We start from the raw sequence: 55,644 nt of genomic DNA, 5'->3' as shown, positions 1-55,644 counted from the left end.
TTCAGCGTGCGACCCTGCGGCGAGCCGGGGTCGCCGCGATGATGCAGCCAGTTGTCGGCGCGCACCGCGTTCAGCACTTCCGGCACCGTGTAGGTGCCGTATTCCAGCGCCACCGGCGTCACCTCGGCATCGGGCAGCTCCTGCGGGAAGGCATCGGTCATGACGCCCACAACCACTGCCGAGGTCGAGGTGCCGCCTTCCGGCGAGGTCATCTCGTCGCCATACCAGGCCTTGGCGCGGGCGAACGACTTGGCCGCAGGCGACACCGCGCAGATCAGCTCGCCATGGCCGAACGGGCCGAGGCCGGTATGGAAATCGATGATGCCGACGCGCTTCGCCTGCGACAGCTCCTCGCGGGCGATGGCGCGGATCGTCCGGTTGCTCCAGGTGGGTGTGGTGCCGCCGAAGAAGATCCCGTCGGGGTGCGTGTACTGGCCGCCGCTGATCGCGCTCTGCAGGCCGAAGGCGCCGTGCTTCTGCGCAAAGGCTCCAAACGTGCGTTCGGTCTCGGCGGCGCTCGCCTCGTTCCACGCAACCGGCAGCACAGCGTCGGCGATCTCGAGATAGCCGTCGTTCCTCGGATAGCCCTTGTCGTGATCGACGAAGTTGCGGTTGAGATCGACATTGTCCTCGGTGACGCGGCGCGTCCACGCGAAGCCATAGGGGTTGAGCGCATGGATCAGCAGCGCGCCGGTATTTGGCGGCAGCTTCGCCGGCCCGCCCGAGCGCATCCACGCGATTTCGGCACCCGATCCGCAATGCCCCTCGACGCCGTGCGTGCCGGCGATCAGCACCAGCATGTTCTCGGCATCGGTCGCCCCGAAGCGCGCCGTGTCTAGGAACAGCCTCTCGCCGTTGGGGCCCCGCGCCTTCGGATTGAGCCAGGATCGCAGCGCGCCGCCGGCATCGGCCGCGGCGCCGCAGAACTTCGCGCGCGCCTCGGCATAGGTTTCAGAGAAGCACCCGGACACTGAGAACATGCATTTCCTCCGGCGGGCATCGTAGCCGGTTTGGCGACGAGGCGGAAAGCGTGGCCTTCCTCCCAATTCAAAGGGGGAGGTGCCCCGGAGGGGCGGAGGGGGCATGACCCCATCGCCCTCGTAAGACGAGGGCACTTCCCCTTTGCGGAATCCGCAAAGGGGAAGAGTTCGAAACTCTAACTGTCGTACTGCAGTAGCGTTTCGACCCGCGGCGTGAGCTTCTTGCGGCCTTCGAGGAAGGTGAGTTCGATGATGACCGCGGTTGCGGGCACCACGGCGCCGACGGATTCCAGAAGATGGACGGCGGCGCCCATGGTCCCGCCGGTGGCCAGCAGATCGTCGACGAGCACGACCCTTGCGCCCTTGTGTACCGCATCCTGCTGGATCTCGATCGTGTCTGTGCCGTATTCCAGCGAATAGGTGTGGCGCACCGTCGTGCCGGGCAGCTTGCCCTGCTTGCGCATCATCACGAAGCCGGTGCCCAGCGCGAGCGCGAGCGGGGCGGCCAGCAGGAAGCCGCGCGATTCGATTCCCGCCAGAACGTCGGGCTTGTGCGGCCGGATCAGGTCGGCCAGCCGCTCGATCGCGGTGTGCCAGGCCTTGGGATGCGCCAGCAGGGTCGAGATGTCGTAGAAGAGGATGCCCGGCTTGGGAAAGTCGGGAATCGAGCGGATGTGCTTCTTGAGGTCGATATCCTTGGACATTCTGTCTCCTGCGATCAGCTATAGGCCGGCGGCGGCACGAAGCCGCGATATTCCTTCTCCAGCAGCTTGGCGAACTGGATGCATTCGTAGTCGCCATACTGCCGGCCGATGATCTGCACGCCGATCGGCAGGCCGTCCTTGCTCTGGCCGATCGGAGCGGCCGTCGACGGCAGCCAGGTGACGCCCGAGTAGCCCGCCCAGAAGATCTGGTCGACCACCGGCACCTGCTTGTTGTTCACGACGATCGTGCGCTTGTGGCGCAGGCCCGCCTGGTCGTGCGGGAAGGCCGCCGTCACGGCGACCGGGCAGAGCATCAGGTCGTAGTCCTGGAAGAAAGCGTCCCAGGCCCAGCGCATCTTGTGCCGCTTCTCGTTCAACTGCAGCCAGGTGCGGTGCGGCAGCGAATTGCCGCGCTGCATCTGCGCGAAGTAGCTCATGTCGTCGGCCGGCAGGCTGGCCGCATCCTTCACGGCCTGCTCGTAGACCGCGTCGCTCATGCGCGCCGACGTCGCCGCCCGCAGCAGGCGGACATAGACATCGCTCAGTTCGACCGTGTCGATTTCCGGCCGCGCCTTGTCGCTCACCTTGACCTTGTTCTTGGCGAGGAACGCGGCGAGCTTCGAGATCTGCTCCTGCACCGAATCGTCGACCTCGGCGTTGGGATCGGTCAACAGCACCGCCACCTTGAAGTCGCGCAGCTTCGTCTTCTTCGAGCGCGGCAAAGTAAGCGTCCAGCCGCGGCCGTCGATCGAATCGGGCCCGGCCATCGCCGTCAGCGCGATCTCGAGATCCTCGGCGCCGCGCGCCAGCGGACCCACCACGCCGATATCGCCGTAGGCCACGGCGCCACCCAGGGCATGGCCCTTCGGCGAGACCACGCCCCAACTGGGCTTGTGGCCCCACACGCCGCAATAATGGGCGGGATTGCGGATCGAAGCGCCGATGTCGCTGCCGGCTTCGATGCCGGTGAGGCCGGCGGCCAGCGCCGCCCCCGAGCCGCCCGAGGAGCCGCCCGGCGTGCGCCCGAGATCCCACGGATTGTTGGTCGAACCATAGACCTCGTTGTAGCTCTGCCAGTCGGCGAGGTTCAGCGGCACGTTGGTCTTGCCGAACAGGGTGACGCCGGCATCCAGCATGCGCTGCGTGACCAGCGAATTCTGCGTCGCGACCGTGTCCTTGAAGGCGGGATCGCCCCAGGTGGTGGGGAGGCCCGCAACGTCGAAGGATTCCTTGATCGTCATCGGCACGCCGTGCAGCGGCCCCAGCTTCTTGCCGGCCCTGACCGCGCGGTCCGCCGCCTTGGCGCGCTTGCGGGCGCCGTCGATGTCGGTGGCGATGATGGCGTTGAGTTCGGGGTTATACGCCTCGACCCGCTTCAGGTAGAGGTCGAGCAGTTCGAGGCAGCCGATCTTCTTCTTCCGGACCGCAGCGGCGAGCTGCTTGGCGGTCTGGAACGGGAGCGCGAGGGACATGGGGTGAGGGTTCCGCAACGGGGATGGACGAGGTCCAAGCCCGTACCATATTGTCCGGCCCGCCGTGAAGAAACTCCCCGCCCGAACGATGCACATCGCCATGCCGTTGGCGCTGACCTTCGTCATGACCTTCATCGTCTCCGGCATCGCCACGATCCGGGCGATGGGATTCGAAACGGGCATGACCGCCCGCTGGATGGAATCGTGGATGGCGTCCTGGATGGTCGCCTTCCCGACGATGCTGTTCCTGATGCCGCTGATGCGCCGCCTGCTGTCGGTCCTGATCGAGACCCGGTAGCGGCTCCGCCTCTGCTAACGCGGGCGGGGACGCGCGCGCGCCGTGGGTTCGGCGACCAACGGATCGTCCGGCCAGTAGTGGCGCGGATAGCGGCCCTTCAGTTCCGATTTGACGGCCTTGTAACCATTGGCCCAGAAGCTCGCGAGGTCGCGCGTCACCTGCACCGGTCGCCGCGCCGGCGAGAGCAGGTGGATGGTGAGCGGCACCTTGCCGCCGGCGATGCGCGGCGTCTCGGTGAGGCCGAACATCTCCTGCAGGCGGACGGAAAGCGTCGGCTCGTCGGGATTGGCATAGTCGATGGCCACCCGCGATCCGCTCGGCACCTCGACGTGCGTCGGCACCAGCCGCTCGACCTCGCGCTGCTTCTCCCATGGCACCAGCGCTTTCAGTGCCGAACCAAGATCGATGCGCGTAAGATGATCCTTGCGCGACACGCCGTCGAGATGGGGGCCGAGCCACTCCGCCAGCGACGTGATCAGGGCGGCGTCCGACAGATCGGGCCAGTCCTCGCCAGCATGGCGGCGCAGGAAGCCGATGCGCTCGCGCCAGCGCACGAGGTCGTCGCTCCAGGGCAGAGCGCCGAGTCCGAGCTGGCGCACGCCGTCGAGCATGGCCGCCCGCACCTTCTCGGGATCGGGCTGGCCGAGCGGCTTGTCCTCCAGCGCGAGCGCGCCCAGCCGGCGGCGGCGGCGCGCCAGCACCGCGCCGTCGCGCGCGCTCCACTGCACGAGCTGCTCGTCGACGATGCGATCGGCGTAGAGTTCCTCGATCTCCGCGGCCGTGATCGGCGCGGCGAGGAAGATGCGCGATTCCTGCGCCGAGCCATCGAGATCGGCCACGACCAGGAACTCCTCGTTCGCCATCGGATCGCCTTCGGGCAGCGCGGCACCCCGGCCACCCGACAGGAGATAGCGGCCGGCTGTGCCGGGCCGGCGACGGCCGATGCGGTCGGGATAGGCCAGCGCCAGCAGCGGCCCCGTCATGGCGATGTCGGCGCGTTCGTCGCCGGCGCCGCGCGGCATCAGGCGTCGGGCCGCCTCCTGGATCAGCCGCAAGGTGCCGTCGCGTCGCCCGCTCAGCGCGATGTCGACCCGGTGCCGGAGATCGGCGTCGCGCTGGCCCGGCGGCAGGCGCAGGAAATCGCGTTCGCCCAGGATCGCGGCCAGCAGCGCGGCGACCTTGCCTTGTCCGAGCTCGCGGCCCTTGAGCACGAGATGGGCGATGCGCGGATGCTGGCCGAGCCGCACCATCGCGCGGCCATGGGCCGTGATCGCGCCAGTGCCGTCGATCGCGCCGAGATCGGCCAGAAGCGCGCGCGCCGTCGCGAGCGAGGCGGCGGGCGGTGGCGTGAGCCAAGGCAGCGTTGCGGCATCGCTGGTGCCCCAGGCCGCCAGTTCCAGTGCGAGCGGCGCCAGGTCGGCATCGAGGATCTCGGGCGGCGTGAAAGGCAGCAGCCCGCGCTGCGCCTGTTCCGGCCACAGGCGATAGCAGATGCCCGGTTCGAGACGGCCGGCGCGGCCGCGCCGCTGGTCGGCCGAGGCCTGGCTGACGCGCACGGTTTCGAGCCGCGTCATGCCCGAGCGCGGCGAGAATTTCGGCACGCGCATCTGGCCGCTGTCGATCACGATGCGCACGCCCTCGATGGTGAGGCTGGTCTCGGCGATCGAGGTCGCCAGCACGACCTTGCGCCGGCCGGGGGCGGAGGGCGCGATGGCGCGGTCCTGGTCGGCGGGCGACAGATCGCCATAGAGCGGCGCCACGTCGACTTCGGCGCCGATGCCCTGCAGCCGCTCCTCGACCCGGCGGATCTCGCCGATACCCGGCAGGAAGACGAGCGCGCTGCCGGTTTCCTCGGCGAGCGCGCGACGCACGGCAGCGGCAACATTGTCTTCAAGACGGCCCGCCGGCTCGCGGTCGAGATAGCGCGTCTCGACGGGGAACATGCGGCCGGCGCTTTCGATCACGCTCGCACCACCCAGTCGGGCAGATACGGGGCCGGGATCGAGCGTCGCCGACATGGCCACGATCCTCAGATCCTCGCGCAACGCGGCCTGCGCCTCGCACACCAGGGCGAAGGACAGGTCGGTTTCCAGCCCGCGCTCATGAAGCTCGTCGAAGATCACGCAGCCCACGGAATCGAGCGACGGGTCGTCCTGCAACAGGCGCAGGAACAATCCGTCGGTCACGACCTCGATGCGGGTGCGCGGCCCGACCTTGGTATCGAAGCGGACGCGATAGCCCACGGTCTCGCCGACCGCCTCGCCCAGGCTCGCGGCCATGCGGCGCGCGGCGGCGCGTGCGGCCAGCCGTCGCGGTTCCTGCATCACGATCCTGCGGCCGCCGAGCCACGGCGCGTCGAGCAGCGCCAGCGGCACGCGCGTCGTCTTGCCGGCGCCTGGCGGCGCGACCAGCACGGCGGCGGTGCCGGCCACCAGCGCGGCCTCGAGACGCGGCAGTGCCTCGTCGACGGGAAGCGGCTCCATCGAACCCTGTGTCACGGCGCGAGCGGATGGACGGGAAGAAGGGGCGGGTTCACTGTGGGGTTCTTACGCTTGAGGTCGTGCAATGGCTATTGTCGTCGAGGCCCTGGATCATATCGTCATCAACGTGCGCGACGTCGAGGTCGCCGCCGCCTGGTACGAGAGGATGCTGGGCATGGTGCGCAAGGTCACCGAGCCACGACCCGGCCATCGCGTCACGTCGATGCATTTCGGCCGCCAGAAGATCAACCTGCGGCCCGAGACCGCCACACAGAAGCAATGGTTCACGGGCAGGACGGTGGCGCCGGGCAGCGACGATCTCTGCTTTCTCACGCAGTCGACGCCGCAGGCGGTGGCCGATCATTTCCGGAGCTGTGGCGTGGCGATCGAAGAGGGACCGGGCGAGAAGATGGGCGCGATGGGAACGATCGTCTCGGTCTATTGCCGCGATCCCGACGGCAACCTGATCGAGGTGTCTTCGTACAAGTAGGCCGAAGATGACGGCGCCCTTCGAAACCTTCGCCCATTCGCTGCGGCTGCAGCCGCCGTTGCGGGCGGCGATCACCGCGGCTTGTCGCCGGCCCGAGCCCGACTGCGTGCCGCCGCTGCTCGATCTCGCGACCCTGAGTCCGGCCGCGACCGTGAAGGCTCGCGCGCTGGCGCTGCGGTTGGTTGAAGCCCTGCGGGCCAAGGTGCCGTCGGGCGGTGTCGAGGGGCTGATCCACGAATATGCGTTGTCGAGCCAGGAAGGCGTGGCGCTGATGTGCCTGGCCGAGGCGCTGCTGCGCATTCCCGACGACGAGACGCGCGACGCGCTGATCCGCGACAAGATCGGCGGCGGCGACTGGCGCGCGCATCTCGGACAAAGCCCGTCGCTGTTCGTGAATGCCGCCACCTGGGGCCTGATGCTGACCGGCCGGCTGACCGCGACCAGCAGCGAGAAGTCCCTGTCGGCGGCGCTGACGCGACTGGTCGCGCGGGGCGGCGAGCCCTTGATCCGCGGCGGCGTGAACATCGCCATGCGCCTGATGGGCGAGCAGTTCGTTGCGGGCCAGACGATCGAGGAGGCACTGGTCAACGGCCGCCGCTTCGAGGCCGGGGGCTTCCGCTATTCCTACGACATGCTGGGCGAGGCCGCGATCACGGCGCAGCAGGCCGAGCACTACCGCCTGGCCTATGAGCGCGCGATCCACGCCATCGGCCGCGCATCGGCGGGACGCGGCATCTACGAGGGGGCGGGCATCTCGCTGAAACTCTCGGCGCTGCGTCCGCGCTACGGCCGCGCCCAGGCCGAACGTGTCCATGACGAACTCTATCCTCGCCTGCGCGACCTCGCGGTGCTGGCGCGCCACTACGATATCGGCCTCAACATCGATGCGGAGGAGGCGGACCGGCTCGAACTCTCGCTCGATCTGCTGGAGCGGCTCTGCTTCGATCCCGCGCTCGAAGGCTGGAACGGGGTCGGCTTCGTGGTCCAGGCCTATCAGAAGCGCGCCGCCTTCGTGATCGACTATCTGATCGACCTCGGCCGCCGCAGCCGCCACCGGCTCATGATCCGGCTGGTCAAGGGCGCCTACTGGGACAGCGAGATCAAGCGGGCGCAGGTCGATGGGCTGGAGGATTTCCCGGTCTTCACGCGCAAGATCCACACCGACGTCTCCTACCTCGCCTGCGCACGCAAGCTGCTGGCCGCGCCCGACGCGGCGTTCCCGCAATTCGCCACGCACAACGCGCTGACCCTGGCGTCGATCCACGCGATGGCCGGCGAAAACTTCTACGCCGGCCAGTATGAGTTTCAGTGCCTGCACGGCATGGGCGAGCCGCTCTACGAGGAAGTCGTCGGCCGCGACAAGCTCAACCGGCCGTGCCGCATCTATGCGCCGGTGGGCACGCACGAGACCCTGCTCGCCTATCTGGTGCGTCGTCTGCTGGAGAATGGCGCCAACACCTCGTTCGTGAACCAGGTCGCCGATCCCGACGTGGCGCTGGACAGTCTCCTTGCCGATCCGGTCGAACGAGCGCGAGCCCTCTCGCCGGTTGGCGCGCCGCACCCGCTCATCCTATTGCCGCGCGACCTGTTCGGGCCGCAGCGCGCCAATTCGACGGGCCTCGACCTGGTCAGCGAAGGCGTGCTCGCCGCGTTGGCGCGCGAGCTGACGGAAGGGGCTTCGGTATCTTTACGCGCGACGCCCGTGCTGGCCGACGGGCCGCGCGATGGCACCGAGCGAGAGGTACGCAATCCTGCGGATAAAGGCGATCTCGTCGGCACTGTCGTCGAATCGACTCCCGAACTGGTCGACGAAGCCTGCGCCAAGGCCGAGCCCTGGTCCGCGGCGCCGGCCGAGCGCGCCGCGATCCTGCGCCGGTCGGCCGACTTGATGGAAGCCCGCCTGGAAAAGCTGTTGGGGCCGATCGTGCGCGAGGCCGGCAAGACGCTGGGCAACGCCGTCGGCGAGGTGCGCGAGGCGGTCGATTTCCTGCGCTATTACGCGGGGTGCGTCGAGAGGTTCGACAATGCGACCCACCGGCCGCTCGGCGTCGTCGCCTGCATCAGCCCGTGGAATTTCCCGCTCTCGATCTTCACGGGGCAGGTCGCTGGTGCACTGGCGGCGGGCAATGCCGTGGTCGCCAAGCCGGCCGAGGAGACGCCGCTGATCGCGGCCCTTGCCGTGTCGATCCTGCACGAAGCGGGCGTGCCGACTACGGCGCTGCAGCTGACGCCGGGCGACGGCGAGGTCGGCAAGCGGCTGGTCGCGAACGCGACGGTCGCCGGCGTCGTCTTCACCGGCTCGACCGAGGCCGCGCAATCGATCAATCGCACCCTGGCGCGCCGCCTCGGCGTCGACGGGAAGCCGGTGCCGTTGATCGCCGAGACCGGCGGACAGAACGCGATGGTGGCGGATTCGTCGGCGCTGCCCGAACAGCTGGTGATCGACGTGCTGTCCTCGGCCTTCGATTCGGCCGGCCAGCGCTGCTCGGCGCTCCGGGTGCTCTGCCTGCAGGACGACATCGCCGACAAGGTCGTGCCCATGCTGCAGGGCGCGATGGCGGAGCTCGGCATCGGCGTTCCCGATCGTCTTGCCGTCGATGTCGGGCCCGTCATCTCGACGGAGGCGCAGAAGCGCCTGCTCGATCACGTCGACCGCATGCGCGCGGCCGGCCATCGCGTCCATCAGGTGCCACTTCCGGTCGAAGCGGCGCGGGGGACTTTCGTGCCGCCGACCTTGATCGAGATCGGCGCCCTCGCCGATCTGCCGGGCGAGGTGTTCGGCCCGGTGCTGCATGTCCTGCGCTACGCCCGCGAAGACATGGAGAAGGTCATCCGCGCCGTGAACGCCACCGGCTTCGGCCTGACCTTCGGCGTGCATAGCCGCATCGACGAGACGATCGACCGGGCGACGGCGGCGAGTGCGGCCGGCAACCAGTACGTCAACCGCAACATGATCGGCGCCGTGGTCGGCGTGCAGCCGTTCGGCGGTCATGGCCTGTCGGGTACGGGACCGAAGGCGGGCGGACCGCTCTACGTCCATCGCCTGCTGGCGGGCGGACCGGCCGTCGAGGTGACATCGGGCGAATTGGCCGGTCCGGTTGGCGAGCGCAACGGTTATGCGCTTCGGCCCAAAGGCGCGATCCTGTGTGTCGCGGCGGATGCGCCGGAGCTCAAGGCACAGCAGGAGCTTGTGCGGTCGACGGGTAATCGCGTCGCTGAAAGCGAAGCCGAAGACATCGCTGCCGCGCTTTTCGCCGGCAGCGCCGAGGAATTGTTGGCGCTCACCCGCCGCATGGCCGAACGGCCGGGCCGTATCGTCCCGGTCCACGCCGCGCCTTATCCGCGCGAGCTCCTGTTCGATGAGGTGTCGCTCAGCGTCAACACTGCTGCGGCGGGCGGCAACGCCAGCCTGATGGCGATCGGCTAGAGGTCGAGGCTAGTAACCGCCGTATTGCTTCGGCTTGCCGGGATGGTTCACGCAGAGCATTTCCGGCGACGTGATCGGCCCCATCTTGATGCGTTCCTCCTCGCACTTCTCGTAGGTGAAGGGGCCGCCAAAGACCTTGGGACCGCCGCCGACGATGATGTAGGACTTTTCGAGGTACCAGCCGGGACCGGTCCAGGCCTGGGTGGCGCCCGGACCGTTGCAGGCCCCCAAGGTCGTGGCCAGGGCAGCGGCCAGCAGGGGAGCCACGAGCAGGGTCGTCCTGCGACCGATCGAACGTTCCGGCATCAGCTCAGTCTCTCCCCCGGGGCAATGAACGCCGCCCCTGTCCGGCCGGCAAGTTAGGCCATGGGCGCGATGTCTTCAATGCAAGGAGAGCGACGGCTAGGATGCGGCACATGCGCCACTTCCCGTCCTTGCCGATCTTGATGGCCATCGTTTCGTGGCCGGGAAGCCTGGTCGCCCTCGATTGCGCGGCCCTCACCAACACCGAAATTCCCTTCGCCCTTGCCTCCGAAGTCACCACCCGGCGGACGGGTGAGGCGCCCACGACGCGACTCCAGCAGATGCAGGTGTTTCGGAAAGGCGGGGAGGTCACGACCTACACCGTCGATTCGCCGGCGATCTATCTCAGGACCCGCGGCGCCAGTTCCCTGTTTCCGGTGGACGCGTACTATTCGACCGAGCCCGACGACCCGCGCAGATGGACCTATTCGATCGGTCCCACGGTTCAGTTCGCGCGCGGCCAGCCCGTCCGCTACAGCGCCGACATGAAGCACGCCGACGGAAAGCTCCAGCTGGCAGCCAGGGTGACCCTGGAATTACTCGAATCAGGGATCCTCGAACTGAGCGGGTGCCCCATCAAGGTCTTGAAGTACCGGCGAACCCTCGACGGTCTGGCGGATCGCCATCCGGTCTCCAACAGCGAGGAACTCACCTTCGCGCCCGCCCTGCGTGCCACGCTTGGATCCGTCCTTCGGACCGGCGACATCGAGGTCGTCAGCACTCCGGCGGCAATATCGTTGGATTTCAAATATATAGAGTAGTTTCTTAACGCCGCCATTTGTGGCGTAACGAGGGCTTTCGTTTGCAGGGGCGGCCGGGCTAATAATGCCACGATAAGCGAACGCATCCGGGGGGGATGCTGGGCCAGCTAGCGCGCCAGCAGGGTAGAATCATGGCATTGCCTGAAAAGCAGGGACTGTACGACCCACGCAACGAACACGATTCCTGCGGCGTCGGCTTCGTGGCCGACATCAAGGGCCGGAAAACGCACGCCATCGTGCGCCAGGGTCTCCAGATCCTGGTCAATCTCGACCATCGCGGCGCCGTCGGCGCCGATCCGCTGATGGGCGACGGTGCGGGCGCGATGATCCAGATTCCCGACGCGCTGCTGCGCGACTGGGCGCGCAAGGAGGGGGTCGACCTGCCGGAGCCCGGCCACTACGCCGTGGCGATGTGCTTCCTGCCGCCGGATGAGAAGGCAAGAGCGTTTGCAATCAAGCGCTTCGAGCATTTTATTAAAGTCGAGAAGCAGAAGATGGTCGGTTGGCGCGACGTGCCGACCGACCTCACCGGCCTCGGCAAGGCGGTCATCGAATCGATGCCGGTCATCCGCATGGCGATCGTCGGCCGGGGTGCGAAAGTCCCCGACCAGGATGCGTTCGAGCGCAAGGTGCTGGCGATCCGCAAGCAGACGCAGAATCCGCTGGCCGACCTCGAGAAGAAGCACAAGCTGCCCGGCCTGTCGCAGCTCTACATGCCGTCCTTCTCGTCGCGCACCGTGGTCTACAAGGGCCTGCTGCTCGCGCACCAGGTTGAGAGCTTCTATGAAGATCTGAGGAATCCTCTTTGTGAATCAGCGCTTTGCCTGGTTCACCAGAGATTCTCCACGAACACGTTCCCGTCGTGGAAGCTGGCGCATCCCTACCGCTTCATCGCCCATAACGGCGAGATCAACACGGTCCGCGGCAACGTCAACTGGATGTACGCCCGCCGGCGCACGATGGAATCCGACCTGATCGGCGCCGACCTCGACAAGATGTGGCCGATCATCCCGCACGGCCAGTCGGACACGGCCTGCCTCGACAATGCGCTCGAACTGCTGGTCGCCGGCGGCTATTCGCTCAGCCACGCCATGATGATGCTGATTCCGGAAGCCTGGGCCGGCAATCCGCTGATGGATGGCAGCCGCAAGGCCTTCTACGAGTATCACGCGGCGCTGATGGAGCCGTGGGACGGCCCGGCCTCGATCGCCTTCACCGACGGCCGCCAGATCGGCGCCACGCTCGATCGCAACGGGCTGCGGCCGGCGCGCTTCCTGATCACCGAGGACGATCTCGTGGTGATGTCCTCGGAGTCCGGCGTCCTGCCGATCCCCGACGAGAAGATCGTGCGCAAGTGGCGCCTGCAGCCCGGCAAGATGCTGCTGATCGACCTCGAACAGGGCCGCATCGTCGAGGACGATGAGCTGAAGCGCTCCCTGGCCGAGGCCGAGCCCTACGAGGAGTGGCTGAGGGAGACGCAGCACAAGCTCGAAGAGCTTTCGGAGATCCCCGAGGCGCCCTCGCCGGTGGCGTCGAACGATCCCTCGACCCTGCTCGATCGCCAGCAGGCCTTCGGCTACACGCAGGAGGACATCCAGTTCTTCCTCGAGCCGATGGCCAGCGTGGCCGATGATCCGATCGGTTCCATGGGCACCGATACGCCCATCGCCGTGCTCTCGAAGAAGCCGAAGCTGCTCTACAACTACTTCAAGCAGAACTTCGCGCAGGTCACCAACCCGCCGATCGACCCGATCCGCGAGGAGCTGGTGATGTCGCTGGTCTCGATGATCGGCCCGCGCCCCAACCTGCTCGGCCGCCATGCCGGCACGCACAAGCGCCTCGAAGTGGCCCAGCCGGTGTTGACCAATGCCGAGCTGGAGAAGATCCGCTCGATCGAGGACCTGCTCGACGGCTCGTTCCGCACCGCCACCATCGACACGACCTGGCTCGCCTCCGAAGGCGCGGCCGGACTCGAAGCGGCGTTGGACCGGGTCTGCGCCGAGGCGACCGACTGCGTGCTGGCCGATCGCAACATCCTGATCCTGTCGGATCGCGCGGTTTCGGCCGAGCGCGTGCCGATCCCGGCGCTGCTGGCCACCGCCGCCGTGCACCACAGTCTGATCCGGCGCGGCCTGCGCACCCAGACCGGCCTCGTGGTCGAGACCGGCGAGGCGCGCGAGGTGCATCACTTCTGCTGCCTGGCGGGCTACGGCGCCGAGGCGGTGAATCCGTATCTCGCCTTCGAGACGCTGGAGACGCTGCGCGTCCAGAACGGCCTGCCGCTGAAGCCCTACGAGGTCCAGAAGAACTTCATCAAGGCGATCGGAAAGGGGCTGCTCAAGGTCATGTCCAAGATGGGCATCTCGACCTACCAGTCCTATTGCGGCGCGCAGATCTTCGACGCGGTCGGCCTGCATTCGGGCTTCGTCGAGAAGTACTTCACCGGCACCGCCACCACGATCGAGGGCGCGGGTTGGCAGGAAATCGCCGAGGAGACGGTGCACCGTCACCGCAACGCCTACGGCGACAATCCGGTCTATCGCACCATGCTCGACGTCGGCGGCGACTATGCCTTCCGCCTGCGCGGCGAGGAGCATGCCTGGACGCCGGAAAGCGTGTCGCGCCTGCAGCACGCGGTTCGCGGCAACTCGTCGGACGACTACAAGGCCTTCGCGACCTCGATCAACGAGCAGAGCGAGCGGCTGCTGACCATCCGCGGCCTGATGCAGCTCAAGTGGGCGGAGAAGCCCATCCCGGTCGAGGAGGTCGAGCCCGCGGCCAGCATCGTGAAGCGCTTCGCCACCGGCGCGATGAGCTTCGGCTCGATCAGCCGTGAGGCCCACACCACGCTTGCGATCGCCATGAACCGGATCGGCGGCAAGTCGAACACCGGCGAGGGCGGCGAGGAGGCGGACCGCTTCAAGCCGCTGCCCAACGGCGATTCCATGCGCTCGGCCATCAAGCAGGTTGCGTCGGGCCGCTTCGGCGTCACGGCCGAGTACCTGGTCAATGCCGACGACATCCAGATCAAGATGGCGCAGGGCGCCAAGCCCGGCGAGGGCGGCCAGCTGCCCGGCCACAAGGTCGACGAGAACATCGCCCGTGTCCGCCGCTCGACGGCCGGCGTCGGCCTGATCTCGCCGCCGCCGCACCACGACATCTATTCGATCGAGGACCTGGCGCAGCTGATCCACGACCTGAAGAACGTGAACACCAAGGCGCGCGTCTCCGTGAAGCTGGTCTCCGAGGTCGGTGTCGGCACGGTCGCGGCGGGCGTCAGCAAGGCGCGGGCCGACCATGTGACGATCTCGGGCTACGAGGGCGGCACCGGCGCCTCGCCGCTCACCTCGCTCACCCATGCGGGTTCGCCGTGGGAGATCGGCCTTGCCGAGACGCAGCAGACGCTGGTGCTGAACGGGCTGCGCGGCCGCATCGCCGTGCAGGTCGACGGCGGCCTGCGCACCGGCCGCGACGTCGCCATCGGCGCGCTGCTGGGCGCCGACGAATTCGGCTTCGCCACCGCGCCGCTGATCGCGGCGGGCTGCATCATGATGCGCAAGTGCCACCTCAACACCTGTCCGGTGGGCGTGGCGACGCAGGATCCGGTGCTGCGCAAGCGTTTCACGGGCCAGCCCGAGCACGTGATCAACTACTTCTTCTTCGTCGCCGAGGAACTGCGCGAGATCATGGCGCGGCTGGGCTTCCGGACGCTGAACGAGATGATCGGCCGGGTCGACCGGCTCGACATGCGCAAGGCGATCGACCACTGGAAGGCGGGCGGCGTCGACCTCTCGAAGCTCCTGCACCAGGCGCCGGCGCGCGAGGGCGTGGCGATCTGGAACGTCGAGCGCCAGGACCACGGTCTCGACAAGGCGCTGGATCACAAGCTCATCGAGGCGGCGCAGCCGGCGCTCGAGAGGGGCGAGCCGGTGCAGATCGACCTGCCGGTCACCAACGTGAACCGCACCGTCGGCGCCATGCTGTCGGGCGAGGTGGCGCGGCGCACCGGCCATGCCGGACTGCCCGAGGACACGATCTCCGTGCGCCTCACCGGTACGGCCGGCCAGAGCTTCGGCGCCTTCCTGGCGCGCGGCGTGTCGCTCGAACTGTCCGGCGACGGCAACGATTATGTCGGCAAGGGCCTGTCGGGCGGCCGGGTCGTCGTGCGCCAGCCCAAGGACTGCGCGCGCGATCCGCTGAAGAACATCATCGTCGGCAATACGGTGCTCTATGGCGCCATCGGCGGCGAGGCCTACTTCGAGGGCGTGGCGGGCGAGCGCTTCGCCGTCCGCAACTCGGGCGCGGTCTGCGTCGTCGAGGGCACGGGCGACCATGGTTGCGAGTACATGACCGGCGGCGTCGTGGTCGTGCTGGGCGATACGGGCCGCAACTTCGCGGCCGGCATGTCCGGCGGCATCGCCTACGTGTACGACCCCAAGGCGCGCTTCAAGGAACTGTGCAATCCCTCGATGGTCGATCTGGAGAAGGTCGGTCCGGCTTCGACCGATGGTGACGAGACCGGCCGCCCGCGCCAGCGTGCGACCGACGTCGAGGACAACGGGATGGGCGACGTGCTGCGTTTCGACGCCGAGCGCCTGCGCATCCTGGTCGAGCGCCATCATCTCCATACCGGCAGCGCGCGGGCACGGTCGCTGCTGGAGGACTGGGACAATGCGTTGCAGAGCTTCGTGAAGGTGATGCCGCGCGACTACAAGCAGGCGCTGCTGAGGGCGCGGGAACGGGCGGCGGCGAATGCCGTCGCGGCGGAGTGAATTCGGATTCCTCTCCCCCGAGAGGGGGAGAGGCTAGGTGAGGGGGAGTGAGAGGGTGCATCGCCCCCTCACCCAACCTCTCCCCCTAGCGGGGGAGAGGAGGAAGAATTAAGTGAGCTGAAGGAATTTGGACGATGGGCCTAGTCACGGGCTTCCTCGAGATCGAGCGCAAGGACCGGTCCTACGAACCGGTCGAGCAGCGCCTCAAGAACTACAGGGAATTCGTCCTGCCGATGCCGCCGGCCGAGGTGTCGCGGCAGGGCGCGCGCTGCATGGATTGCGGCATCCCGTATTGTCACAACGGCTGCCCGGTCAACAACATCATCCCGCAGTGGAACGAGCTGGTGCGCCGCGACCGCTGGAAGGATGCGCTCGAGGTCCTGCACTCGACCAACAACTTTCCCGAGTTCACCGGCCGCATCTGCCCCGCGCCTTGCGAATCCTCGTGCACGCTGAACATCGACGACAACCCGGTGACCATCAAGTCGATCGAATGCGCGATCGTCGATCGCGGCTGGCAGGAGGGCTGGATCCAGCCGCTCGTGCCCGCCCACAAGACCGGCAAGCGTGTCGCCGTCGTGGGTTCCGGTCCGGCTGGACTCTCCTGCGCCCAGCAGCTTGCGCGCGCCGGCCATTCGGTGACGCTGTTCGAGAAGTCCGACCGGATCGGCGGCCTGCTGCGCTACGGTATTCCCGACTTCAAGATGGAGAAGCACCATATCGACCGGCGCATGCGCCAGATGGAGGCCGAGGGCGTCGAGTTCCGCACCGGCGTCGAGGTCGGTGCCACCCTGTCGATCAAGTCGCTGCTCGAAGGCTATGACGCGGTCGCCCTGACCGGCGGCGCCGAACTGCCGCGCGATCTGGAGGTCCCGGGGCGCGAGCTGAACGGCATCCATTTCGCGATGGATTTCCTGACCCAGCAGAACAAGCGCAATGCCGGCGACGACGAGGCGCGTGCCGCGCCGCGCGGCACGCTCACCGCCAAGGGCAAGCATGTCATCGTGATCGGTGGCGGCGATACCGGCTCCGATTGCGTGGGCACGTCGAACCGTCACGGGGCGGCCTCGGTGACGCAGCTCGAGGTCATGCCGCAGCCGCCGGTGCGCGAGAACAAGGCGCTGACCTGGCCGGACTGGCCGCTCAAGCTGCGCACCTCGTCGAGCCACGAGGAAGGTGCGGCGCGCGATTTCGCCGTACTGACGAAGCGGGCGCTGGGCAGCAATGGCAAGGTCGAGGCGCTGGAATGCGTGCGCGTCGAATGGGCGAAGGGCGCCGACGGACGCATGGGCATGCAGGAGGTCGCGGGCAGCACCTTCGAGCTCAGGGCCGACCTGGTGCTGCTGGCCATGGGCTTCCTCGGCCCGCGCCGGCCGGGCCTCGTGGAGCAGGCGGGCGTTGCGCTCGATCCGCGCGGCAACGTGGCGGCCAATGTGAAGGACTACCAGACCTCGGTTCCGAGGCTGTTCGCCGCCGGCGACATGCGTCGCGGCCAGTCACTGGTCGTGTGGGCGATCCGCGAGGGCCGCCAGTGCGCCCGCTCGATCGACGAAAGCCTGATGGGATCTTCTACCCTGCCGCGTTAAACTGCGGACGGTTGTGGTTCGCTTGCGGGTAATTTTGTTTTAGCATTGCCTGATGAAGATTTTGCTGATTCAGGGCGCGAACATGGAGTATCTGGGCCGGCGTCAGCCGGAACTCTATGGCACGACCACGGCCAAGGAACTCGACGCGGCGGTGCGCCGCCGGGCCAGGGATCTCGCTGTGGAGATCGAGATTTTCTACACGAATACCGAAGGCGAGGCCGTGTCGGCAATCTACAAGGCGGATCGCGCCAAGGCCGACGGGCTGCTGTTCAATCCCGCGGGCTTTCTCCACGCCGGTCACGCGCTGCGCGATTGCCTGCGGTCGATTTCCATGCCGGCGATCGAAATCCACATGACCAACATCGAGAAACGCGGCTTCGGGTCCATCACCGCCGAGGCGGCGGTCGGGATGATCGCGGGCTTCGGTGTCGATTCCTATCTCCTGGCCCTCGAGGCCATGGTGGCGCGGGTGCGTCCGGCGTCGGCCTGACGACCGCTTGGGGTTTCGCAGTACCGTATGTGGGCGGCGTCCTGGCTGTCGGCCCTCGTGGCGGGGGCCTGCAGCGTGTCGAGGTAGGACTTTCCCGCAGGCCTCAGGGAGTCGACGGTGCGGAGCAGGGTGTGCAGCGCCGGGAAGCCGCCGATGTTCACCACTGCATTGCCAACGGCCCGCTTCAGCCGATTGCGCGGTCGCGGGGTCACGTAGAGCCTGCCGCCGCCCCATTGCCGGAACGCCGCTTCGAGTTGCGGCATATAGGCCTGGCCGGCAGGCAGGTTGGAGAGTCTGGTCCGGCAATCCATCAAGCCGTCGCGCAACACCTGTCCGCACGCGCGATGCTCGGGGCGGTCGTGAAGAAGCGCCGCCCATTTCAGCCAGTAGCGTGCCGACGACACGAGCTGGGCGGTGTCGTCGCCGGCGGAACTCAGGCGGGGTCCCGCATGCACGCGGATGTAATACATGCCGACCTCCCGACCCCGCACATTCAGGCCAGAGAGAATCGCCCGCCCGCACAGGTCGAAATCCTCGTAGAAGCCGAGAGCTTCGTCCCACGTCTCCGTGTCGAACAGGCGACGCGGCCACAGGATCGTGGTGTGGGTGATGGTGCGCAGGCCGTTGGGATCGAGGAACTGGGCCAGCGTGTCCGTGTCGGAGCGTTCCGCTGCCGTCCAGACGGGAGAGCCGAGGACGACCTGGTCTCCGATGATCGCGAAGTCGCGCGAGCGGCCGGCGACCAGCGAATTCGGTGGCGCAGCGAGCGTCGCGGCCAGCAGGTCGGCGAGGTGCGACGGATGCATCAGGTCGTCGTCGTCGTGGAAGAAAATCCAGTCGCCGGTCGCGATGGCAAGACCGGAATTGCGCGCGGCGCTCGGTCCGCGCGAAAACCTGTGGCGCACGACCTTCACACGCGGAAATTCGCTCGCGAGCATGGCAAGCGTCCCGTCGGTCGAGGCGTCATCGACGACGACGATTTCCTTGTCCCAAACCGTCTGGGCCTGCACGCCCACGAGCGCACGCCGCAGCAGCGACGCGCGATTGCGCGTCGGCATGACAATGCTGATCCTGTTTCCCACGACAGTCCCAACCCCAGCACGACAGTACCATGATGGTTTTGAGTTGTAGGGATGAATGTGGCTACCAGATGCCCGTCAGCAGCGTTGTCGGTGCATAATCCCTGAAAATCGAGAAGTAAGGGAAGCCGGACCGTGTGCGCCATGCCCGCTCGAGCCGAACGCGCCACAGGCGCTCGGTTCCGGCCGGACCGGTCTCGCCGGGATGCCAGTCGATGGTCACGGTACCCTGCAGCTGCATCACCTCGCCGGTATTGAAATTCACGAACAGCAGACCGGCGCGGGGATCGCCCAGCAGGTTGCCCAGCGTGTTGAAGAAGCGGTTGCCGCTGAAGTCCGGGATGACCAGCGTGTCGTCATGCACGCCGACGAAGCCCGGTCTGCCACCGCGATGGGACATGTCGAACCCGCCCCCGGCGCCGAGGTCCGTCCGGCCCCGGCTCGCGACGAAGAACGTGTCGGCTGATTCGATGAGGTCGCGGGCGGCTTCGTCCAGCCTGCCCAGGGTCTCTGTCGGTCCGGCCTCCTCATCGCGCGCCATCACCTTGCGGGTCTGGATGTATTGCGGACAGTTGCCGAAGCTTTGGACAACCTGCACGGTCACGCCGTCGTCGATCTCCACGATCCGGCCGTTGGCCCGGTTGCGGCGCCGCGTCGAGAGATCGATTCCCAGCAGTCCGATCTCGGCACCGGTCACAAAGCCCGGCGCCGCGGGATCGCCACCGCGCGGCAAGGCACCGATGCGCAGCGTCTTCGGATCAGGCGAGGTGACGAATCCCGGGGAGCCCGTGAGCACCGAGGCCATGGGCCAGCCCTGCGCATCCGGCGTGCTGGTGAAGAGATGGGGCAGCAGGGGGAAGAAGGCGCGGTGCTCTTCCGGCAGGAAGGACCGGATCGGCGCCCGTCCCATCCGATAGCCAGCCAGCCTCTGCGCTGCCTGCTCGTCGGCATTGAACGGCAGGAAGCCCGGCGTGTCGGCGGTCATCACACGCCCTCCTGCTTCTCGGGGAACTGGATCTTCGGGTCGTACCAGGGCGCGGCGTCCGATCGCCAGATATGGAGCTGGGGCCGGTCGCGCACCTCGGTGTCGAGGCAGCCCAGCCGCAACAGAACGACCGGCTGCGCGACGCGCTCGGCCATCACGTGCGAGCCGCACCTGCCGCAGAAGCGGCGGAACTTGCCCGGCGACGATTCGATGGCGCCGAGGACATCCTCGCCGCGTGTCCAACGGAACTTCTCGCGCGGTACTGCCGTGACGGACGAGAAGGCCGTGCCGTGCGTCTTGCGGCAGGTGTGGCAATGGCAGTGCACGATCCGCTCGACGGGTGCATCGGCCTCGCAGGCGACGGCGCCGCAAAGGCAGCTTCCGTTCAGCATCTCCGTGTCCTCCTGGTTCTCGCCAACATAGGTCCGGTCGATTGCCGCGATTATCGCATGAATGATAAACTTACAATTGCAATGAATGGAATAATGAGATGGACCGGCTGGACGAGTTCGAGATCTTCGTGCGTATCGTGGAGGAGGGGAGCCTGGTGCGCGCGGCGCAGCGCTTGCGCCGTTCGGCCCCGGCGGTGACGCGCGCCCTGGCGGCGCTCGAGGATCGCATCGGCGTGCGCCTTGTCGATCGCACGACGCGTCGGCTCGCACCGACGGAAGCAGGCCGTGCACTCTATGAACGGGCGCGGGCCGTCGTTGCGGACTATGAGGCGGCGGCGACGGGGGCCCGCGAGGCGCCGGTGCGCGGGCTGCTGCGCATCGCCGCGCCGGTGCAGTTCGGCCGGCGCCATGTCGCGCCGCTTGCGACGCGCTTCCTCGACAGTCATGCCGGCGTCGAGATCGAGCTCATGCTGAACGATCGCAACGTCGACCTCATCGAGGAAGGGATCGACGTGGCGGTCCGCATCGGCGCCCTCGCCGATTCCAGTCTCGTGGCCCGGCCGGTCGGGCATGTGCGGCGACGGTGGGTGGCCAGTCCTGCCTATCTCGCCAGGCATGGCACGCCGAAGGAACCGGCGGATCTCGCGCGGCACGAGGCGGTGCTGGGCACGTTCCGCGGGGCGATGGAATGGACCTTCGGCGGCCGCCGTCGCGGCGCGCCCACCCATCTCGCGGGCCGGCTGCGCGTCGACGATATCGAGACCCGCCTGCGTCTCGCGCGCGAGGGCCGCGGCATCGCCCAGTTCCTCTCCTATCAGGTCGCCGAGGATCTCGCCGCCGGACGTCTCGTGCGCCTGTTGCGCAGCTTCGAGCCGCCGCCGCTTCCGGTCCAACTCCTCACCAAGGGCCGCTCCCATCGCGCACCGAAGATCGACGCGTTCCTCGAGTTCGCGGCCAGGAAACTGTCGGCGCTGCCTATCCTTCGGCCGGATTGACGCATCGATGCGCTCGCGCCGCTCCGGCCGGAGGCAGGCGACCTCAGTCGGGCGTGACGCCGAAGCGGCGCTGCCAGAAATCGCGGGAGCGGCGTTCGCCCACGTCGCAGCCCAGCTCATACTCCGGCCGCACGAAGCGGGTGTAGTCGTCGTCGGCCTTGACCACACGGCGGCCGCTGCCGCCGCTTCCCGATTGCGCGAGCTGCAGCCCGTCGCGCGGCGCGCCGAGTTCGCCGATGTCGAAGTCGTTCAGCGGGCCGATATCGGCCACCTCCTGCAGGAGCTTCTTGCGGACGGCGCGGGGGAAATCCTCGAAGCTGCGCGCGACCTCGACGAAGGAGCGCGGCCCGCCGGTAACGCAGTGCAGGTAGTACTTGTCGAGGTCGTCCTCGGCCGGAAAACCGAAGGGGTTGGGCCGTCCGTTCATGATCGGCAGGCCGTTGATGACGATCCGCTCCTTCAGCGCGTCGTGCCGGATCTCGGTGACCAGGCCGCCGTCGTTGTTCGATCCGTCGCCCGATATGTCGAGCACCTTGCGGTCGGGTTCGTAGGGACTGCGGCCGTACATCGGGATGGCATAGCGGATCGCGCCGCTGATCGAGGTGCGGCGCGAGATCGAGATGGGGGCGTCGGCCAGACGCTGCCGGAAGTCCGCGATGGCGGCCTCCGAATCGAGCAGCGTCCAGTCGATCAGCAGCTTCTGGATCCAGGAGTCGGACCATTCGAAATAGGCGACGGCGATGCGGCCATGATTGCCGCCCAGGATCGCCCTGACGATGACGGGGTCGTTGAAGGCGTCGACATAGCCCTGGCGCTGCAGCCTGGCCTCGTCGGGGTCGATGCTGCCCGAGATGTCGATCGCCAGCACCAGTGCAAGGTCGACTTCCTTGCGCTCCTGGGCCGTCGCCGGAAGCGCCAGGAAGAGAAGGGCGATCAGACCAACCAGTCGGGCCACGGCGACCTCCGCGTTCGTTACGCTCCAGAGGCAAGAACCATACCGCCCCGCCCGCGCCGGTGTCAGCCCGCCACTGGACGAACGGTGGCGGGGGTCGCTAGCCTTTGCGGAAAGACGAAGGGGAGGAAGCATGGATCTGGCGCTCAGCAGGGAAGACGAGGATTTCCGCACCGAGGTTCGGCGCTTCCTCGACGAAAACCTGACCGAGGACCTGCGGGAGGCGGGGCGCAAGACGGCCGGCGTGTTCGCCGATTTTGCGGCCGGTATGCGATGGCACAAGATTCTGGCCCGTCGCGGCTGGTCGGCGCCGAGCTGGCCCCGGGAACATGGCGGCACCGGCTGGAGCGCGACCCAGCGCTACATCTTCAGCCGCGAATGCATCGCCGCCGACGCGCCCCGGATTTTCTCGATGGGACTGCGCATGGTCGGGCCGGTGATCATGAAGTTCGGCACGCCGGAGCAGAAGGCCAAATACCTGCCGCGCATCGTGGCCGGCGACATCACCTTCTGCCAGGGCTATTCCGAACCGGGTTCGGGGTCCGACCTCGCCAGCCTCAAGACCCGCGCCGAGCGGGACGGCGACGACTATGTGATCAACGGCACCAAGATCTGGACGACCGGCGCCCATGTCGCCGACCACATGTTCTGCCTGGTGCGAACCTCGACCGAGGGCAAGCCGCAGGACGGCATCTCCTTCGTGCTGATCGATTCGATGACGACGCCGGGCCTCGCGGTCGCACCGATCCTGACCCTGGCCGGCGACCACGAGGTCAACCAGGTGTTCCTCGACAATGTCCGCACGCCGGTTGCCAACCGCATCGGGCCCGAGAATGCCGGCTGGACGGTCGCCAAGTACCTGCTCGAATTCGAGCGCGGCGGCGACGCCTACACGCCGAACCTCTACGCCCGTCTCGACGACGTGAAGCGCATCGCGCGGGAGGAGGCGGCCGACGGGTCGGGCCGGCTGATCGCCGAGCGCGGCTTCGTCGAGCGGCTGGCGGAGGCGGAGATGGACATCCAGGCGCTGGAGATGATCGAGATGCAGGTCCTGTCCGACCTCAGCCGCGGGCGCAATCCCGGGGCCGTCTCCTCATCGATGAAGATCAGGGGCAGCGAGACGCTGCAGAAACTCGACCATCTCGGAGTCGAGGCGCTGGCCTGGTATGCCGCGCCGTTCGAACCGGAGGCGCGCGAACTCGGCCACAACGAACCGACCGTGACGCCCGAGTGGGGAATCAGCGCCATGCCGCTGTACCTCAACAACCGGGCGTCGACGATCTATGCCGGTTCCAACGAGATCCAGCGCAACATCATCGCCAAGGCGGTGCTGGGCCTGTGAGAGCCTGTCATAAAGCTCTTGTAAGCTTACAATACACGTCACATCTGTAGGGCCATGACAGATCCTTATTCCGTCCTGGGCGTGCCGAGGACCGCTTCCGAGGACGACATCCGGAAGGCGTTCCGCAAGCTCGCCAAGAAACATCATCCCGACCTCAATCCCGGCGACAAGGCGGCGGAAGCCAAGTTCAAGGAGATCGGCCAGGCCAACGACATTCTCTCCGATCCGGAGAAGCGCCGGCGCTTCGACGCGGGCGAGATCGACGGCACCGGTCAGGAAATGCCGCCACGCGGCTTCTATCGCGACCAGGCAGGCGGCCGCGGCGGCAAGTACGAACACGCCGGTGGCCACGAATCGTTCGTCGACATGGGCGGCATCTTCTCCGAAATGTTCGGCCAGCGTCGGGGCGGTGGCCCCGGCTTCGGCGGCGACGACTTCGACATGGGCGGCATGCCCGTCACCTACAGTCTGCGCGTGCCGTTCCTGGTGGCGGCGCGCGGCGGCAAGCAGAGGGTCACGCTGCCCGACGGCAAGACGCTCGACATCGACGTGCCCGAGGGCACGAGCGATGGTCAGACCTTGCGTCTCAAGGGCCAGGGCATGCCGGGCACGAAGGGCCGTCCGCCCGGCGACGCCTATGTCGAGATCCACGTCGAGCCGCACGCCTTCTTCCAGCCGCGCGACAACGACATCCATGTCGACCTGCCGGTGACCGTCACGGAAGCGACGCTCGGCGGCAAGGTGAAGGTGCCGACGGTGGGCGGTGCGGTGATGCTGAACGTCCCGGCCGGCTCCAACACCGGCACCTCGCTGCGGCTCAAGGGTCGCGGCCTGCTCGACCGCAAGTCGGGCCAGCGCGGTGACCAGTATGTGAAGCTGAAGGTCGTGCTGCCCGAGGTGCCGGACGACAAGCTGAAGGAGTTCCTCGCGAACTGGGAGGCGGGTCGCGCCTACGATCCGCGCAAGGAGATGGAGCAGTTCATATGACGACGCTGGACGAGCTGTTGCGCCAGCACGGGCGGCTGACCGAGGTCCACGTCGAGCGCTGGGTCGCGCGCGGGCTGTTGCGTCCCTCGGGCACAGGGGATGGCTGGCGCTTCGAGCAGATCGATGTGGCACGCGCCCGCCTGCTGGGCGAGCTGGTCGACGAGCTGGGCTTCGACGACGAATCGGTCGAGACGGTGGTCGACCTGGTCGACCAGGTGCACACGTTGCGCCGCCAGCTCGACCTGCTGGGCCACGCCATCGCCGAGCAGCCCGCGTCGACGCGCGAGGCGATCGCGGTGGCGCTGGACCGCCTGTCCCGGCGGTAGAGTGTTTCCGGGCGGGATTGAATCAGTCGCTCATCCAAACACCAACCTCATGCTGAGGAGCGCTCCGCCGGAGCGCGTCTCGAAGCATGGGCACGAGCACCGCGTCTGTTGCCCATCCTTCGAGACGCGCTGCTTCGCGGCGCTCCTCAGGATGAGGGGAATGGGTCAAGCCGAGACGGAAAGACTCTAGTTCAGCGCGCGGCGCGGCCGAGGGCGCGCATCGTGTCGAAGTGGCGGGCCATGGCGGCCTGACTGGCCGTCGCGATGCCGCCTACGATCGTGTCGCGGACCGGCGCGTAGCCCACGAAGCCCAGGATATTGCGCTTCAGGTTCTTCACCGCGTGCGCGCGGTAGTACCAGCGGTACAAGAGGGCCGGCATGCCCATCGTGACGATGATCCGGGCGCTGCGCCCGCCGAGATGCTTCTCCGGGAAGCCGTTGGGGCGATAGGCGAAGGCGAAGCCCGGCCGCAGGGTCTGTTCGAAGAAGCCCTTGAGCAGGGCCGGCATGTCACCCAGCCACAGCGGGAACACGACCACCAGGTGTTCGGCGCGGCGGATCTCCTCCTGCGCCGCTGCGATGTCGGGCGGCGCGGTGCCGTTCTCGAATTCGCTCTGGGAGCGCAGCAGGTCGAACTGCAGCGCCCCGATATCGAGTCTTTCGACCGTATGGCCGCCGGGGGCGGCCCCTTGGGCATAGGCGTCGGCCAAAGCACCGCACAGGCCCTTGCGGGTGGCGTCGGGATGGCCGTTCAGGATCAGGATGCGCTTCCCCATGGGCGCAACGCTCGCATGGGGAGGCCTCCCGGTCCTTGATGTGGATCAGGCCAGACCGGTCATTCGGGTTCGACGCCGGCGCGCTTCACGGCGTCGCCCCAGGCGGCGCAGCCGGTCTTCATGATCTCGGTCATCTCCGCCGGCGTCGTGCCAGTTGCGATCAGGCCCATGTCGAGCAGCTTCTCCTTGCCTTCCGGCGTCTGCACCAGCTTGCGGATCTCCGCGCTCATGCGTTCTACGATCTCCTTGGGCGTGCCGGCTGGCGCCATGATGCCGTTCCAGCCGGTCAGGTTGATCTTGTAGCCGGCCTCCTCGAAGGTCGGCACGTTGGGCAGCCGCGGCCAGCGCTGGGCGGAAGTGACGGCGAGCGGCGTCAGCTTGCCCCCGTTGATCGCCCCGCCGGTGGCAGCGAGGTCCTGGATGGTCATCGGGATGTGGCCGGCAATAACGTCCTGGACGGCCGGCCCGGCGCCCTTGTAGGGCACGTGTGTCATGTCGAGCTTCTCGGCCTGGTTCAACATCTCGCCCCAGATGTGCGAGGAGGAGCCGTTGCCGAACGAGGCGAAGTTCACCTTGCCCTTGCGTTCCCTGGCCCAGGCGACGAATTCCTTCACCGACTTGATGCCCAGCGAGGGCGGCACGACCATCGCGAGCGGCGCCAGCCCGTGCTGCGTCACCGGCATGAAGTCCTTGAAGCCGTCATAGGGGATCTTCTTGTAGACGTAGGGATTGATGCACATCATCGACGAGTTCACGTAGACGAACGTGTAGCCGTCGCCCGGCAGGTTCTTGACGATCTCCATGCCGACCATGCCATTGGCGCCGGGCTTGTTGTCGACGATGACCTGCTGGCCCAGCACGCCCGACAGCTTCTCGGCGAAGTAGCGGGACACGACGTCGGTCTGGCCGCCCGGCGGATAGGGTGCGACCAGCCTGATGGGCTTGTTGGGCCATGCCGCCTGGGCAAAGGCCGACGAGGCAAACAGGATCAGCGCGCCCGCGAGCGCGACGACGGATTTCTTGGACATGCGTTTCTTCTCCCTTGGGCGCGGAGCCTAGCGGGAGGGAAACGCCCTGCCAATCGTCATGCCGCCACGAGCGTGACGGGTATCTTGAGGTAGCTCCGACCATTGTCGTCCGGCGGCGGCAGATGACCGGCCCGGATGTTCACCTGTACCGAGGGCAGGAGCAGAACGGGGGCGGCCAGCGTGGCATCGCGCTTCGTGCGCATTGCGACGAACTCGGCTTCGGCCACGCCGTCATGCACATGGACATTGCGCGCCCGCTCCTCGGCGACGGTCGTCTCCCAGGCATAGCGGTCGCGGCCGGGCGCCTTGTAGTCGTGGCACATGAACAGGCGCGTCTCTGGCGGCAGGGACAGGAGACGCCGGATCGAGCGGTAGAGCGTAGGCGCATCGCCGCCCGGAAAGTCGGCGCGGGCCGTGCCGTAGTCGGGCATGAAGATCGTGTCGCCCACGAACACGGCATCGCCGATCCGGTAGGCGACGTCCGCCGGCGTGTGGCCGGGCAGGTGCAGCACCTCGATGCGCAGGTTGCCGAGCGTGAGGACATCGCCGTCCTTGACCAGCCGGTCGAACTCACTTCCGTTCTCGCTGACATCCGCCGCGTTGAAGACCTTCTTGAAGATCTTCTGCACGTCGCGGATGTGCTCGCCGATGACGACCTTGGCGCCCGTCCGTGCCTTCAGCAGCGGGGCCGCCGTCAGATGATCGGCATGGGCATGCGTCTCCAGGATCCAGTCGATCGAGGCCTGCCGTTCCGCGGCCTTGGCGAGGACGCGCTCCGCGGACCGGGTCGAGGCCTTTCCGGATTTGTGGTCGTAGTCGAGCACCGGGTCGACGATCGCGGCGCGGCGCGTCTCGGGATCGGTCACCAGATAGGTCACCGTATAGGTCGCCTCGTCGAAGAAGGCGTCGATGAGGGGCTGGGTCATGAATTCCTCCGTTTCCTGATTGACAGATATATTAGATATAACTAATTTAGCAAGACCTAATATGAAGACGAAGCAAACCATCGATCCCAAGGCACTTCAGGCGAAAGCCGGCGAAGTGGCCGCCACGCTCTCGGCGCTCGCCAACGACCGCCGCCTGCTCATCCTCTGCAAGCTCGTGGAGGTGGGAGAGGCGACGGTCGGAACGCTGGCGGCAGAAGTCGGCCTGTCGCAGTCGGCGCTGTCCCAGCATCTCGCCCGCATGCGGGAGGAGGGAATCGTCGCCTTCCGGCGCGAGGCACAGACCGTCTGGTACCGGATCGGCGACCCGCGGATCGAGACGCTGCTTTCGACGCTTCATCGACTCTATTGCGCGGACTGAACGGCCGCGCGGAAAGGACCCAGTCATATGTCTCTGCCAATCATCGATGCCGCCAGGGCGCGGCAACTCATCGCCGAAGGCGCCGTCCTGGTCGACGTGCGCGAAGCCGACGAAAGGGCGCGCGAGCACATCCCGGGCACGCAGCACGCACCTCTCTCGACGCTGCGGAGCGTGCAGGCGCCCGGCGCGAAGGCCGTCATCTTCCATTGCCGCTCCGGCGCGCGCACCGGCGCCAACGCCGCCCGCCTGGGCGAGGCGGCGGGGTGTGAGGCCTATCTCCTCGAAGGCGGACTCGAGGCCTGGAAGCGCGCCGGCCTGCCGGTGGCAATCGACAGGAAGCAGCCGATCGAGATCATGCGGCAGGTCCAGATCGTGGCCGGCAGCCTGGTCGTGCTGGGTGTCGTCCTCAGCCTGTGGGTGGCGCCGGCGTTCCTCGCCGTCTCGGCCTTCGTGGGTGCCGGTCTGGTCTTTGCCGGCAGCACGGGCTGGTGCGGCATGGCCAAGCTGCTGGCCCTGATGCCGTGGAACCGGACCGTGCGGAAGGCGCTGGCCTGATGTTCGCCCCGGTCGCCGCGCTCGCCTCGGGCGGGGTGGTCGGCCTCGTCCTCGGACTCATCGGGGGCGGCGGCTCGATCCTCGCCGTGCCGCTGCTGCTCTATGCCGTGGGCATGCCGTCGGCGCACATCGCGATCGGCACTGCCGCGTTCGCCGTGGCCGTCAACGCCGCGGCGGGCCTGGCGATGCATGCACGCAAGGCGCCGATCCGCTGGCCCTGCGCCATCGTGTTCAGCCTTGCGGGTGTCGGCGGCGCCTTCGCCGGCGCCGCGCTCGGCAAGGCGATGGACGGGCAGAAGCTCGTCGCGCTGTTCGGTATCCTGATGATCGTCGTCGGCCTGATGATGCTGCGTCCCAAGGACAAGGGCGGCAGCCAGTCGGCCTGGCTGACGCGCGAGAACGCGCGGCAGCTCCTGCCGCGTCTCATTGTGCTGGGCGCGGGCGTCGGTCTCCTGTCGGGCTTCTTCGGCATCGGCGGAGGCTTCCTGATCGTGCCGGGCCTGATCCTCGCCGCCGACATGAAGCTCGAGGAGGCGGCCAGTGCGTCGCTGGTCGCGGTGACCGCCTTCGGCATCACGGCGGCCGGCAGCTATGCCTGGTCCGGGTTGGTGGATTGGCAGGTGGCGGCCCTTCTGATCGCGGGCGGTATCGCCGGTGCGCTGGCCGGCACGAAGGCCAACGCCGTGCTGGCGAAGCGCAAGGGGGCGCTGACGAGGATCTTCGCCCTCTTCGTGATCGCGGCCGGACTCTACGTGGGCGGTCGCGGCCTGTTCGACCTGCTGCAGGCCTGATCAACGCTTCTGCAGGGCGGCCCAGACCTTGGCGGCGGTCAATGGCATGTCGATGTGGAGCACGCCCAACGGGCGCAGCGCGTCGAGCACGGCATTGGCCAGCGCCGCCGGGGCGCCATTGGTCGGCAGTTCGCCGACACCCTTGAAGCCCAGGGAGTTGTTGGGCGAGGACGTGACCATCGTCTCGACATGGAGCGGCGGCAGGTTGTCGGCGCGCGGCAGGGCATAGTCCATCAGGGTGCCGGACAGGAGCTGGCCGGTTTCCTGATCGTAGATCGCTTCTTCCATCAGCGCGTTGCCGAGACCGTGCACGATGCCGCCGTGCATCTGGCCGGCCAGCAGGCGAGGGTTCACCACCGGGCCGCAATCGGCGACCGCGAGGAAGCGCTCGACGCGCGTCTCGCCGGTCTCGGGATCGACTTCGACTTCGCAGACCATGACCCCGGTCGGGAAGGACTCGACCTTGTCGGCGAACACCGCATCGCCGTCGAACGGCTTCCAGGCCGCCAACTCGAACAGGCCGACCCGCCGGTCGGTGCCCACGACTTCGAAGGCGCCATCGCGATAGGCGATGTCGGCGGGCGATGTCTCCAGCCGCTCGGCGGCGAGATCGCGGCCACGCTCGATCAGCACATCGGCGGCGCGCTTCAACGTCGTGCCGCTGATGATCGTGGAGGAGGAGCCTCCGGTGCCGCCGCCGCGCGGGATGCTGTGTGTATCCCCTTGCTTGATCTCGATGCGCTCGACAGGGACGCCGAGCGCGGCCGCCAGGATCTGCGCGAACACCGTCTCGTGGCCCTGGCCCTGGCTCTGCGTGCCGAGCCGCGCGACCAGGCGGCCGGCCTCGGCATTCACCACGACGTGCTCGTCGGCGATGCCGCCGGTGCCATGCAGGTGGCAGGACAGGCCAAGGCCGCGCAGCCTGCCCGCGGCCTCGCTCGCCACGCGGCGCGCATCGAAGCCCGCTTCGTCGGCGGCGGAGAGCGCGGTCTCGAACAGCCGCGTGCAATCGGCGGCATCGTAGGTGTAACCGCTCGCCGCACGATAAGGCATTTCGTCGGCGCGCAGCAGGTTGAGACGCCGCAGTTCGACCGGCGTGCGGCCGGTTTCGTGCGCGGCGAGGTCGACCAGCCGTTCCAGCAGGAACAGCGCCTCGGGCTTGCCGGCGCCGCGGATGGCGTCGACCGGCACGGTGTTGGTGAAGACGCAGTCGAAGTCGACCCGGATCGCGGGGATGCGGTAGAGGCCCGAGATCACCTTGGCGAGGCCGGTCGTCGGGATGCTGGGCGCGAACATCGAGACATAGGCGCCGTAATTGGCTTCCGCCTTCACGCGCAGGCCGAGGAAACGGCCCTCGGCGTCGAGCGCGAGGCTCGCCGTGGCGACCAGGTCGCGGGCATGGCTGTCGGCCAGCGCGAGCTCGCCGCGCTCGCAGGTCCAGCGCAGGCCGCGGCCGAGCTTGCGCGTTGCCCAGGCGATCAGGGTCGATTCGACGGAAATGGGATATTTCGGCCCGAAGCCGCCGCCGACATCCTCGGTAACCAGCCGCAGTTTTTCCTTCGGAATGCCGAGCACGCGCTCGCACATCAGCCGGTGCGGGATCTGCACGCCCTGCGAGGAGAAGGTGACCGTGACGAGGTCGTCGCCGGCGTCGTAGGTCGACCAGGCGGCCCGCGTCTCCATGTAGTGCACGATCTGGCGCGGCGAGCGGATCGAGAGCGTCGTGACATGCGCGGCGCGCTCGAAGGCGGCGTCGGTCGCGGCGCGGTCACCCTTGGCCCAGTGGCACATCAGGTTGCCGGGCACGTCGTCGTGCACCAGCGGCGCATCGGGGGCCAGCGCCTGCGCCGCCGTCACCACGGCGGGCAGCTCCTCGTAGTCGACCTGCAGCAACTCGGCGGCATCGCGCGCCTGGTCGATCGTGCCGGCCACGATCATCGCCACGATGTCGCCGACATGGCGCACCTTGCCGACCGGCATCGGCAGATGCTCCGGCTCGCGATGGCGATTCCCGGCCTCGTCCTTGATCTCGCTGATCGCCGGCAGGTGGCCGATCCTGTCGGCCACGAGGTCCTGTGCCGTGTAGATCGCCCGGACGCCGGACGAGGCGCGGGCGGCTTCCGTGTCGATGCTCACGATCCGCGCATGTGCATGCGGCGAGCGCACGAACAGCACGGAGAGTGCTTCGGCCGGCGCGGTATTGTCGGCATAGCGCCCGCGACCGGTCAGGAATCGCTGGTCTTCACGGCGCGTGATCGAACGACCGAACTGGAGGGGGACGTTCATCGGATCCCGTCGATCCGGGATGGGGTGGGGCGCTGAACCGGCCGGTCTGTTGTAATCTTTGCCACCAAATGCACTCAGTCGTTCGTTAGCGATCATCATACACCGGTTCCGGCGACCAGCAGCGACGATGAAAATTCGGGTTTGGATCAAGTCTGCCTTGGCTGCGGCCCTGGGGGTGCACTGCTTCGCTTCCCTCGGCCAGGCGCAATCTCCTGTCGATCGCACGACGCTCGCCCGCGCGATCGAGCTGGTCGAGGCGCATCTCGCCAGGGCGCAGGCTGAGACCAATGCCGACCTGAAGCGGCGGATGCAGGTCGAAGCCTATCTGGCGCTGCTGTCCCTGCCGTCGACCCACCGCCCGTACGAGGCCGCCGACCGGCTGAGGGTGATCGACGAGGCGCTGGCGGAGAAATCCGCGTCGACCGATCGCGAAGTCATCGAAGTCGGCTTGAGCGCAGCCAGGGCCCTGGCCGAGGAGCGCGACGACCTGCAGCGCATCTTCCTGCTCGACCGGCAGTATTCCGGCCTGTCGTCCGGCGAGGGCGTGAACCAGCAATACTTCTGGCAGCTCGCACGCGCCAACGACGCCGGGGCCATGAGCTGGTTCTTCCAGTCGATGCAGCCGGGTGTCGGCGAGGTGGCGGGAATCGTCAATCGCAGCGTCGCCATCGACTGGCTGTGCCAGCGCGGCCACCGGTCGCTCGCGCGGCAGGTGGCAACGCGCCTGATCGCGCCCGAACTCAATGCGGCGATGGGGCTGAGGCTCGCCGATCTCGGGGTCCCGGCAGAGGCCGAGCAGCGCGCGGCCGGCAGCATGACCCAGAACACGCGCCGGGCGCCGGCCGGTCCGGAGATCCTGACTCGCCTCGCCGTCGTCGCCGGTCGCCGCGGCGATAGTGCCGAGGTCGAGCGCCTCGTGCGCAAGGTCGTCGAGGCGGTCGAGCCGCGGCAACTGTCACCCGACCGCCGCGTGTCGGTAGACTATGGCGACTGCGACTGGACGCTGGATCGCGGCTTCGCGCGGCGCTGGCAGGCGCGTAGCGTCTACTGGCAGTCGGCCTTCAAGCTGACCGCGCAACCCGGCGGCACGCCGCTCGGGCAGCCCTATCTCGTTGCGCTTGCGGACTCGGTGGCCGGGGCGACGGCGGGGCCTGCTGCCGTCGAACTGATCGAGCAGCTGATCGCCATCTTCGACAGGAGCGCGCGCGAAAACGGCATCGATCTCACCAATGCCGCGATTCTCGCGGCCGATGCCCAGACCGATCTCGCGCGCCGCAACAATGCGCCGGCGCTCGCCTGGCACAGGGCGCGGCAGTCCCTGATCCTCGCGCGCGTTGCGGCCGGCGCCCCGATCGACGACGCGGCGGCCAAGGCGCTGGGCGTCGATTGGGCCGCGTCCTTCCTGGCGATCTATCCGCGCTCACCACTGGCGCGGCGATTGGCCGGGCTTACCGGGGCGGACCGCGAGACCCTGGACCGGATCAATCCCAGGCTGCGGGCACAACTCCAGTTGATCGGCCTCGTGCTCGACGGGAATGCGGTCGATGCCCGGGCACTCATGGAAGCGGAACCGGCCGCGGTCGACCTCGACGCCGGTCCCGTCCTCCATATCATCGAGGCGCAGCAGAATGCCGGCCTGACCGACCGCGCCGCGGCCGCGCTCGATGCCTATCTGTACGTTTTTCCGGGCAAGGACCTTCCTGCGCTGCGGCTCCTGCTGCTGCAGGGGCGGGTCGACACGGCGAAGGTGCTGCTGCGGGAATTCGTGGCCGGCAGCGCCGGCGCCTTCGGAGTCTCCGACATCTTCGTGGGCGTCATGCTGCTGCGCGAGCTGGGTGACCGGAGCGACGTCGAGACGCTCGTGGGGCTGCGCCCGGGCGGCGACGCCCAGGAAGCCAGCCGCCGCCTCGTCGAAGTGGCCGATGCGCTCGCCTGGGACGGCGCATCGGACGAGATCGAAGCGGCGGCGCGCCGGCTACCGCGCGAGCTGGCGCAGTTGCCCGCGAAGGACGCCGCCTGCCTGCGCGATACGCTGCAGGGCCTGCAGGCCGTCGCCCTGGCGCGGCGCGGCGATCTCGAGGCCGGCCTGCGCCTGGTCGAGGGCCGCAGCCTCGAGCAGCGCCAGTTCTGCTGGGTCGGCAAGGGCTACGACAGCAAGCCGATCTTCGACGTCCGTTTCCTGGTCCAGGAGTGGGTCCGCCGCGGCCACGCGGTGCCGTGATCCGATTTTCTTCCCCATTCAGATGGGGAAGTGCCCCGTCCTACGGGGCGATGGGGTCATGCTGATATTGCCAACCCTCTGACCCCTCCGCCCGCGAAGACGCGGGCACCTCCCCATTTGAATGGGGAGGTAAGTTATTTAAGCCGCCAGCGCGTCGCTGATCACCTTCAGGGCGCTGTCAATGTCGGCGCGGTTGACGTCGAGATGGGTGACGGCGCGGATGCGGTTGCCGGCGGCGGTGCCCATGCCGACGCCGCGCTCCCTGCAGGCCTCGACCAGCCGGGCCGGCGTCCAGCCGGGCTTGGTGACCTCGAAGAAGACCAGGTTGGTCTCCATGCGCGGCACGTCGATCTTCAGGCCCTTGATGTTGGCGATGCCTTCCGAGAGGTGACGGGCATTGTCGTGATCCTCGGCGAGGCGGTCCCAGTTGTGTTCGAGGGCATAGAGCGCGGCGGCGGCGATGATGCCGGACTGGCGCATCGAGCCGCCCAGCATCTGCTTCTGGCGCCAGGCCTCGTGGATGAACTCCTTCGAGCCCGCGAGGCTGGCGCCGACCGGCGCGCCCAAACCCTTTGTATAGTCGAGCCACAGCGAGTCGACGCAGGCGGCATAATCGCTCGCCTTGGTGCCCGACTTCACGGCCGCATTGCAGAGCCGCGCACCGTCCATGTGCAGGCTGAGGCCGGCATCGCGCGCGACCTTGGTCACACCCTGCATGGTGGCGAGCGGCCACACGGTGCCGCAGCCGCCGTTCGACGTGTTCTCGATCGACACGAGGCGCGAGCGCGGAGCGTTGCGGCTGTTCGGATCGCGGATGGCTTCCTTGACCTGCTCGCCGGTGAAGACACCGTAGGGACCGTCGAGCATGCGGATCATGACACCGGCATTGGCGGCGGTGCCGCCCGACTCGGCATTGATGATGTGGGCCGTCCGGTCGGCGATCACCTCGTCGCCCAGCCGGCAATGCACGCGGATGGCGATCTGGTTGCCCATGGTGCCGCTCGGCAGGAACACCGCATCTTCCTTGCCGAGAAGCTCGCATACCTTGTCGCGCAGGCGGTTGACGGTGGGGTCTTCCATCTTCTGCTCGTCGCCGACCTCGGCGTCGGCCATCGCCTTCCGCATGCCGGGGGAGGGCTTGGTCTTGGTGTCGCTGTAAAGGTCGATGAAACGGTTTTGCATGGCGTGTTCTGATCTCCTGCGCCACCATACCGGCAATCGCCAGGAGGAGGAAACATGAGCCAATTTGCGGCCGCACCCACAGCTTCGGTCATGCCGGAGGAGCTGCTCTACGCCATCGACGGCACGATCGCGACGATCACGCTCAACGCGCCGCAGCGCATGAACACGATCTCTGGTCCCATGCTGAAGCAGCTCACCGATGCGCTGGTGAAGGCGAACGAGGATCGTGCCGTCCGCGTGGTGATCCTGACGGGCACGGGCCGCGCCTTCTGCGCCGGGCTCAATCTCGAGGCGCAGAACAAGGGCACCGACAATCTGAGCGTCGGCTCGGGCGCCACGCCGACCAACATCGACCTGCGCAACACGCCGCCGCCCGTGCTGCACGCGATGGACAAGCCGGTGATCTGCGCCCTCAACGGGTCGGCGGCCGGCTACGGGCTCGACCTCGCGTTGGGCGCCGACATCCGCGTGATGGCGCAATCCGCCAAGCTCGCCGCTTCCTATGCCAAGCGCGGCGTCCTGCCGGAATCGGGCGGCACCTGGTATCTGCCGCGCATGCTGGGCTGGGCCAAGGCCGCCGAGCTGATCTTCACCGGCCGGACGCTGAACGCCGCTCAATCGCTCGAGATCGGCCTGGTGAATAAGGTCGTGGCGGATGCCGAAGTCATGGGCGCCGCCCGCGAACTCGCGCTGGAGATCGCCGCCAATGCGCCGCTCGCCATCCAGGCCGCCAAGCGCATGATGCGCATGGCGTGGAACGAACCCTTCAACGAGCACGTCCATCACGTCTTCCTGCAGCTCCTGCCACTGATGCAGACGGACGACATGAAGGAGGGCATCAGGGCCTTCCTGGAAAAGCGTGAGCCGAACTTCACCGGCCGGTAACGGCCTGCGCCTGACGCAGGGTCAGTCCATCACGATGGCCACGCGGCCGGTGACGCTGCGCTCGAGGAGCGCGCGCATCGCCTGCGCGGCGTCGGGGAGCGTGAAGGTCCGGTCGACGTGCGGGCGGCAGAGACCCTGTTCGCACCAGCCGCGGATCCGCTCCGCCAGGGCGAAGGTGCGCTTCGCCTCCTCGAAGCGCGCATCGTGCGGGCTCCAGCCGACATAGTAGCCGTAGTTGAAGCCCATCACGGCGAGGGTCTTCACCAGCAGGATGTTGGCCGGGATCTGGGGAATGGTGCCGCTGGCGAAGCCGATGGGACAGATGCGCCCGCCCACGGCCATGCAGCGCAGCGACTGGGTGAACACGTCGCCGCCGACGGGATCGTAGACCCGGTCGACGCCGCGGCCGCCCGTGAGCTTCAGCACTTCCTCACGGAAATCCGTCGCGTTGTAGTCGATGACGTGGTCCGCGCCGTGCGCCCTGGCGAATTCCGTCTTGCGTGCGCCGCCCGCGGTGGCGATCACGGTCGCGCCGAGGATCTTGCCGATCTCGACCGCCGCCATGCCGACGCCGCCGGCCGCCGCATGGACCAGCAGCGTGTGTCCGGCCTGCACGTCGAGCGCCTCGGGCCAGGTGAGCGCGCCGGCCGAGGTCGGATAGGAGATGGCGAGCTGGATCGCCTCGACGAACCCAACGTTGCGCGGCTTGGGGAAGACATTGACCTCGTGGGCCACGACTTCCTCGGCGAGCCCGCCCCAGTCGAGCACGGCCACGACCTCGTCGCCGACCCTGACCCTCGTGCAGGCCGGATCGACCTCGGTGACGATGCCGGACGCCTCGGTGCCGGGCGCGAAGGGGAAGGGCGGGCGGCGTTGGTACTTGCCCGCGATGACCAGGGTCGTGGCGAAGCTGACGCCCGCCGCGCGGATGCGGATGCGCACCTGGCCTGTCTTCAGCGGCGACGACGCGACCTCCTCCAATCGCAGGTCTTCGGGGCCGCCCCACTGGCGGCAGATCATCGCGCGCATGTTTCTCCTCGGCTCAATTCCATGGCGCGACCTTACGGTCTGCGATCGTCGTTCGCAAAAGCCCGCCGGCGCGCCGCGGCTCTTGAAAAGGCAAGGCGACCGGTCATATCGAATGTCATGACACAGAAGACCAACGTCCGCGAAAGGCTGCTGACCGCCGCGTTCGAGGCCCTGCACAAGAACGGCTTCAACGCCACCGGCGTCCAGGACATCACCGATGCCGCCAAGGTCCCCAAGGGATCCTTCTACAATCACTTCGAGAGCAAGGAGGCGTTGGGCGTCGAGGTGGTCGAGCGCTACGCCGCCGCGGGAGCCGAACGCCGGCAGGTGCTGGTCGGTGGAACGGGCGCGCCACTGGCTAGGTTGAAGGCCCATTTCAAAGCGCTGAACCAGCTCGGGCCGGCCACCGGTTTCAGTCGCGGCTGCCTGCTCGGCAATTTCAGCGCCGAACTGGCAGGGCAGAGCGCCGATATCCGGGCGGCGCTGGGCGGAGCCCTGAACAACTGGACCAGGGACATCGCGCAGGTCATCGCCGAGGCGCAGAAGGCCGGCGACGTGGGCAGGGAGATCCCGGCTGCCACGCTGGCTTCCTTCCTGCTCAACGCGTGGGAGGGCGCGGTCCTGCGCTCGAGGGTCGAAAAGAGCGCGGCGCCGCTCGACGCCTTCATGGCCGTCACCTTCAACAAAATTCTCATCTGACACAGGAAAACTCGCTCGAAGAATCACGTCGGCATGTCCAGTTTAAGACGACCGGTCATCTTGACCCATTGGAGACGTGTCGTGAAAATCCAGAACTCAGTTGCCCTCGTGACCGGCGCCAATCGCGGCCTCGGCCTTGCCTTCACCCAGGGCCTGCTCGCCGGTGGCGCGCGCAAGGTCTATGCGGCGGCGCGCGATCCTGCAGCGATCAAGCAGGCGGGCGTGCAGCCGGTCCGGCTCGATGTCACGAAGCCCGAGGAGGTGGCGGCCGCGGCGCGCGACCTCGGCGATGTCACCCTGGTGATCAACAATGCCGGTATCAGCCGCGGCTCGGGCTTTCTCGGCGAGAACGGCGTCGAGGCGGTGCGTGCCGAGTTCGAGACGAATTTCTTCGGACCGGTGAACGTCAGCCGCGCCTTCGCGCCCATCCTCGCCCGCAACGGCGGCGGCGCGATCGTGAACGTGCTGTCGGTGCTGAGCTGGGTCGCATTTCCGTCGTCCTCGACCTACTCCGCCTCCAAGGCGGCGGCCTGGTCGTTCAGCAACGGGCTGCGCCACGAGCTGCGCGACCAGGGCACGCAGGTCCTCGCCCTGCATGTCGGCTTCATGGATACCGACATGGTGCGGCACGTGACGGCGCCCAAGTCGAAGCCCGAGGACGTGGTGCGGCAGACGCTGGAGGCGCTGGAGGCCGGCAAGTCCGAGATCCTGGCCGACCAGGTCAGCCGTCACATCAAGCAGAACCTGTCGGCCGAGCCCGGTGTCTATCTGACACCGCCCGCCGCCTGAGCACCGGCCTCCGGCATTGTTCCGCTCAGCAAGACGGAATGTCGTTGCGTGAGTCATTGGTTTGGGAAACATTCGCCGCAACCCGCCAATCGCAATCCCGGAGGAATCGATGTCCCACCTGATCAAGACCGTCGAAGACGGCGTCATGAAGATCGTCCTGAACCGTCCCGACGCCATGAATGCGCTGAGCCGCGACATGATGCAGGCGCTCAGCGACTCGCTCGAGGAAGCGGCGGGGACCCGCGCCATCGGCTGCGTTGTCGTTCGGGGCGCGGGCGACAAGGCCTTCTGCGCCGGCGGCGACGTGAAGTCGATGGCCGCCGGCCGCGACCAGGACAAGACCTACGAGGACAAGGTCCACGATATCCGCGAGCGCATGAAGGTCTCCGAGCTGCTGCACGAGATGGGCAAGCCGACGATCGCCATGGTGAACGGCGTCGCCGCCGGCGCCGGCCTGTCGCTGGCGCTCGCCGCCGACATGCGCTTCGCCGGCAAGAGCGCGCGCATGACGACGGCCTTCGCCAAGGTCGGCTTCTCGGGCGACTTCGGCTCGCACTTCTTCCTGCACAAGCTGGTGGGCACGGCCAAGGCGCGTGAGCTCTACTTCACCGCCGAGATCCTGAACGCCGAGCAGATCGAGAAGCTCGGCCTCGCCAACCGCGTGGTCGACGACGCCAATCTCGACGCCGAGACGATGGCCTTCGCCAGGAAGCTGGCCGCCGGCCCGCGCGTTGCCTGGTGGCACGTGAAGAAGAACATGAAGATCGCGGAAGAGGGCACGCTCTCCGAGGCGCTCGACAGCGAGGCCGCGCGCATGATCCGCACCGGCGAGACCGAGGACCACAAGGAAGCGGCGCGCGCCTTCGTCGAGAAGCGTGCTCCGAATTTCAAGGGCCTCTGAGCTTCAGCCAGGCGGCGAGGCGGGCCAGCGCGCCCGCCACGCCGTCCGGCATCGCCACCATGGCGGCGATCAGCAGCACGCCGTAGAGCAGGGCGGAGTAGCCCTTGCCCAACCCCGCCGTCACGTCGGGGAAGAACTGCAGGAAGAGCCCGCCCAGGATCGCGCCGCCGGCCGAGTGCATGCCCCCGATCACCAGCCCGAACAGCATCTGGACCGACAGCGCGAAATTGTAGCTGCCCGGTCCCACGAATCCGAATTGCCAAGCCGAGAGGCAGCCGGCGACGGCGAGATAGGCGCCGGCGATGCCGGAGGCCGCGGCGCGCGCTTGCGGCGCGCGGATGCCCTGGGCGGTCGCCGCGAAATCGTGATCGCGTGCCGCCTTCAGCGCGCGGCCAGCCCGGCTGTCGATCAGATTGTGCGCGAGCCAGATACCGGCGGCCAGGAGCGCGAGCGCCATCAGGAAGGCCCAGCGATCGTTGCTGAGCAGATCGGTTGGCGGCGTCGGGAAGTCGAGATAGAGGCCCTGGACGCCGCCCGTCCAATGCTCGATGGGCCGCCAGCGCAGCAGCTGCGGAAAGGCGATGACGACGGCGTAGGTGACGAGCGCCTGCGTCCAGAGGCTGTGCGGGCCGGCGATCCGGCCCACGCCGTAGCCCGCAGCAAAGCCCAGGAGCGGCGCAAGCAAGAGACCGGCATAGCTCGGGAGCGACGTGTGGGCGCCGAGGATCGCCGCGCCATAGCCGCCGATGCCGAACAAGGCCGCCTGCGCGAGGGAGAACTGTCCGCTGATGCCGCAGAGGATCACCAGGCCCATCAGCGCGATCGACCAGATCGCGGCCTGCGTGAAACGGAAGACGATGAAATCCGGGAAGCAGAATGAGAGGGCGGCCGCCGCCACGAAGCCCATGGTCCATACGGTCCGCATGGCGTTACGATAGACCATACAACCAAGGAACGGGAGCGAAGCGATGAGACTGAGGCAAAGCGTCTTCGTCTGCAAGGACCTGGAAAGTTCCACCGAGGAGCTGTGCGACAATCTCGGCATCGAGGTCGCCTATCGCGATCCCGGTGTCGCGAAGTGGGGCCTGGCAAACGTCGTCTGCCCGACCGGCAACGATTTCCTCGAGATCGTGTCTCCCTTCAAGGAGGGCACATCGGCCGGCCGCTACATCGAGCGCCGCAAGGGTGATGGCGGCTACATGGTGATCCTGCAGGTGCCCGACGCGGCGGCAGAGCGCCAGCGTGTGACCGCGCTCGGCGTTCGCGCGGTGGCGGAGAAGGACCTGCCCGAATACCAGTACACGCACTTCCATCCCTCGGACACGAATGGCGTGCTGCTGTCGCTCGACACGACGTTTGCTCCACCGGGCGTCGATCCCGCTTTGTGGTGGCCGCCCGCCGAGAAGGACTGGACGAAGCACGCGCGCTCCGACGTCACCAATGGCCTGGCGGGCGTCGAGATCCAGCATGACGATCCCGACGGTGCCGCCGCCTCGTGGTCGCGGATCCTCGACCGGCCGGCCGTCGACAACATCATCCGGCTCGACGGTTCGCAGATCCGCTTCGTGCCGATCGTCGACGGACGTGGTCCGGGCGTGTCGGCCTACGACGTGAACGTCGTGGATCGCGAGCGCGTGCTGGCCGCGGCCGAGAAGCGCGGCCGGCGGCATGGCGTCGGTCAGGTCGAGGTCTGCGGCTGCCGCATCAACCTCGTGTGAGTGCGCGAGACCAGGAATAGCAGGACCGCGAGATTGGCGAGGTTGAATGCCATCCCGACGGCGAAGGCGGGCCGGTAGCCCGCGAAGGCATCGTAGAGGAAGCCGGCGCCCCAGCCGCCCGTCGCCATGCCCAGAAGGCCTGCGAAGAGAACGGTGGGGATGCGCCAGTTGGCTTCCTCGACCGGATAGTATTCGCGCACGGTGATGACATAGGCGGGAAGCAGACCCGACAGGCCGATGCCGAAGACGGCCGCGATGGCGAACAGGGCGGCCTGATCCTTCGTGAGCAGGAAGCCGGCCAGACCCGTCGCCTGGACGAGCGAACTCCACAGCAGGGTCTGCAGGCCGCCGATGCGATCGGCGACCCAGCCCCAGAACTGCCGCGCCAGGAAGGCGCAGCCCAGCAGCACCGAAAGCATCGCGGCGCCATATTGCGGCGTCATGCCGAGGTCGCTGCAGAAAGCGGGTACGTGATGCATCGGCACCGCCATGGGCACGCAGCAGCAGAACACCGCCGCCATCAGCAGGATCATCAGCCGGTTGCGCGGCATGCCCAGTACGTCGCCGCTCGCCTGTGGCCGGTCGCTCGCAGCGATCGCCGCCGCTGACTCTTCAGGCGGCGGATGCAGGAAGACGAGGGTGAGCGCCACCACCGTGACGACCGTGAGGATCGCGAACGCGACCATCGTCCAGCGCCAGCCGAAGGAATCGACGCCGAGCTGCAGGATCGGCGGCCAGATCGCGCCGGCCACGGCCTGTCCCGAGGAGATGAGCGCCACGGCCGCGCCCCGCCGACGCTCGAACCAGCGGCTCACATAGGTGATCAGCGGCGAGAACATGCAGGCCGTGCCGAACAGGCCCATCAGCACGCCGTGCCCGGCATAAAGCTCGAGCATGCCGCCGGACGAGGAGAGGATCAGGCCTGCGCCCACCATGGTGCCGCCGAAGATCACGACGCGACGCACGCCGAGCTTGCCGGCCAGCCATCCGGCGACGATGCCGCCGAAGGCTGCGCCGATATAGACCATGGAGCCGGCACCGGCCGGGCCCGAGCGCGAGGTCTCGAGCTCGGCCGCGATCGGCTTCATGGCGACCACCGATACCAGCGGCGCGCCGTAGCAGAGCGTCAGGATGGCGAGCGCGGCGGACGCGGTGATCCAGGCGGTGCGGCTGTCGAGCAGGGTGGCGTTCGTCATAGCCGTTCGGTCTCCAGGGCGAGGCGTCGCGCCAGATTCGGCGAGATGCGTTCGTTCAGCTTGGCATGAGCCTGTCGCCACGACACGAGGGCGGCCTCCAATCGACGCGCGCCCTTTTCCGTAAGCCACACCATGCGTCGGCGCTGGTCGCCCTCGGCGATGGCGATCTCGACCAATCCGTCGGATTCGAGCGTGCGCAACGTTCGCGACAAGGTCGACTGGTCGAGGCCCATGCGGGTCGCCAACGCAGTGATCGTGTCGTCGTCGGCCGAAGCGATCTCGGCCATCAGGCCGAACTGGGCGAAGGAGAGGCCGGCGCCGTCCATCCGCTGCTCAAGGAACTGGGTGATGCGCCGCGCCGCCAGCCGGAGATTCCAACCAGTGCAGGTTTCGAGCGCGACACGGGCGTCAGTGCGCAGGGATTTCGCGGATTGTGCTTTGCGGGACACAGTAACATGCATATACATAAAATGTATATGCATGTAAAGGCCGGAGGATGCTCTTGCCACCCACGTCAATCCACGGACTCATGTCTCACCGATCTTGAACGGATTCGCCCGATGCCCATGCTCGAATTGCCCGACGGCAAGAAGCTGCACTACCGCGAGGAGGGCAACGGTCCGGCCCTCCTGCTGGCCCATGGCTCGCCCGGCGACAGCCGATCCTGGAGCCGGGTCGTGCCCCACCTTCGCGAGCGGTTTCGTGTGCTGGCCGTCGATCTGCCGGGCTATGGCGGGTCCGACGGCGTGCCGGACGCGCCGGTTGGCCGCGCGGCCCTGATGGGCGCGGCGGTGGCGCGTCTCGCGGAAAGCGCCGGCGTGCCGGTCCGCCTGGCCGGTCACTCCTATGGCGGTGTCGTCGCGATGCAGGCGGGGTTACAGGCGGCGCCCGGGACGATCGAGGCGCTGGTCCTGTTCGAGCCGGTCTTCTTCCGCGCGCTTCAGATCACCGACGACAGGGAAGCGCTCGATCCGGCGGCGGCGCATTTCGAGGATTACGCAGGCCGTGCCGTGGCGGGCGAGGCGGGCGTGGTGCGGCTGATGATCGACTACTGGTTTGGCGAAGGGGCGTTTGCCCGAATGCCCGATCCGGTCCGCGGCTATCTCGATGCCAACGCCCCGCGCAACGCGCTCGACGTGCGCAGCAGCTTCAACGACACCGCGACGTCGGCGCAGCTCGCCGCCTTCACGCCGCCCGTCACCGTGATCTGTGGCGACCGCAGCCCCGAGATCGTGCGGGCGATCGGCCGCGGCATGGTGCAGCTGTTGCCCAATGCCCGTATGGACGCGCTTGCCGGCGCCAACCACGGCATGCTGGATAGCCATCCCGAAGCGGTCGCCAGGTCGATCGCCGGCTGAGGATCAATGCTGCGTATCAAGCCGTTCGTGATGGGTCATCTCGTCTCCGCCGTCCTGGTGGGAGCGGGCGCAGGGGCCTTCCTCGATGTCCGGGCATCGCTCTACTTCGCCCTCGGCCTGCTGGCGGGAGCGGTCGTGAGTTCGTTCGTGTGCCAGTGGAAGCCCGGCGTCGAGGCGCCGGCATGGCGGCTCTATCTGGTGGCGCTGCTCGCCAACCCGATCCTGCTGGTGTCGCTGGTCTTCATGGCCCTCGACTGGGAGTGCGTGGTGGGCCTGCGCCGCGGCTGGAACTGCATCGCGGCAGCGATGGCGATCGTCGCCGCGAGCTTGTGTTTCCTGCCGCCCCTCGGCGGCGTGGCCTGGCGCGGCTGGAAGCGCCATCGCGCCCGACCGCGCTAGGGCAATACAGCAATCACCCAAGGTCGTCTCATTGGAGCGCGCCACTCCAGTGGCGCTCAAGCTTGTCTTGAGCCAGCAAGGAAAGAGCGCAACTGGAGTTGCGCGCTCCCTTGAGTGCGGTCCCGATCCTAAGCCGCGAGCGCCTTGGCGAGACGGCCGCGGATCATCTCCTCGGCCTCGCCGACGATGCGCTCGACCAGCTCCTTGCAGGACGGGATGTCGTTGATCAGGCCCATGCAGGTGCCGGCCGACCAGATGCCGTGTTCCATGTCGCCGGTTTCGTAGACGACCTTGCCCTTGGCGCCGGCGACGATCGGGCCGATCTCCTGGATCGTCTTGCCCTCGCCTTCCATCTCGATCGTCTTCTTGGCGATGCTGTTGCCGTAGACGCGGCTGGTGTTGCGCATGGTGCGGAGGATCAGCGCGGTACTGCGCTCGTCGGAGGCGACGATCTTCTCCTTCACGTTCTGGTGGATCGGCGCTTCCTTGGTGGCCATGAACCGCGTGCCCATGTTGATGCCCTCGCAGCCCAGCGCCAGTGCCGCCACCAGGCCGCGCGCGTCGGCGAACCCGCCCGAGGCGATCATCGGGATCTTGATGACGTTGGCAGCGGCCGGCAGCAGCACGAGGTTCGGCACGTCGTCCTCGCCCGGGTGGCCGGCGCACTCGAAACCGTCCATCGAGATCGCATCGACGCCGGCCTTCTCGGCCGAGAGGCCGTGACGGACCGCCGTGCACTTGTGGATCACCTTGACGCCGGCTTCCTTGAGCTTGGGCAGGAAGGGCTTGGGATTGTTGCCGGCGGTCTCGACGATCTTGATGCCGGAATCGATGATGGCGTCGATGTACTCGCCATAGGGGCGCGGCACGAGCGTCGGCAGGATGGTGAGGTTCACGCCGAACGGCTGGTCGGTCATCTCGCGGCAGCGCTTGATCTCCTTGCGCAGATCCTCGGGCGTCGGCTGCGTGAGGCCGGTGAGGATGCCGAGGGCGCCGGCGTTCGACACGGCCGAGGCGAGTTCGGCGCGGCCGACCCACTGCATGCCGCCCTGCACGATCGGGTGCTTGATGCCGAACATCTCGGTGAAGCGCGTCTTGATCATATGGACTTTTCCCCCTGGGTAAGTTCCCCAAGCATTAGCGAACCGGAACGCCGGGGGCCAGCCCACGGCTCGCACCGTGGACATGCCGTCCGCCCTGCGGATCACATGCGGTCGATGAAGGAAATCGTGTCGTCGAGGGTCGGGGCGCGCTTGCGCAGCAGCGCCGAAAAGGAGCCGACGATGTCGATATGGTCGACCTCGGGATACAGCTTCAGTTCCGCTCTCGCGCCGGCCTTGCGCCATGCCGCCGCCAGGCGTTCGCTGTTGAAGGGCTTCACCGTGGTGTCGGCCGTGCCGTGCAGCAGCAGGAGCGGTGGCAGCGGTGCGCGCGCATATTCGATGGGCTGCGTCTCGCGACGGTTCGGCCCGCCGAAGATCTCCTGCAGGCGCCGCGAGGTGAGGGGCAGGAAATCGTAGGGGCCGGCGATGCCGATCCCGCCCGGCAGCTTCATGCGGTCGACGCCGGCGGCCGCGAGATAGGGCGTGTTGGCGACCATCATGATCGCGATGTAGGCGCCCGCGGAATGCCCCGCGACGAACAGCTTCTCCGTGCCGACCTTGTTGGCCGCCCAGGCGGTCGCGGCGGCGCCGTCGTCGAGGAACGCCGGATAGCGCACCTCGGGATAGACGCGGTAGTCGGGGATGATGGTGGTGATGCCCAGCGCCGCCAGCGCCTGCCCGACGAAGAGGTAGTCGCCCTTGGCGCCCGAATCCCAGGAGCCGCCGTAGAAGAAGATCACCGACTTGGCATCGGCGCGTGGTTGCTCGGGCGTGTAGACGTCGAGCTTCTGGCGCGGAAGGTTGCCGTAGGGAATGTCGGCCTCGAGCCTGTAGCCCGAGCGCGAGACGGTCGTGTTGAGGAGCGCCGCGGGAGAGCAGCCGCCGAGCAGGCCGAGGACGCTGGCGATGAGGCCTCGGCGCGCCAGCGTCATGCCGTCGAGGCGAGGTCGCGCACCTGGTCGGCCAGCGCCAGCGAGGCGGTGAGGCCGGGCGATTCGATACCGAACAGGTTGATGAGGCCTTGGACGCCATGGTCGGCCGGCCCCGTGATGGTGAAATCCTGCGCCGGCGCGCCCTGCGGCACGATCTTGGGACGGATGCCGGCATAGCCCGGCTGGAGCGCGCCGTCCTTCAGCCCGGGCCAGTACTTGCGCACCGCGGCATAGAACTTGTCGGCACGATGCGGATCGACCGTGTAGTCGATGCCGTCGATCCATTCGACGTCTGGGCCGAACTTCGCTTGGCCGCCCATGTCGACGGTGATGTGCACACCGAGGCCGCCCGGCACGGGAACCGGGTAGATGAGGCGGGAGAAGGGCGAGCGGCCGGTCAAGGTGAAGTAGTTTCCTTTGGCGTAGTACGCGGTCGGGATGTGCCCGGATGGCATGCCGGCGATCTTTTTCGCGAGGGTCGGCGCGTGCAGGCCGGCCGCGTTGATCAAGAGGCGGCAACGCAGGTTCATCGGTTCGGTTCCACCGACCTCGATCTCGACGCCGCCGTCGACGACGCGGCCCTGCTTCACCGGACTGTTGAAGGCGAACATCGCGCCGTGGCTCTCGGCATCGCCCTGGAGGGCAAGCATGTAGGAATGGCTGTCGACGATGCCGGTGCTGGGCGAGAACAGGGCCGCCGTGCATTGCAGGTTCGGCTCCATCGCCATCGCCTCGGCGGCGCTCAGGAAGCGCATGCCCTCGACGCCGTTGGCTTCCGCACGGCCCTTGATCTCGGCGAGCTTCCCGCTCTCGGCTTCGTTGGTCGCCACGATCAGCTTGCCGCAATTGAGATGCGGCACGCCGTGGTCCCCGCAATAGGCGTAGAGCATGCGCCGGCCGGCGACGCAGGAGCGCGCCATCAGGCTGCCCTTCGGGTAGTAGATGCCGGCGTGGATGACCTCGGAGTTGCGCGAGCTCGTTTCGGTGCCGATGGCGTCGGCGGCCTCCACGACGATGACCTCACGGCCTGCAAGGGCAAGCGCACGGGCGACGGCAAGGCCTACGACACCTGCGCCAATGACAACGCAGTCGACGGTTTCGAACGGGGACGAATTCATGGTCGCATGCTAGAACCGCCGCCTTCTTCAGTCACCAAGGGCGGGTGTCGCATCATGAAAGGTGCGTTGGTCACGGGGGCGGGCGTACGGATCGGGCGCGCGCTGGCAATGGCGCTGGCCGCCGACGGCTTTTTCGTCTTCGTGCATCACAACCGTTCGGCGGCGGGCGCCCGCGAGACCGTGGCGACGATCCGCAAGGCCGGCGGCAAGGCCGCTGCGGTGCGCGCGGATCTCGCTTCCGCACGGCAGGCCGAGGCGCTGGTCGGCAAATGCCGGGCCCGTGGCGTGCGGCTCACCTGCCTGGTCAACAGCGCCTCGCTGTTCAAGCTCGATCGCGCGCCCACCGCGACGGCGGCCGACTTCGACCTGCACATGGCGATCAACCTGCGGGCGCCGCTGCTGCTGTCGCAAGCGCTGGCGCGGCAGCTGCCCGCGGACGAAACCGGCCTGGTCGTGAACGTGCTCGACCAGAAGCTCTTCAATCTCAATCCCGACTTCCTCACCTACACGCTCTCCAAGATCGGCCTGCAGGGGCTGACGACCTTGCTGGCGCAATCCTTTGCGCCGCGCCTGCGGGTGGCGGGCATCGCGCCGGGCCTCACCCTGCGCAGCGGCAGCCAGACGGACGCGCGCTTTGCCGAGCAGCATGCCGCCAATCCGCTCGGGGTGGGTGTGACGGTCGACGATCTCGTCCGTGCGCTGCGCTTCATCGTGGCCACGCCGAGCTATACCGGCGATACGCTCGTCGTCGACAGTGGCGAACACCTGACCGGCCGGCCGCGCGACATCGCCTTCGACCTGAAGAAGAAGAAATGAGCATGGTCACCTCCGAGCGCCGCATCTTCATCCGCGACATGCGGCTCCCGGTGTCGATCGGCATCTACGACTTCGAGCTGGCCAAGCCGCAGGCCGTGGTGATCAACGTCGAGCTGCTCCTGGCGGACCCCGACCGTGCGCACGGCGACAGCATCGCCAATGTTCTGAACTACGACATCATCCACGATGGCATCGTGGCCCTCGCCGGCAGTCGTCACTTTAATCTCCAGGAGACGCTGGTCGAGGGCATCCTCGATCTGTGTCTGGCGCAGCCGCAGGTCGTCGAGGCACGCGTCTCGACCGAAAAGCCCGACGTCTACAAGGATTGCCGCGTCGGCTACGAGGCGGTCCGCCGTCGCGCCGCGGGCTGAGCGGCAAACCTGATGTCTCCGTCCGTCGGCGCGCTGCGGCGCGCCTCCCTGGTGCTGCTGCTCGCCGCCCTGATCTGGGGATCGATGATCCCGGTGCTCGCGGCGCTGGCCGAGCACTACGACAACTGGCTGCTGTCCTGGTCGCGCTACATCCTGGGGCTGCCCGTGCTGTGGCTGGCCGTGCTGCTGAGCGCCCGGCCCGTGGCCGCGCCGCGACCGCTCGACTGGCGAAGGCTGATGAAGCTCGGGACGGCCATGACGGCCTTCTCGGTGCTCTACACGTTCGGCGTGGCGCATGCCCATCCGGCGACCGCGGCGATCGTGCTGATGTGCGGTCCGATCTGGGCGACGCTGCTGGCGCGCGCCATGCTGGGCTCCATCACGCCGCCGGGTTTCGGGATCACGCTGGTGCTGGTCGTTGCCGGAGGCATCGTCGTCGTGGTGGGCACGCCGGGCCGCGCGGCAGGCTCCTTCGGACTGGAAGGGGGCGAGGGGCTGCTGGTGATCGCCCAGCTCTGCTGGAGCTGGTACTCGATCCGCGCCCAGCAATGGTTGGCCGACCGCGGCCAGATCGCCCTGTCGGCGCTCACCTCGACGGTGGCCAGCGTGCTGCTGGGCATGGTCTGCGCCGTGGTCTGGGCGCTGGGCGGCATCGCCTGGCCGACGCGGCCGCCGACGCCCGTCGAGTGGGGCATGGTCGCCTGGATCGGCGTTCTCGGTGTCGCGGTGGCCGTGCTGCTGTGGAACACCGGCGTGTCGCTGGTCGGCGTACCGGTCGCCTCGCTGTTCGCCAACTCGGCGCCCGTCTTCGCGATCGGCCTTGCGGCCCTGATGGGGCGCGAACCGAGCTGGCTCCAGGTCGCGGGCGGCTTCATCGTCCTGGCGGGCATCGCCCAGCTTCAGATCCGGCAAACCCGGGCGGCGCGGCGATGACGAAGGGCCCGAGGACGGCTTCGACGACGGCTCCGACGATCGGGCACGGCCGGCACCACATGCTGGGCGCCTTTGCGGCGATGCTGTTCGTGGGCGTGAGCTGGGGCGCCAACGTGCCCGTCTCCAAGGTCATGCTCCAGCACTTCGACGTCGTGCCCATGCTGACCATCCGCACGATCGCGGCCGTGGCGACGCTGGGCGTGCTGCTGGTCCTGGCGGAGGGCGTCCGCGGCCTTCGGATCGAGATCGGCTTGAAGCGCTTCCTGCTGATCGGCCTGATGATGAGCGGGTTCTTCACGATCTTCCTGATCGGCATCCGGTTCAGCAATCCGATCTCGGCGGCGGCCGTCCAGGTGGCGGGGCCGCTGGTCGCGGCGGTGACCGTGCGCCTCGTTACCGGCGCTCGATTCGATCCCGGGTTTGGAGTCGCGCTGGCGCTGACCCTGACGGGAGGCGCCATCCTGGCCGCCGGCAGCCTGTTCGGCCGGGGTGCGCTGACCCTGGGCGGTGGCGAGATCATCGTGCTGCTCTCCAACGCCCTCTGGACGGTCTACAGCCTGAAGGCGCAGGCCTGGTTCGACCGGGCGAGCCAGCTCCACCGGGCCTATGTCGCGTCGTTGTCCGCGATGGGCTGGATGGCGGCGCTCAGTCTGGTGCTGATCGGGTTGGGCTGGGCGCACTCGCCGTTCGCGGTGACCGACGCCTGGATATGGAGCCAGCTCCTACTCGTGGCCGTCTTCGCGAGCGGCATGGGCGCCTATCTGTGGAACGTCGGAGCGAGCCGGCTGGGGGTTGCAATTGCGTCACTCTGGGTCAATCTCGTTCCGTTTTTCGCCGTATTATGGTCAATGACCTATGGCTTCATCCCCAACGCCTACCAGATCGCCGGTGGGCTCGTCGCCCTGAGTGGCGTCGTCTACATGCAATGGCGAAAGCTACAAACGACAAAACGATAAGACAGGCTCTGCCATGCCCGACATGTCTCTCCCTCAGCTCAAAGTGTCCAATTGCCGCTGGCTCTCCGTCCCCGGAAGGGGCGACGTCCGTGGCAAGCTCAACTTCCTGGAGTTCGATCATCAGCTGGGCTTCACCGTCCGGCGCCTGTTCTGGCTGCACGACATCGCCCCCGACCAGTGGCGCGGCCGGCACGGGCACCGCGAGTCCCACCTGGTGACCCTGGTGATGAACGGGTCCTGCCAGGTGCATCTGGACGACGGCAGGGCGAAGGAGACCGTCGTCCTGAACGATCCGGGACGTGCGCTGCACATCGGGCCGATGGTCTGGCACGAGCTCGACCACTTCGCGCCGCAGACGGTGATCCTCGTCATCGCCTCGACCCTGTACGACGAGAGCGAGTATCTGCGCGACTACGAAGCCTTCAAGCGCGAGGCTGCGGCGGCGAGGGGCGCATGATCCCCTTCCTCGACATGAAGTCGGTCTACACCGAGCTGAAGCCCGAGCTCGATGCCGCCTATGCGCGCGTGATGGAATCCGGCTGGTTCGTGCTCGGCAAGGAAGTCGAGGCCTTCGAGAGCGAATACGCGGCCTTCTGCGGGACGAAGCACTGCGTCGGCCTGGGCAACGGGCTGGAGGCGCTCGAGTTTGCCTTGCGCGCCTGGGACATCGGCGCCGGCGACGAAGTCATCGTGCCGTCGAACACCTATATCGCGACCTGGCTGGCGGTCACGGCGGTCGGCGCCAGGGTGGTGCCGGTCGAGCCGACTCCCGGCGGGCCGAACATCGATCCCGACCGCATCGCGGCGGCGCTGACGCCGCGCACCCGGGCGATCATGCCGGTTCATCTCTATGGCCAGCCGGCCGACATGGACGCCATCATGGCGCTCGCCGCCAAGCATGGGCTGAAGGTGGTCGAGGACGTCGCGCAGGCGCAGGGCGCCAGGGTCCGCGGCCGCCGTACCGGCTCGCTGGGAAATGCGGGCGCCCACAGCTTCTTTCCCAGCAAGAACATCGGCGCCTTCGGCGACGGCGGTGCCGTGACGACCGACGATCCGAAGCTCGTCGAACGGCTTCGCGTGCTGCGCAACTACGGCAGCCGTGTGAAGTACGTGAACCTGGAAAAGGGGCTGAACTCGCGGCTCGACGAGCTGCAGGCGGCCTTCCTGCGCGTAAGGCTCGCCAAGCTCGACGAATGGAACGATCGCCGCAGGACCGTTGCGGCGCGCTATGACGACAGGCTGGCCGACATCAGGAGCCTCGCCTTGCCCAACGTGCCGCAATGGGCCGACCCGGTCTGGCACCTGTACGTCGTGCGGACGAACCGGCGTGCCGACGTGATCAAAGCGCTGGAAACGGCCGGAATAGGCTCGCTCATCCACTATCCGATCCCGCCGCACCTCCAGGAAGCCTATGCCGAACTCGGCCAGGGCAAGGGCACTTATCCCCTCGCCGAGAAGCTGGCCGAGACCGTGCTCAGCCTGCCGATGGGGCCACACATGCCGCTGGAGTCGGTGGACGAAGTCTGTGCCGTGATCCGGCAGACGCTCGCCGCCTAGAGCTCCGGCGCGGCGTGGATGCCGCGATAGTTGCGCTGATAGTCCCAGTAGCCGTCATAGCCGCGCTGGGAATAGGTCGGCTGGTTGTAGCTGTACTGATAGGTCGTCGTCCGATAGGCCGGCGGAGGATAGTAGGCCGGCGACGAATAATAGGTCGTCGTATAGCCTGGCGCGTAGGCCTGCGAACGATAGGGATAGCTGCTGCTCGGGCCGTAATAGGATTCCGACGCACAGCCGGCGACGCTCGCGGCCATCAGGGCCGCCGCGATGATGCCAGTGACTCGCATGGCGCTCTCCTTTGATGTCGACGGATTCAACACAAGAAGAGGCTGAAGGGTTGCAGCCCGTTCGGTGCAACCCTCAACTCGCCACAATTACGCCAGCGGGATCGACCGCGGTCGATTAGTGATTGTGCAGGATCTGGCCCAGGAACAGCTTGGTGCGCTCGTTCCGGGGATTGGCGAAGAACGCCTCCGGCTCGTTCTGTTCGACGATCTCGCCGCGGTCCATGAAGATCACCCGGTCCGCGACGGCGCGGGCGAAGCCCATCTCGTGGGTGACGCAGAGCATGGTCATGCCCTCGCGCGCCAGCTCGATCATGACGTCGAGAACTTCCTTCACCATCTCGGGGTCGAGCGCCGAGGTCGGCTCGTCGAACAGCATGATCTTGGGGCGCATGCAGAGCGCACGGGCGATCGCCACACGCTGCTGCTGGCCGCCCGAGAGCTGGCCGGGATACTTCAGCGCCTGCTCGGGAATGCGGACCCGTTTCAGCAGGCTCATGGCGATTTCCTCGGCGTCCTTCTTCGGCATCTTCTTCACCCAGATCGGCGCCAGGGTGAGGTTGTCGAGGATGGTGAGGTGCGGGAAGAGGTTGAACGACTGGAACACCATGCCAACTTCGCGGCGGATCGCCTCGATGTTCTTGACGTCGTTGGAGAGCGTGACGCCGTGCACCACGATGTCTCCGCGCTGATGCTCCTCCAGGCGGTTGATGCAGCGGATCAGCGTCGACTTGCCCGATCCCGACGGTCCGCAGATGACGATCTTCTCGCCTTCCTTCACGTCGAGATTGATATCGGACAGTACGTGGAACTGCCCGTACCACTTGTTGACGCCCTTGAGCTGGATCACCGATTCGACCTTCGAGAGATCGCGCGCGGTTGCGGCCATGTGTTGCTCCCTGACGGCGCCTAGCGGCGCGTACCCTTGTTGAGCTCGAACTCGAGGTACTTGCTGTACCGCGACATCGAGAAACAGAAGATGAAGTAGACGAAGGCGGCGAACAGGTAGACCTCGCCGGGGAAGCCCGCCCAGTTGGGATCGACCAGCGCCTGGTTGGCGGTGTTCAGGAAGTCGAAGATGCCGATGATCAGCACCAGCGACGTGTCCTTGAAGAAGCCGATGAAGGTGTTGATGAGCGGCGGGATCACCACCCTCAGCGCCTGCGGCAGGATGATCAGCAGCGTCTTCTGCGGGTAGTTGAGACCCATCGCGTCGGCAGCCTCGAACTGCCCCTTGGGCAGCGATTGCAGGCCGCCGCGGATGACCTCGGCGATGTAGGCGCCGGCGAACAGGATGACGGCGACCTGGGCGCGCAGGAACTTGTCGATCGTCGTCCCCGAGGGCAGGAACAGCGGCAGCATGACTGACGCCATGATCAGCAGGCTGATCAGCGGCACGCCGCGGATCAGCTCGATGAAGCCGACGCACAGGCCCTTGATCAGCGGCAGGTTGGACCGCCGCCCCAGCGCCAGCAGGACGCCGTAGGGGAAGGCGAAGGCCAGGCCATAGGTCGCCAGGATCAAGGTCACCGGCAGGCCGCCCCACAGGCTGGTCTCGACGTAGCTGAGCGGCGCGATGGCGATGCTCCAGCTCGGCAATACGCCCAGGATGCGCAGGACGAGGCCGACGGCACCGATGCCGACCAGGGCGTAGTAGCCCATCCGCTCGGACGGCGCCGCGAGGGCGCTGCGCAGCGTGAGGCCGATACCGCCGCCCGCCAGCGCCACGAACAGGATGAGGCTGAGCGGAATGTGGATCTGGCCGAACATCAGCAGGAAGGTGACGAACGAGCCGACGCCCCAGATCACGAGCAGGCGCCAGTTCCACATGCGCCGGTCGGCGCTCAGCACCAGCATCGCCAGCATGGTGATGACGGCGAAGAGCGGCCGCCAGTGCTGCTCGTAGGGGAAGGAGCCGAAGAAGATGTAGCGGAACTTCTCGCGGATCAGCGCCCAGCAGGCGCCGCCGCCGCGGCATTCGGCGCCGGTCGCGGCGGTGAAGTTGGCGGTGAACAGGGCCCATTCCAGGAACCAGGAGGCGATCCAGACGACGGCCGCGACCAGCACGACCGTGGTGATGCCGTTGCCCCAGCTCGAGAACAGGTTCTTGCGGGCCCAGCCGAGCGGGCCGGTCTCATCGACGGGAGGGGCGAGCGGCTTGCGGTCGCCGACGGGCATGGCGTCGGTCATGCTCAGCGCTCCCTCAGGGCGATGCGTTTGTTGTACCAGTTCATGAACGCCGAGATCGACAGGCTGACCGACAGGTAGGCGGCCATGATGATCAGGATGTTCTCGATCGCCTGGCCGGTCTGGTTGATGGTCACGTTGACCGAGGCGACCAGGTCCGGATAGCCGATCGCGATGGCCAGCGAGCTGTTCTTGGTGATGTTGAGATACTGGCTGGTCATCGGCGGCACGATGACCCGCAGCGCCTGCGGCAGCAGCACCAGACGCATCGACTGGCCGCGCGACAGGCCGAGTGCCGCCGCAGCCTCGCTCTGCCCCTTGTGGAGGGCCAGGATGCCGGAGCGCACGATCTCGGCCACGAAGGCCGAGGTGTAGAGCACGAGGCCAACCAGAAGCGCGGTGAACTCCGGCTGGATGACCGTGCCGCCCGCGAAGTTGAACCCTTTCAGCTCCGGCCAGCTCATGTGGTGCGGCGCGCCGCCGGCCAGCCAGACGAGGGCGGGGAGACCGATGACGATGCCGAGGCCGGTGGAGATGATCGGAAACGGTTGGCCCGTGGTCTCCTGGCGCTTCTTGGCCCACCGATTGAGGAGCCAGGCGCCGGCGACGCCGACCAGGAACGCTACGCCCATCCATGCGTGGATCGGATCAGCCATCGGCACCGGGAAATAGACGCCGCGATTGCTGAGGAACACGCTGTTCCACAGCAGCGAGATCGCCTGCCGCGGACCGGGAAAGGCCTCGCTGATCAGCTTGTAGAAGAGGAACAGCCACAGCAGCAGCGGCACGTTGCGGAAGGCCTCGACATACCAGGCGCAGATCCGGCTGAGCAGCCAGTTGGGCGAGAGCCGGCCGACGCCGACCAGGGTGCCGAGGATGGTGCTCAGCAGGATGCCGAGGACGGCGACGCGCAGCGTGTTGAGGATGCCGACCCAGATCGCGCGGGCGTAAGTGCTCGCCGGCGAGTACTCGATCATCGTGTCGCCGATCTCGAAGCCCGCTTCCCGCTCGAGATAATGGAAGCCGCTGGCGATCTTCTGGCGCTGCAGATTGTCGATCGTGTTGCTGACCAGGTACCAGGCAAGGAAGCCGACGAGACCGACCACGACGATCTGGAACACCCAGCCGCGAATGACCGGGTCGTTCCATGGAGCCACTTTCACCTGTGGCGCAGAGCCGAGAGTCTCGACTGCCATACGCTATTCCCCCTGCCCGTTGCGGATTGTCCGCGCGGGCCTTGTTTGCCCGATATTGCCCTCAGTGTAGGTGGGAATTACCCGGGTGCAACCGGGCAAATCCCGCCATCCTCTGTCTCCCGTCGCACCCACTAGCGGATCGGCGGTGCGTACTGCAGGCCGCCCTGGGTCCACAGAGCGTTCTGGCCGCGGGCGATCTTGAGCGGCGAGCCCATGCCGACGTTGCGGTCGAAGACCTCGCCGTAGTTCCCG

Annotated in this window: 53 protein-coding genes and 1 pseudogene (1 of these 54 only partly in view); 28 read left to right on the top strand and 26 right to left on the bottom strand. The window is 67.5% G+C overall.

Annotation, left to right across the window (positions count from 1 at the left end; translation table 11 throughout):
• From EPO41_RS06185 to EPO41_RS06175, 3 genes are all read right to left on the bottom strand, one after another.
• On the bottom strand, positions 1-980 hold the 5' portion of the coding sequence (locus EPO41_RS06185) for a M14 family metallopeptidase (protein ID WP_296321933.1). 112 nt of this gene lie to the left of the window's left edge; the window shows 980 of its 1,092 coding nt (coding positions 1-980); the start codon lies at positions 978-980; the stop codon falls past the left edge of the window.
• Between the two features lie 176 nt (positions 981-1,156).
• A complete protein-coding gene (locus EPO41_RS06180) occupies positions 1,157-1,684 on the bottom strand; it encodes an adenine phosphoribosyltransferase (RefSeq protein ID WP_296321930.1) in 528 nt (175 codons plus the stop codon).
• 14 nt (positions 1,685-1,698) lie between these two features.
• Positions 1,699-3,156: an amidase gene (locus tag EPO41_RS06175; protein ID WP_296321925.1), complete on the bottom strand. Its 1,458-nt coding sequence runs from the start codon at positions 3,154-3,156 to the stop codon at positions 1,699-1,701.
• 64 nt (positions 3,157-3,220) lie between these two features.
• Between EPO41_RS06175 and EPO41_RS06170 the strand changes: the two genes are divergently transcribed.
• Positions 3,221-3,454 (top strand): DUF2798 domain-containing protein, encoded by a 234-nt coding sequence (locus tag EPO41_RS06170; protein ID WP_296321922.1) that lies wholly within the window; start codon positions 3,221-3,223, stop codon positions 3,452-3,454.
• 14 nt (positions 3,455-3,468) lie between these two features.
• Here the strand turns inward: EPO41_RS06170 and hrpB are convergent, their stop codons facing one another.
• On the bottom strand, positions 3,469-5,937 hold the full coding sequence (gene hrpB, locus EPO41_RS06165) for an ATP-dependent helicase HrpB (protein WP_296321919.1): 2,469 nt from the start codon (positions 5,935-5,937) through the stop codon (positions 3,469-3,471).
• Between the two features lie 82 nt (positions 5,938-6,019).
• Between hrpB and EPO41_RS06160 the strand changes: the two genes are divergently transcribed.
• Together EPO41_RS06160 and putA are read left to right on the top strand one after the other, a co-directional pair.
• A complete protein-coding gene (locus EPO41_RS06160; protein WP_296321917.1) occupies positions 6,020-6,424 on the top strand; it encodes a VOC family protein in 405 nt (134 codons plus the stop codon).
• Between the two features lie 7 nt (positions 6,425-6,431).
• Complete coding sequence (putA, locus tag EPO41_RS06155) at positions 6,432-9,851, top strand: bifunctional proline dehydrogenase/L-glutamate gamma-semialdehyde dehydrogenase PutA (protein WP_296321914.1); 3,420 nt, start codon at positions 6,432-6,434, stop codon at positions 9,849-9,851.
• A gap of 9 nt (positions 9,852-9,860) precedes the next feature.
• Here the strand turns inward: putA and EPO41_RS06150 are convergent, their stop codons facing one another.
• Positions 9,861-10,157: a hypothetical protein gene (locus EPO41_RS06150; protein WP_295140213.1), complete on the bottom strand. Its 297-nt coding sequence runs from the start codon at positions 10,155-10,157 to the stop codon at positions 9,861-9,863.
• A 110-nt stretch (positions 10,158-10,267) separates the two neighbouring features.
• Between EPO41_RS06150 and EPO41_RS06145 the strand changes: the two genes are divergently transcribed.
• From EPO41_RS06145 to EPO41_RS06130, 4 genes are all read left to right on the top strand, one after another.
• A complete protein-coding gene (locus tag EPO41_RS06145) occupies positions 10,268-10,915 on the top strand; it encodes a hypothetical protein (protein ID WP_296321912.1) in 648 nt (215 codons plus the stop codon).
• Positions 10,916-11,046: 131 nt separating this feature from the next.
• On the top strand, positions 11,047-15,687 hold the full coding sequence (gene gltB / locus EPO41_RS06140; RefSeq protein ID WP_296321909.1) for a glutamate synthase large subunit: 4,641 nt from the start codon (positions 11,047-11,049) through the stop codon (positions 15,685-15,687).
• 134 nt (positions 15,688-15,821) lie between these two features.
• Positions 15,822-17,273 (top strand): glutamate synthase subunit beta, encoded by a 1,452-nt coding sequence (locus tag EPO41_RS06135; RefSeq protein WP_296321906.1) that lies wholly within the window; start codon positions 15,822-15,824, stop codon positions 17,271-17,273.
• 52 nt (positions 17,274-17,325) lie between these two features.
• Positions 17,326-17,763, top strand: coding sequence for a type II 3-dehydroquinate dehydratase (locus EPO41_RS06130; protein WP_296321903.1), 438 nt, complete (start codon positions 17,326-17,328; stop codon positions 17,761-17,763).
• On the opposite strand, the gene EPO41_RS06125 is transcribed toward EPO41_RS06130, so the two are convergent.
• The 3 genes from EPO41_RS06125 to EPO41_RS06115 all read right to left on the bottom strand — a co-directional run bounded on the left by EPO41_RS06125 (position 17,709) and on the right by EPO41_RS06115 (position 20,219).
• Positions 17,709-18,845, bottom strand: a complete 1,137-nt coding sequence (locus EPO41_RS06125) for a glycosyltransferase (RefSeq protein ID WP_296321901.1) — start codon at positions 18,843-18,845, stop codon at positions 17,709-17,711. The two genes, EPO41_RS06130 and EPO41_RS06125, sit on opposite strands and share 55 nt — an antisense overlap.
• Positions 18,846-18,906: 61 nt before the next feature.
• A complete protein-coding gene (locus EPO41_RS06120) occupies positions 18,907-19,827 on the bottom strand; it encodes a pyridoxamine 5'-phosphate oxidase family protein (RefSeq protein WP_296321898.1) in 921 nt (306 codons plus the stop codon).
• Positions 19,827-20,219 carry a GFA family protein gene (locus tag EPO41_RS06115; RefSeq protein WP_296321896.1) on the bottom strand — a complete coding sequence of 131 codons (393 nt, stop codon included), beginning with the start codon at positions 20,217-20,219 and terminating at the stop codon, positions 19,827-19,829. Before EPO41_RS06115 ends, EPO41_RS06120 begins: the two co-directional genes overlap by 1 nt.
• A 98-nt stretch (positions 20,220-20,317) precedes the next feature.
• On the opposite strand from EPO41_RS06115, the gene EPO41_RS06110 reads away from it, so the two are divergent.
• Positions 20,318-21,214: a LysR family transcriptional regulator gene (locus EPO41_RS06110; RefSeq protein WP_296321893.1), complete on the top strand. Its 897-nt coding sequence runs from the start codon at positions 20,318-20,320 to the stop codon at positions 21,212-21,214.
• Positions 21,215-21,257: 43 nt separating this feature from the next.
• Here the strand turns inward: EPO41_RS06110 and EPO41_RS06105 are convergent, their stop codons facing one another.
• A complete protein-coding gene (locus tag EPO41_RS06105) occupies positions 21,258-22,169 on the bottom strand; it encodes a DUF1194 domain-containing protein (protein WP_296321890.1) in 912 nt (303 codons plus the stop codon).
• A gap of 130 nt (positions 22,170-22,299) precedes the next feature.
• On the opposite strand from EPO41_RS06105, the gene EPO41_RS06100 reads away from it, so the two are divergent.
• The 3 genes from EPO41_RS06100 to EPO41_RS06090 are packed head-to-tail and all read left to right on the top strand — an operon-like array spanning position 22,300 to position 24,821.
• Positions 22,300-23,508, top strand: a complete 1,209-nt coding sequence (locus EPO41_RS06100; protein ID WP_296321887.1) for an acyl-CoA dehydrogenase family protein — start codon at positions 22,300-22,302, stop codon at positions 23,506-23,508.
• A 54-nt stretch (positions 23,509-23,562) separates the two neighbouring features.
• Positions 23,563-24,495, top strand: coding sequence for a J domain-containing protein (locus EPO41_RS06095; protein WP_296321884.1), 933 nt, complete (start codon positions 23,563-23,565; stop codon positions 24,493-24,495).
• Positions 24,492-24,821: a chaperone modulator CbpM gene (locus EPO41_RS06090; protein ID WP_296321881.1), complete on the top strand. Its 330-nt coding sequence runs from the start codon at positions 24,492-24,494 to the stop codon at positions 24,819-24,821. The genes EPO41_RS06095 and EPO41_RS06090 overlap by 4 nt, the downstream gene beginning before the upstream one ends.
• A gap of 191 nt (positions 24,822-25,012) precedes the next feature.
• Here the strand turns inward: EPO41_RS06090 and EPO41_RS06085 are convergent, their stop codons facing one another.
• The 3 genes from EPO41_RS06085 to EPO41_RS06075 are packed head-to-tail and all read right to left on the bottom strand — an operon-like array spanning position 25,013 to position 27,551.
• Positions 25,013-25,597: an NAD(P)H-dependent oxidoreductase gene (locus EPO41_RS06085; RefSeq protein ID WP_296321878.1), complete on the bottom strand. Its 585-nt coding sequence runs from the start codon at positions 25,595-25,597 to the stop codon at positions 25,013-25,015.
• A 59-nt stretch (positions 25,598-25,656) separates the two neighbouring features.
• The gene (locus EPO41_RS06080; RefSeq protein WP_296321875.1) at positions 25,657-26,625 is read right to left on the bottom strand and encodes a tripartite tricarboxylate transporter substrate binding protein; all 969 of its coding nucleotides are present in this window, start codon (positions 26,623-26,625) and stop codon (positions 25,657-25,659) included.
• 56 nt (positions 26,626-26,681) lie between these two features.
• Positions 26,682-27,551, bottom strand: a complete 870-nt coding sequence (locus EPO41_RS06075) for an MBL fold metallo-hydrolase (protein WP_296321872.1) — start codon at positions 27,549-27,551, stop codon at positions 26,682-26,684.
• A gap of 61 nt (positions 27,552-27,612) precedes the next feature.
• On the opposite strand from EPO41_RS06075, the gene EPO41_RS06070 reads away from it, so the two are divergent.
• From EPO41_RS06070 to EPO41_RS06060, 3 genes are read left to right on the top strand one after another with little or no spacing between them, the layout of a single operon-like run.
• Positions 27,613-27,930, top strand: coding sequence for a metalloregulator ArsR/SmtB family transcription factor (locus EPO41_RS06070; protein WP_296321868.1), 318 nt, complete (start codon positions 27,613-27,615; stop codon positions 27,928-27,930).
• Positions 27,931-27,957: 27 nt separating this feature from the next.
• Positions 27,958-28,485, top strand: coding sequence for a rhodanese-like domain-containing protein (locus EPO41_RS06065; RefSeq protein WP_296321866.1), 528 nt, complete (start codon positions 27,958-27,960; stop codon positions 28,483-28,485).
• The gene (locus EPO41_RS06060; protein WP_296321863.1) at positions 28,485-29,276 is read left to right on the top strand and encodes a sulfite exporter TauE/SafE family protein; all 792 of its coding nucleotides are present in this window, start codon (positions 28,485-28,487) and stop codon (positions 29,274-29,276) included. The genes EPO41_RS06065 and EPO41_RS06060 overlap by 1 nt, the downstream gene beginning before the upstream one ends.
• On the opposite strand, the gene EPO41_RS06055 is transcribed toward EPO41_RS06060, so the two are convergent.
• The gene (locus EPO41_RS06055) at positions 29,277-31,562 is read right to left on the bottom strand and encodes a xanthine dehydrogenase family protein molybdopterin-binding subunit (protein WP_296321860.1); all 2,286 of its coding nucleotides are present in this window, start codon (positions 31,560-31,562) and stop codon (positions 29,277-29,279) included.
• A gap of 127 nt (positions 31,563-31,689) precedes the next feature.
• Here EPO41_RS06055 and EPO41_RS06050 point away from each other — a divergent pair, with 127 nt between their 5' ends.
• Positions 31,690-33,783, top strand: a complete 2,094-nt coding sequence (locus tag EPO41_RS06050) for a hypothetical protein (RefSeq protein ID WP_296321857.1) — start codon at positions 31,690-31,692, stop codon at positions 33,781-33,783.
• A 138-nt stretch (positions 33,784-33,921) separates the two neighbouring features.
• On the opposite strand, the gene EPO41_RS06045 is transcribed toward EPO41_RS06050, so the two are convergent.
• Positions 33,922-34,965, bottom strand: coding sequence for a GntG family PLP-dependent aldolase (locus EPO41_RS06045; RefSeq protein WP_296321854.1), 1,044 nt, complete (start codon positions 34,963-34,965; stop codon positions 33,922-33,924).
• A 54-nt stretch (positions 34,966-35,019) separates the two neighbouring features.
• On the opposite strand from EPO41_RS06045, the gene EPO41_RS06040 reads away from it, so the two are divergent.
• On the top strand, positions 35,020-35,850 hold the full coding sequence (locus EPO41_RS06040; protein ID WP_296321850.1) for an enoyl-CoA hydratase-related protein: 831 nt from the start codon (positions 35,020-35,022) through the stop codon (positions 35,848-35,850).
• A 21-nt stretch (positions 35,851-35,871) separates the two neighbouring features.
• On the opposite strand, the gene EPO41_RS06035 is transcribed toward EPO41_RS06040, so the two are convergent.
• The gene (locus tag EPO41_RS06035) at positions 35,872-36,879 is read right to left on the bottom strand and encodes an NADPH:quinone oxidoreductase family protein (protein WP_296321847.1); all 1,008 of its coding nucleotides are present in this window, start codon (positions 36,877-36,879) and stop codon (positions 35,872-35,874) included.
• A gap of 117 nt (positions 36,880-36,996) precedes the next feature.
• On the opposite strand from EPO41_RS06035, the gene EPO41_RS06030 reads away from it, so the two are divergent.
• The 3 genes from EPO41_RS06030 (at position 36,997) to EPO41_RS06020 (ending at position 39,268) form a co-directional block, all read left to right on the top strand.
• Positions 36,997-37,578, top strand: coding sequence for a TetR/AcrR family transcriptional regulator (locus EPO41_RS06030; protein WP_296321845.1), 582 nt, complete (start codon positions 36,997-36,999; stop codon positions 37,576-37,578).
• Positions 37,579-37,659: 81 nt separating this feature from the next.
• Complete coding sequence (locus EPO41_RS06025; protein WP_296321843.1) at positions 37,660-38,367, top strand: SDR family oxidoreductase; 708 nt, start codon at positions 37,660-37,662, stop codon at positions 38,365-38,367.
• A 109-nt stretch (positions 38,368-38,476) separates the two neighbouring features.
• Positions 38,477-39,268 carry an enoyl-CoA hydratase gene (locus EPO41_RS06020; RefSeq protein WP_296321840.1) on the top strand — a complete coding sequence of 264 codons (792 nt, stop codon included), beginning with the start codon at positions 38,477-38,479 and terminating at the stop codon, positions 39,266-39,268.
• On the opposite strand, the gene EPO41_RS06015 is transcribed toward EPO41_RS06020, so the two are convergent.
• Entirely contained in the window at positions 39,255-40,193 is a 939-nt protein-coding gene (locus tag EPO41_RS06015; protein ID WP_296321837.1) for a branched-chain amino acid ABC transporter permease, read from the bottom strand. The genes EPO41_RS06020 and EPO41_RS06015 overlap by 14 nt on opposite strands.
• 43 nt (positions 40,194-40,236) lie before the next feature.
• Between EPO41_RS06015 and EPO41_RS06010 the strand changes: the two genes are divergently transcribed.
• A complete protein-coding gene (locus tag EPO41_RS06010; protein WP_296321836.1) occupies positions 40,237-40,986 on the top strand; it encodes a VOC family protein in 750 nt (249 codons plus the stop codon).
• On the opposite strand, the gene EPO41_RS06005 is transcribed toward EPO41_RS06010, so the two are convergent.
• Positions 40,947-42,182: an MFS transporter gene (locus EPO41_RS06005; protein ID WP_296321834.1), complete on the bottom strand. Its 1,236-nt coding sequence runs from the start codon at positions 42,180-42,182 to the stop codon at positions 40,947-40,949. The two genes, EPO41_RS06010 and EPO41_RS06005, sit on opposite strands and share 40 nt — an antisense overlap.
• Positions 42,179-42,631, bottom strand: a complete 453-nt coding sequence (locus EPO41_RS06000) for a MarR family transcriptional regulator (protein ID WP_296321831.1) — start codon at positions 42,629-42,631, stop codon at positions 42,179-42,181. The genes EPO41_RS06005 and EPO41_RS06000 overlap by 4 nt, the downstream gene beginning before the upstream one ends.
• A 111-nt stretch (positions 42,632-42,742) precedes the next feature.
• On the opposite strand from EPO41_RS06000, the gene EPO41_RS05995 reads away from it, so the two are divergent.
• Positions 42,743-43,540, top strand: coding sequence for an alpha/beta hydrolase (locus tag EPO41_RS05995; protein ID WP_296321828.1), 798 nt, complete (start codon positions 42,743-42,745; stop codon positions 43,538-43,540).
• 6 nt (positions 43,541-43,546) lie between these two features.
• Complete coding sequence (locus tag EPO41_RS05990) at positions 43,547-43,939, top strand: hypothetical protein (RefSeq protein WP_296321825.1); 393 nt, start codon at positions 43,547-43,549, stop codon at positions 43,937-43,939.
• Positions 43,940-44,067: 128 nt separating this feature from the next.
• Here EPO41_RS05990 and EPO41_RS05985 read toward each other — a convergent pair whose 3' ends face one another.
• The 3 genes from EPO41_RS05985 to EPO41_RS05975 form a co-directional block, all read right to left on the bottom strand.
• Positions 44,068-45,042, bottom strand: a complete 975-nt coding sequence (locus EPO41_RS05985; protein ID WP_296321822.1) for a nitronate monooxygenase — start codon at positions 45,040-45,042, stop codon at positions 44,068-44,070.
• Between the two features lie 101 nt (positions 45,043-45,143).
• A complete protein-coding gene (locus EPO41_RS05980; RefSeq protein WP_296321819.1) occupies positions 45,144-45,974 on the bottom strand; it encodes an alpha/beta hydrolase in 831 nt (276 codons plus the stop codon).
• Complete coding sequence (locus tag EPO41_RS05975) at positions 45,971-47,092, bottom strand: NAD(P)/FAD-dependent oxidoreductase (protein WP_296321816.1); 1,122 nt, start codon at positions 47,090-47,092, stop codon at positions 45,971-45,973. The genes EPO41_RS05980 and EPO41_RS05975 overlap by 4 nt, the downstream gene beginning before the upstream one ends.
• Before the next feature lie 54 nt (positions 47,093-47,146).
• Between EPO41_RS05975 and EPO41_RS05970 the strand changes: the two genes are divergently transcribed.
• The 6 genes from EPO41_RS05970 to EPO41_RS05945 are packed head-to-tail and all read left to right on the top strand — an operon-like array spanning position 47,147 to position 51,725.
• The gene (locus tag EPO41_RS05970; RefSeq protein ID WP_296321813.1) at positions 47,147-47,908 is read left to right on the top strand and encodes an SDR family oxidoreductase; all 762 of its coding nucleotides are present in this window, start codon (positions 47,147-47,149) and stop codon (positions 47,906-47,908) included.
• Entirely contained in the window at positions 47,905-48,279 is a 375-nt protein-coding gene (locus tag EPO41_RS05965; protein WP_296321810.1) for a dihydroneopterin aldolase, read from the top strand. Before EPO41_RS05970 ends, EPO41_RS05965 begins: the two co-directional genes overlap by 4 nt.
• 12 nt (positions 48,280-48,291) lie before the next feature.
• Positions 48,292-49,212: a DMT family transporter gene (locus EPO41_RS05960; protein WP_296321807.1), complete on the top strand. Its 921-nt coding sequence runs from the start codon at positions 48,292-48,294 to the stop codon at positions 49,210-49,212.
• Complete coding sequence (locus tag EPO41_RS05955; RefSeq protein WP_296321805.1) at positions 49,209-50,168, top strand: DMT family transporter; 960 nt, start codon at positions 49,209-49,211, stop codon at positions 50,166-50,168. Before EPO41_RS05960 ends, EPO41_RS05955 begins: the two co-directional genes overlap by 4 nt.
• 13 nt (positions 50,169-50,181) lie before the next feature.
• Positions 50,182-50,625 (top strand): FdtA/QdtA family cupin domain-containing protein, encoded by a 444-nt coding sequence (locus EPO41_RS05950; protein WP_296321803.1) that lies wholly within the window; start codon positions 50,182-50,184, stop codon positions 50,623-50,625.
• Positions 50,622-51,725 carry a DegT/DnrJ/EryC1/StrS family aminotransferase gene (locus EPO41_RS05945; protein ID WP_296321802.1) on the top strand — a complete coding sequence of 368 codons (1,104 nt, stop codon included), beginning with the start codon at positions 50,622-50,624 and terminating at the stop codon, positions 51,723-51,725. The genes EPO41_RS05950 and EPO41_RS05945 overlap by 4 nt, the downstream gene beginning before the upstream one ends.
• Here the strand turns inward: EPO41_RS05945 and EPO41_RS05940 are convergent.
• The 5 genes and pseudogenes from EPO41_RS05940 to EPO41_RS05920 all read right to left on the bottom strand — a co-directional run.
• Complete coding sequence (locus tag EPO41_RS05940) at positions 51,722-52,012, bottom strand: hypothetical protein (protein WP_296321800.1); 291 nt, start codon at positions 52,010-52,012, stop codon at positions 51,722-51,724. The genes EPO41_RS05945 and EPO41_RS05940 overlap by 4 nt on opposite strands.
• 115 nt (positions 52,013-52,127) lie before the next feature.
• On the bottom strand, positions 52,128-52,898 hold the full coding sequence (locus EPO41_RS05935; RefSeq protein ID WP_296321799.1) for an amino acid ABC transporter ATP-binding protein: 771 nt from the start codon (positions 52,896-52,898) through the stop codon (positions 52,128-52,130).
• 20 nt (positions 52,899-52,918) lie between these two features.
• Positions 52,919-54,199 (bottom strand): amino acid ABC transporter permease, encoded by a 1,281-nt coding sequence (locus tag EPO41_RS05930; protein ID WP_296321797.1) that lies wholly within the window; start codon positions 54,197-54,199, stop codon positions 52,919-52,921.
• Positions 54,200-54,201: 2 nt separating this feature from the next.
• Positions 54,202-55,392, bottom strand: coding sequence for an amino acid ABC transporter permease (locus EPO41_RS05925; RefSeq protein WP_296321795.1), 1,191 nt, complete (start codon positions 55,390-55,392; stop codon positions 54,202-54,204).
• A 131-nt stretch (positions 55,393-55,523) separates the two neighbouring features.
• Positions 55,524-55,644: pseudogene (locus EPO41_RS05920) on the bottom strand (amino acid ABC transporter substrate-binding protein); the annotation flags it as partial.

Source organism: Reyranella sp. (assembly GCF_004297265.1).
Classification (GTDB): Bacteria; Pseudomonadota; Alphaproteobacteria; order Reyranellales; family Reyranellaceae; genus Reyranella.
This window is presented reverse-complemented; position numbering and strand designations above follow the sequence as displayed.

Coding starts and splice junctions, on each gene's coding strand:
- EPO41_RS06015 (WP_296321837.1), bottom strand. CDS start 40,193: ATGCGGACCGTATGGACCATGGGCTTCGTGGCGGCGGCCGCCCTCTCA.
- EPO41_RS05980 (WP_296321819.1), bottom strand. CDS start 45,974: ATGACGCTGGCGCGCCGAGGCCTCATCGCCAGCGTCCTCGGCCTGCTC.
- EPO41_RS06180 (WP_296321930.1), bottom strand. CDS start 1,684: ATGTCCAAGGATATCGACCTCAAGAAGCACATCCGCTCGATTCCCGAC.
- EPO41_RS06110 (WP_296321893.1), top strand. CDS start 20,318: ATGGACCGGCTGGACGAGTTCGAGATCTTCGTGCGTATCGTGGAGGAG.
- EPO41_RS06175 (WP_296321925.1), bottom strand. CDS start 3,156: ATGTCCCTCGCGCTCCCGTTCCAGACCGCCAAGCAGCTCGCCGCTGCG.
- EPO41_RS05955 (WP_296321805.1), top strand. CDS start 49,209: ATGACGAAGGGCCCGAGGACGGCTTCGACGACGGCTCCGACGATCGGG.
- EPO41_RS06030 (WP_296321845.1), top strand. CDS start 36,997: ATGACACAGAAGACCAACGTCCGCGAAAGGCTGCTGACCGCCGCGTTC.
- EPO41_RS06035 (WP_296321847.1), bottom strand. CDS start 36,879: ATGCGCGCGATGATCTGCCGCCAGTGGGGCGGCCCCGAAGACCTGCGA.
- EPO41_RS06145 (WP_296321912.1), top strand. CDS start 10,268: ATGCGCCACTTCCCGTCCTTGCCGATCTTGATGGCCATCGTTTCGTGG.
- EPO41_RS05925 (WP_296321795.1), bottom strand. CDS start 55,392: ATGGCAGTCGAGACTCTCGGCTCTGCGCCACAGGTGAAAGTGGCTCCA.
- EPO41_RS06160 (WP_296321917.1), top strand. CDS start 6,020: ATGGCTATTGTCGTCGAGGCCCTGGATCATATCGTCATCAACGTGCGC.
- EPO41_RS06050 (WP_296321857.1), top strand. CDS start 31,690: ATGAAAATTCGGGTTTGGATCAAGTCTGCCTTGGCTGCGGCCCTGGGG.
- EPO41_RS06065 (WP_296321866.1), top strand. CDS start 27,958: ATGTCTCTGCCAATCATCGATGCCGCCAGGGCGCGGCAACTCATCGCC.
- EPO41_RS05990 (WP_296321825.1), top strand. CDS start 43,547: ATGCTGCGTATCAAGCCGTTCGTGATGGGTCATCTCGTCTCCGCCGTC.
- EPO41_RS06040 (WP_296321850.1), top strand. CDS start 35,020: ATGAGCCAATTTGCGGCCGCACCCACAGCTTCGGTCATGCCGGAGGAG.
- EPO41_RS06130 (WP_296321903.1), top strand. CDS start 17,326: ATGAAGATTTTGCTGATTCAGGGCGCGAACATGGAGTATCTGGGCCGG.
- gltB (WP_296321909.1), top strand. CDS start 11,047: ATGGCATTGCCTGAAAAGCAGGGACTGTACGACCCACGCAACGAACAC.
- EPO41_RS06120 (WP_296321898.1), bottom strand. CDS start 19,827: ATGACCGCCGACACGCCGGGCTTCCTGCCGTTCAATGCCGACGAGCAG.
- EPO41_RS06070 (WP_296321868.1), top strand. CDS start 27,613: ATGAAGACGAAGCAAACCATCGATCCCAAGGCACTTCAGGCGAAAGCC.
- EPO41_RS06045 (WP_296321854.1), bottom strand. CDS start 34,965: ATGCAAAACCGTTTCATCGACCTTTACAGCGACACCAAGACCAAGCCC.
- EPO41_RS06100 (WP_296321887.1), top strand. CDS start 22,300: ATGGATCTGGCGCTCAGCAGGGAAGACGAGGATTTCCGCACCGAGGTT.
- putA (WP_296321914.1), top strand. CDS start 6,432: ATGACGGCGCCCTTCGAAACCTTCGCCCATTCGCTGCGGCTGCAGCCG.
- EPO41_RS06010 (WP_296321836.1), top strand. CDS start 40,237: ATGAGACTGAGGCAAAGCGTCTTCGTCTGCAAGGACCTGGAAAGTTCC.
- EPO41_RS05950 (WP_296321803.1), top strand. CDS start 50,182: ATGCCCGACATGTCTCTCCCTCAGCTCAAAGTGTCCAATTGCCGCTGG.
- EPO41_RS06090 (WP_296321881.1), top strand. CDS start 24,492: ATGACGACGCTGGACGAGCTGTTGCGCCAGCACGGGCGGCTGACCGAG.
- EPO41_RS06080 (WP_296321875.1), bottom strand. CDS start 26,625: ATGTCCAAGAAATCCGTCGTCGCGCTCGCGGGCGCGCTGATCCTGTTT.
- EPO41_RS06060 (WP_296321863.1), top strand. CDS start 28,485: ATGTTCGCCCCGGTCGCCGCGCTCGCCTCGGGCGGGGTGGTCGGCCTC.
- EPO41_RS06005 (WP_296321834.1), bottom strand. CDS start 42,182: ATGACGAACGCCACCCTGCTCGACAGCCGCACCGCCTGGATCACCGCG.
- EPO41_RS05965 (WP_296321810.1), top strand. CDS start 47,905: ATGAGCATGGTCACCTCCGAGCGCCGCATCTTCATCCGCGACATGCGG.
- EPO41_RS06135 (WP_296321906.1), top strand. CDS start 15,822: ATGGGCCTAGTCACGGGCTTCCTCGAGATCGAGCGCAAGGACCGGTCC.
- EPO41_RS06095 (WP_296321884.1), top strand. CDS start 23,563: ATGACAGATCCTTATTCCGTCCTGGGCGTGCCGAGGACCGCTTCCGAG.
- EPO41_RS05975 (WP_296321816.1), bottom strand. CDS start 47,092: ATGAATTCGTCCCCGTTCGAAACCGTCGACTGCGTTGTCATTGGCGCA.
- EPO41_RS05985 (WP_296321822.1), bottom strand. CDS start 45,042: ATGATCAAGACGCGCTTCACCGAGATGTTCGGCATCAAGCACCCGATC.
- EPO41_RS06085 (WP_296321878.1), bottom strand. CDS start 25,597: ATGGGGAAGCGCATCCTGATCCTGAACGGCCATCCCGACGCCACCCGC.
- EPO41_RS05935 (WP_296321799.1), bottom strand. CDS start 52,898: ATGGCCGCAACCGCGCGCGATCTCTCGAAGGTCGAATCGGTGATCCAG.
- EPO41_RS05970 (WP_296321813.1), top strand. CDS start 47,147: ATGAAAGGTGCGTTGGTCACGGGGGCGGGCGTACGGATCGGGCGCGCG.
- EPO41_RS05930 (WP_296321797.1), bottom strand. CDS start 54,199: ATGACCGACGCCATGCCCGTCGGCGACCGCAAGCCGCTCGCCCCTCCC.
- EPO41_RS05960 (WP_296321807.1), top strand. CDS start 48,292: ATGTCTCCGTCCGTCGGCGCGCTGCGGCGCGCCTCCCTGGTGCTGCTG.
- EPO41_RS05995 (WP_296321828.1), top strand. CDS start 42,743: ATGCCCATGCTCGAATTGCCCGACGGCAAGAAGCTGCACTACCGCGAG.
- EPO41_RS06150 (WP_295140213.1), bottom strand. CDS start 10,157: ATGCCGGAACGTTCGATCGGTCGCAGGACGACCCTGCTCGTGGCTCCC.
- EPO41_RS06055 (WP_296321860.1), bottom strand. CDS start 31,562: ATGAACGTCCCCCTCCAGTTCGGTCGTTCGATCACGCGCCGTGAAGAC.
- EPO41_RS06115 (WP_296321896.1), bottom strand. CDS start 20,219: ATGCTGAACGGAAGCTGCCTTTGCGGCGCCGTCGCCTGCGAGGCCGAT.
- EPO41_RS06020 (WP_296321840.1), top strand. CDS start 38,477: ATGTCCCACCTGATCAAGACCGTCGAAGACGGCGTCATGAAGATCGTC.
- EPO41_RS06075 (WP_296321872.1), bottom strand. CDS start 27,551: ATGACCCAGCCCCTCATCGACGCCTTCTTCGACGAGGCGACCTATACG.
- hrpB (WP_296321919.1), bottom strand. CDS start 5,937: ATGGAGCCGCTTCCCGTCGACGAGGCACTGCCGCGTCTCGAGGCCGCG.
- EPO41_RS05945 (WP_296321802.1), top strand. CDS start 50,622: ATGATCCCCTTCCTCGACATGAAGTCGGTCTACACCGAGCTGAAGCCC.
- EPO41_RS05940 (WP_296321800.1), bottom strand. CDS start 52,012: ATGCGAGTCACTGGCATCATCGCGGCGGCCCTGATGGCCGCGAGCGTC.